The following is a 57418-nucleotide window of genomic DNA, read 5'->3' as shown; positions in this document are numbered from 1 at the left end:
GCGACGTCGTCAGAGTGGCGAGCGCGCCAAACATTTGAACGACGCGGAAATGCTCTTGCCTGCTCCGGATCGTTTGCTGTTATAGAAATGAAGATCGGAACCTGCCCGCTTTCCGCGATTTAAAGCCTTGAACAAGGATTGATCGTTTCGTAGGCGTCGGCGCTTATTTTGGCGGCGTTGGCTAGGCGCAGGCGTGTCCCCGCCTCGGAAGTTTCGATGCGTGGGCGATGGGGGTTGCGTGCATTCTGTCCAGTGCGGCTATGGCCGCACCGGGCGTCGGGGCTCCGGCGCGCCAATGATTTCATGTGAGGCGGCGCGATGGAGACGGAGCACTCGGATCGGAAGACTGCGGCAGGAACGGTGGCGCTGCTGGAACGTCTCGTCGCGTTTCCGACCATATGTCGTCACGATAATCTTGAATTGATCGACTGGCTCGCCGCCACGCTGACGGAGGCGGGCGCGCGCGTGGAAATCGTGCCGGGGGACGAACCGGGGCGCGCGGGGCTTATCGCAAGCGTCGGTCCTGATCGTCCAGACGGCCTCGTGTTGTCCGCTCATAGCGACGTGGTGCCGGTCGAAGGGCAGTCGTGGACCACTGATCCGTTCGGCCTGACAGAGCGCGACGGCAAGTTGTTCGGACGCGGCTCAAGCGACATGAAAGGGTTTCTGGCCTGCGCCGTCACGGCGATCCGCGACGCGGCGGCGCGACCGTCCCTGGCTCGGCCGCTGCATCTCGCCGTTTCCTATGATGAAGAAATCGGTTGTGTCGGCGTTCATTCGCTGTTGCGACGATTGCAGGAGCGGGAGTTCGCCGCCGCCGGGTGCGTGGTCGGCGAACCGACCGGGTTACGGATCGCCGTCGCGCACAAGGGCAAAGTCGCGGCGCGGATTACGTGTCATGGACAGGCTGCGCATTCCGCTAATCCTGCGCTGGGTCGCAACGCAATTCTTATGGCTTCGCGCATGATTTCCGAAATCGAGGCCATACAGGCGGATATGATCGCGAACGGACGGCAGGACGCCATGTTCGAGACGCCGCACAACACCGCGCAGGTTGGGCTGATATCTGGCGGCGTGGCGCTGAATATCGTGCCCGATCTGTGTACCGTGGACTTTGAGATGCGGCTTTTGCCCGCAGAAGCGTCGGATGTCTGGATCGAGCGTCTGCAGCGGCATGCAGAGCGCGTTCAGTGCGAGTTTCCGGGCGGTAGAATCGGGATCGAGGTCATTAACGCATACCCGGGCCTTAAAGCCGAGGCGGGCTCTGCGACAGGCGCGCTCGTGCTGGCTGCAGCAGGACGTAATGACGTCGTAACTGTAGGATTCGGGACGGAGGCCGGGCTGTTTCAGGAAAAACTTGGTCTGGACACGATCATATGCGGTCCGGGGTCGATAGATCGTGCGCATAAGGCGGACGAATACGTCACGCGTGGCGAACTGGCCGGGTGCGAGAGGTTCCTGTCAAAGCTCGTTGATGCGCTTGTCTGAAAGAAACGCGTCAGTCGCTGCCGGGCAATTTTTTTCCGGCGAGCAGCTTGCGACACACATCGAGAACAGCGCGGCAGCGGGCGGTCCGTCGCACTCCGGAGATCGTCGCTATGCCGTAGCGCAGCGGGCGGACGTCGTCTTTCAGGGCGAGGTAGGCCAGCGCCCTTCCGTCCAACGCCGCCTTGTTGCGCGGCCGGGCGTTCGCCAGCCCGTAACCGTCGCCGCGCGCTACAAGGCTGCGAACAACGTCGATGCTGCCGAAACGTCCGGCGATTTTCGGCGACAGAGTCTGCTGACTGAACAGGCCGAGGAAGTAGTCACGCGACAGAGGCAGGTCGAGCAGGAGAAAGGGTTCGTCGATCAGTTCGGACAGCGAAACGGATTTGCGGCGCGCAAGCCTGTGCGTGGTCGACACCATGACAAAGGGGGGCAAGGTGGCCAGCGGTTCGAACTGGACGTCCGGCGGGGTGTTAAGATCGTAGGCGAGGCATGCGGAAATTTCCCCTCGTCGCAGGCGGTCCACAAGTTCGGCGTGATGCCCGGCGCTGACGAGAAGCCGCGCAGCCGGATGATGGTTTTCAAACGACTGCAGCAGTTCCGGGACGATCAGCGAATACAGCGTCGTCATGCAGCCGATTTCGACCTGGCCATTGATCCGGTTGGACAGACCCGCTGCTTCGGCGTCGAATTCCTGCGCATGAAGCAGAAGGCTTTGCGCTTCCCGAAGAAAGCTCTGGCCTTCCGGCGTCAACGACAATCCGGCGGCGTGATGGCGGATAAAAAGCGGAATGTTGAAAGCCGCCTCCAGTTGGGAAATGGCTGCGGATATGGACGGCTGCGAAATGTTGACCTGTCGCGAGGCCGCTGTGATCGATCCAGTTTCAGCAGCCGCCACGAAATATTCGATTTGTCTCAGGGTGAACCGCATGGAGTTGCTCCGAACGGTCCATCGGGCATGCCGACACCCGTCAATAGAGAGGTATAGAGAATGACGTTTTCCATTGTCGCCCGATGTGAGCGTACGGGTCAATTCGGCGTCGCCGTCGTTTCGTCATCGCCGGCGGTCGCGGCGCGATGCGCTTTCGCTCGCGCAGGAGTTGGCGCCGTGACGACCCAGAACGTCACCGATCCACGCCTGGGGCCGAAAGCTCTCGATTTTCTCGCAGGGGGAATGTCGGCGGCCGCTGCCCGCGATCGGGTGTCTGCGGCGGCGACCTATGCTGAATTCAGGCAGGTGACCATCGTGGATGGAAATGGCGAGGGGGCGATATGGTCGGGGGGGCGGACCCTTGGCGTGAACGCGGAAGCTCTGGCGCCTAACGTCGTGTCCGCAGGTAACCTTCTGGCGAATGACGGCGTCCCGGCAGCGATCGTTGCGGCCTTTGTCGCGTCCGACCCTGAACAGGAGTTGGCTGAAAGGATTCTACTTGCTTTGGAGGCTGGCTTGGCTGTGGGCGGCGAAGCAGGTCCGGTGCACTCGGCAGGATTGCAGATCGTCGAGGGTGAGGCGTGGCCGCTTGTCGACTTGCGGATCGACTGGTCAGAGGCGCCTGTCGCTGATCTGCGCGGCTTGTGGGAGCTGTGGCGACCGCAAATGCGCGATTATCTTAGTCGTGCGCTGAATCCGCTGGGCGCCCCGTCCTATGGGGTGCCCGGCGACGAATGAATGAATTTTGTAAAAAATTGTTATTTCGAAATTTACATCGCATTTTCTGATGATAGGCATCGGTAGTCCTTGCTTGGTCAGAACGATGCGCAACCCTACTGTTCGGATGTTCTGGGCGTCACGCCCGCGCGTTGGCGACGTATCGCCGGGACACCGTGGCTGTGACGGGGGCGGTGGTTACTGCTTCGTCAGGCTCGCTTGCCGGGCTGCGTCTGAGACTATTCAGGTTTAGGCAAGGCGTTCCTGATGAGAGCGTCACTGTCAGGGAAAGACAAGAGTATGATTCACAAACGCATCCGTCCGTTCAATACGAAAGCCACCTACCCGGAGCAGAGCCTCGATAACGATCTCTGCCAGGCGGTGGTGGCTGGCAAGACCATCTATCTGCGCGGGCAGGTTCCTCAGGATCTGGATACGCGAGAAAATGTCGCGGTGGGCGACCCGGAGGGGCAGGCGGAGAAAGTGATGCAGAATATCGAGTTGCTGCTGCGCGAATGTGGGGCGGAACTCGCGCATATCTGCAAGGTGACAGTGTATCTGACCGATATCCGTCATCGCGAAACGACCTACCGTGTGCTTGGCAAGTGGATGAAGGGCGTATTTCCGGTTTTCACTGGACTCGTCGTCGTGGCTCTTGCTCGGCCAGAATGGTTGATTGAGGTGGACGTAATTGCCGAGCTTCCATAATCGCCGACGTAGTATTGTATATACAATTCGGTGAGTGATTTGTGGTGATCGTCGGCGTTTATTCCATCCAATTTGAGTTCAATTGCGAGGACTGATTTCCGGCTCAAAAAGGCGAGTATGGCCCGGCGTCGTCGGCTGTTGAATGTCCCGCGTCTCGCGGAGATTTTGGTGAGTGTTGTAAGATCGCAACATTCAATTTTTGTTCCGAAAATGTTTTGAATTTGGCTTGTCGCCCACATTCCGTATATGCAACCATAATCAATAATGGTTAGCGTCTTTCGGGGCGACGTGTGCGACGCCGCATGCGGCAGGACATAACTGGCGCATTGGGGCGTCGTGGTGAGGAGTTGCGGCGAGATGATCAAACACACGACATGCCTTACCGGCTGCGTGGCAGTTTCAGCGATTTTGGCGATCGCGCTCGCAGGGGCGGCGGGAGCCGCCACGCGAGCCCATCATCGCGGGTCATCAGGCGCTAGCGCCGCGGCGAGTTCGGCAATTTCTCCACGTAATGGGGGCGCCGCTGCAGCGGTGCCTGTAAAGCGGGCGCCGACCGTTTTTAACGCAGCCGGAACAGAGGCCGTTGCGGCCGTCGGGCACAGGCATGTTTCGGGCGGCGGCATGATGCGCGCGGAAACTGCAGCGAAAGCCGTCAGCACGGTTACGCACGAATATATCTCGAAGCAGTCTCCCGCCTCCAATGCATTGGCGTTGATCCAGATGGCGCCGGGCGCCAACGTCGCCATGGGCGATCCGTTCGGCGTCAGCGATGAATCGATGATCACCGTGCGCGGCATGAACCAGCAGCAGATCGGCTACACCTTCGAAGGTGCGCCGATGAACGATCCCGACGACTACACGCCGAATTCGTCGGAATGGATCGACTCCGAAAACATGGATAATGTGCAGTTGCAGCAGGGGTCGGGCGAGTTGAATTCGCCACTGACGAACTCCGCTGGCGGCATCATGGCCGTGAATATGCGCAATCCGAAGTACGAGCATGGCGGCGAGTTAGACGTCAGCTACGGCACGCATCAGCTGAATCGACAGTTCATCCGTTACGACACTGGCGAAATCGGCCATAGCGGCGTTCGCGCGTTTGCTTCCTACTCCAATCTTTCCGGCAAGGCGTGGCGTGGCCCCGGTAGGAACAACCGACGTCATATGGATTTCAAGGCGATCAAGGAGTGGGGCAACAGCTTTATTTCCGTCGCCGGATCCTACAACAATGAGAACACGGCGTATTATCCGACCTACGATTCCGTCAGTCAGTGGAATCAGGAGGGGTTGAGCCACAATTTCTCGGGTACATATAACGTCAACGACGCCAGCTATAACGGTTTGAACAGCTACTATAAATTTTATCAGACCAACTGGGCCGACATTCTGATCAGCGCGCCGATGCATTTCGAGGCGAGCCCGAAGCTGACTTTCGACGTTTCGCCGTATGTCTATCACGGAAGCGGCGCCTATCCGTTCGGTGCAGGCAGCCTTTCGAACGGCGCAGGCGATTACGGCGGTTTGCTGGCGATCAATGGCTCCAACTACAACGGAACGGGCACGACTGGCGCGTCGATCGCGACCGGCAACGCCGCCACCTATAGCACCGCGCAAGGCGAAGCCATCAACGCCATGTATAACTGGCTCGGCACCGAAGGGTACGCTGGCCTTAATTCGTCGGTGAAATACAAGACCAAACACAACGAACTGACGTTCGGCTGGTGGTTTGGTTATACCGATATGCAGGCTCTCGAGCCCTTTTCCGCGCTGACCGCGACCGGTCAGGCCGCCAACTTCGATGGTCGCTACAATCTGAAGCTGACAGACGGGACGCTTTTGAGCGAGCAGTCGTACCACACGATCACCATGACCAATATGCTCTATATCGGCGATCAGGTGACGCTTCTCAATGATCGCCTGCATATTTCTGCAGGTTTCAAGGAAGCGATGATCTCGCGCGACGGCACGTTTGGTCAGCCTGTCGAGGGATATTACAAGGTAGGCTACAATACCGCAGAGCCCTTGCCGCGGATGTCCATCGACTACCACGTCAATCCGAACGTCATGGTTTTCGCCAGCGTCAACACCAATTTTCGCACGCCAGTCGGTACTGCGATGTATAACGCTTACGATAACCCCTGGAACGGATCGCAGATCACCACGGGCAATACGAAGCTGAAAAATGAATACAGCATCGTCGAAGAAGTCGGCGCGCGGTATTCCGGCAGCCTTGGAAACGCGTCCATCACGGGGTTCAACTACAACTTCACTAACCATCAGGTGAACGCCTATAACGGCGCCAACCCGCTGCCTGTTGCGATGAACGTCGGCGGCATGACGATCCGAGGCGTGGACGCCCAGATGGGCCTGCGTCCGTGGCATCACTTCTCGCCTTACGCTTCTGGCGAATACCTCTATGCCACGACGGATAACAATATTCCTGACGATACTGGCGGATATCTCAACACCAAAGGGAAAATCGCGCCGTCCGCGCCGCGTTGGCAGGCGTCAGTCGCGCTCAACTACGACGACGGTACGATGTTCGGCAGCGTGACGCTTCGCTATGTCGACAAGCAGTACAGCACTTACACGAATGACGAGCAGATCAAGGGTTACAAGCAGGTCGACATGATGATCGGCGCGCGGATGAAGAAGATCGGATTCATGAAGTCTCCTTCAATTCGTTTGAATATCATCAATCTGGCCGATCACCATTATCTCTCGGGCGTGTATTCGCCGGGAACGACCGCGGGCACGGCACAGCTTCTCGCGGCGCCGAATTTCGCCTGTCTGGCGACCTTCAGCACTGGGTTCTGATAATCGATCGGAATGGGGGTAGGGCGTGATCGGTTGCGCCTGTGCTCTGCAAAAATCGATTCGCTTACCAACAGATCGAGAGTGATATCCGCATGACGATGGATAGTTATGCGGATTTCCAGTCCGAAAACTCAGGAAATAGTCGGGACGATTCTCCGTCGGTGGCTGTGTTGCCTCTGCCGGTCCTGATCGGCGCCTGTATCGGTTCAGGCACGGCGCATCTGGCCTCCTCTGCGATGCCGTTTCAGGTCGACGCGTTGATGACTGGCGCGAATTTTTCAGCGACGAATTCCGGATGGTTCGGTTTTTTTGAGATCATCGCCCTGTCGCTGACGATGATCGCCCTGTCGCGCCTGCATCGCCCACTTCCGCCAGTCGTGACCGCCGTAGCTGGAGCGGCCCTTGGCGCAATCGCAAACATACTGCTCTTCAGTGTCGCGCGCTCGACGCTCGCCTGCTGGACTTGCGCAATTCTGATCGGAGTCGCCTCAGGATCTTTGGCGCGCTCCTATATTCAGGCAGTGTCCGCGTCGCGCAACGTCGATCGCGTGTATTCGATTGCAAGCGGCGGCGGCCTGATCGTCATAGTCGGGGCGATATCGCTGGTGCCGCTGGCGACGCGTCTATGCGGCCCGTTGGGCGCGTTTCTCGCTTTTTGCGCTCCGATGCTGGTCGCAACGCCGTTACTGCTGATGCTCCGCAGGGCTCCTCACGCGCCGATGGCCCATGAGCGTGCGCCGCTGCGTCTCAGCGCGGGCGGCGTGGCGCTGGTCGTCATGTGGACGTTGTCGTCGCTTGGTCAAAGCGTTGCGTGGTCGTTCGCCGGGCGTGTCGGCGCCCATCTGGCGTTGACTGAAAAATTCATCGTCACCCTGTCATCTGTCGGAATCATCGCTGGCGTGCTTGGCAGTTTCGGCGGCGCCGTCATCGCGACGATGCTGCCGCGTTCCGTCGTGTTGCTTACCAGTCTGGTGGGCGTCGCGGCTGCCTGCTTCTTCTCCTGCGCAGCCTGGAGTCCGTGGAGTTACGCCATAGCCATCACGGGATTCTGGGTGTTTTCGATGCTGTCTTACGCGTATCTGCTTGGGAGCGCCGCCTCTCTCGACGACACTGGTAAGGCGGGGACCTTGTGCAGTGGAATGGACAGGCTGGGGTTCGCTTTGGGCGCGCCGCTTGGCGGGCTGGTGGTGGATCACGGCAGTTTTCTGACTCTGGCGCTGATGGCCGCCGTGGTTGCCGGACTTGCGATTCCGTTCTGCTATCCTGTGCTGCATCGGGAACTTCGCGCAGCCCTCTGAACGTCGTCTGGAGCCACGTCCGTTCACGGATGTTGCTCCAGCTTATTGTTTTGGCGAGCATCCTGATCCGACTGAATGATTCCGTTCGCTCGGATAATACTCTGACGCCTGCAAGGAATTCCTCTCATGCCGCACACCCATGCATCGTCCGATGGCGTGATCGAACTGAAGGAAAGTCTGCGTTGGCGCGACGTCGCCGCGGTCGCAGAGGGGAAGCGCGTGATCCTTTCAGCGGCAGCACTCGCACGCGTGGCTGCCGGAGACGACCGCCGTCGCGCCATCGTCGCCAGCGGCGACCGGGTTTATGGCGTCACGACAGGGGTCGGCGCGTTGTCCGAAGTCGTCGTCTCGCGGGAAGCTCAAAGCGCGCTGTCCCATAACATCCTGCGCAGCCACGCCGTGGGCGTTGGCGCGCTACTGCCGCCTGTCGAAACACGGGCGATCATGGTCGCTGCGGTCAATAATTTTGCGCACGGCCGATCGGGCGTCCGCCCTGCTGTCGTTGCGCAGATTCTCGACCTTCTGAACGCAGGCTGCACGCCGTCGGTCCCGAGAGACGGATCGGTCGGTTACCTGACCCACATGGCGCATATCGCTCTCACACTGGTGGGGGAGGGGGCGGCTGTGTTGCCCGGCGAAGATCGGGAAACGGAGGGCGTCGCCACGCTTGCGCGGATAGGCAAGGAGCCTCTGCGTCTGGAGGCGAAGGAGGGGCTGTCGCTCGTCAACGGCACGCCGTGCGCCACGGGGATGGGCGCGCTTCTGCTGGCGCGGCTGGAACGGTGGCTCGAGTGGGCGGACGCTATTGCAGCCCTGACGTTCGAATGTCTGGAAGGGCAGGACGTAATTTTTCGACCTGAGTCCACGACCTTACGCGCCCGCCTCGGCATGGCGCTTGTCGCCGCCCGCATGGCGAAGCTTCTGGAGGGTTCGGCGCGGATCGAGGCGGCCCGCGGCAAGCGTACGCAGGACGCGCTCAGCTTACGGACCATTCCGCACCTTCATGGGGCGGTCAGGGACGTCTGGGCGAACGCGGCGGATTGCGTGGATCGGGAGCTGGCGAGCGTCACAGACAATCCGGCGCTTCTTGACGGTCCCGATGGACCGTTCGCCATGTCGGAAGCGCACGCGGTCAGCCCGGATATGGGACTGGCTTTTGACCAGCTCGGCGTCGCCATTGCGGAACTGGGGATGATGTCGGAGCGCCGCCTCGATCGGATGCTCAACCCGGTGCTGAGTGGGCTGCCTGCTTTTCTGGCGGGGGCGTCTGGTGCGGAATCAGGCTTCATGATCGCGCAGTACACGGCCTCTGCGCTAGTTTCGGCCAATCGTCGCGATGGATTTCCGGCCAGTCTGGACGGAGGCGTCACGTCGGCATTGCAGGAAGACATGCTGTGCCACGCAACCGCGGCCGTCATGAAAGCTCAGACGATTCTCGATCGAACCGCGTTGATTCTGACGATCGAGCTGCTAGCGGCCGCGCAGGCCTGCGACCTGGTCGGATGTGCCGGGGATCTGGCTCCGCGCACTCGTCTGATATTTGAGTTCGTTCGAAGCGGCGTCGCCCGGTATGCCGACGACAGGCCGCTGGCCGGAGATATCGCCGGGATGAAAGCGCGTCTCGCGGAGACGCCTGTGGCGATGGTTGTCTCGGAGTGACGCCTCCGGGACAGGCCTCGTCAGTATGGTTTCGTCACCCGGTCGGCGCGGATCAGCGTCTGTAATGTCGCTTCCATTTCGCGCAGCGGAATCATGTTGGGCCCGTCGCTCGGCGCGCTGTCCGGGTCTTCGTGCGTTTCCATGAAGACGCCGGCGACGCCGACCGCAAGAGCCGCACGCGCCAGCACAGGCGCGAACTCACGCTGGCCGCCAGAAGACGAACCAAGTCCGCCCGGCTGCTGCACGGAGTGCGTGGCGTCATAAATCACCGGATAGCCTGTGCGGGCCATGATCGGCAGGCTGCGCATGTCGCTGACCAGCGTGTTGTAACCGAAGCTGGCCCCGCGTTCGCACAGCATGATGCGCTCGTTGCCAGTTGAGGCGATCTTCGCGGCGACATGGGTCATGTCCCACGGCGCAAGAAATTGCCCCTTCTTGACGTTGATCGCAGCGCCCGTTTCGCCCGCCGCCAGAAGGAGGTCGGTCTGGCGGCATAGGAATGCGGGAATTTGCAACACGTCGACGGCTTCGGCGGTTGGCGCGCATTGCTCGGCCGAATGCACGTCGGTCAGCACCGGAACGCCGAAACGTTCGCGCACGCCTGCGAGAATCTCCAGCCCCTTCGCCATGCCCACGCCGCGCTGGGAGCCAAGGCTGCTGCGGTTCGCCTTGTCGAACGAGCTTTTGTAGACCAGCCCGACGCCCAGCCGGGCGCAGATTTCGACCAGCGCGGAAGCCATATCGTTCGCGTGGCCGGCTGATTCGATCTGGCAGGGACCGGCGATCAGAACGAACGGCAACGCGTTGCTGACGCCGACGTCGCCGACCTTGACCGCTCGTGGGGTGGACGTGTTCTCCGTGTTCATACGAGGCGTGCTTTCTGTAGCGCGGCGGCGACGAAGCCGGAGAACAGCGGATGCGGCGCGAAGGGGCGCGAGATCAGTTCCGGATGGTACTGAACGCCCACGAACCAGGGATGGTCAGGGTATTCGACGACTTCCGGCAAAATGCCGTCAGGCGACATGCCGGAGAACTTCAAGCCGGCGGCTTCGATGCGGTCCCTGTAGTGGACGTTTACCTCGTAGCGGTGACGATGCCGCTCACGAACCGAAGTCGAGCCGTAAATTTCAGCCGCTCGCGAGCCTTCGGCCAGCTTCGCCTGATAGCCGCCAAGGCGCATCGTGCCGCCAAGTTCCCCGCCCTCGCGGCGGCGAAGCAGTTCGTTGCCGCGTGCCCACTCGGTCATCAGGCCGACCAGGGGTTCATCCGTAGGGCCGAACTCGGTCGAAGACGCTTTCGGCAGTCCTGCAAGATTGCGCGCGCATTCGATGACCGCCATCTGCATCCCGAAACAGATGCCAAGGAACGGCACCTTGTTCTCGCGCGCAAACCGCACAGCTTCGATCTTGCCGCCGGAGCCGCGTTCTCCGAAGCCGCCGGGCACCAGAATGCCGTGCGCTTCACGGAGACGATCGAGGGACACGCCCGATTTTTCGCCCGACCTTTCGAATGTCTCCGATTCGACCCAGTCGAGCTTCACGCGGACCTTGTTGGCGATGCCGCCATGCAGCAGCGCTTCGTTCAGCGATTTATAGCTGTCGAGCATGGCCGTGTATTTGCCGACTACGGCGATACGGACCTCGCCTTCCGGCTCGCGAATGGCGTCGACGATGCGCTTCCAGCCCGAGAGATCCGGCTCGTCCTCGTAGGGCAGGTGGAAATACCGCAGCACTTCCGTGTCCATGCCCTCCGCATGATAAGACAGGGGGCAGGCGTAGATCGTGTCGACGTCGCGCGCAGCGATGACGGCTTCCGGGCGCACGTTGCAGAAATTCGCGATCTTGCGCCGCTCGTTGTCGGGAATCGCGCGATCGCAGCGGCACAGCAGAATTTGCGGCTGAAGGCCGACGTTCTGCAACTCCTTGACCGAATGCTGCGTCGGCTTCGTCTTCAACTCTCCAGCCGAGGGAATCCACGGCAGCAGCGTGAGATGCACCACCATGGTGTTCTCGACGCCGAGGTCGTTGCGAAGCTGACGGATGGCCTCAAGAAACGGCAGGCTCTCGATGTCGCCGACGGTGCCGCCGATCTCGACCAGCACGAAGTCGAGCCCTTCGGTGTCGGCGACAACGCGCTCCTTGATGGCGTCGGTGATGTGCGGAATGACCTGCACGGTCCCGCCGAGATAATCGCCGCGTCGTTCACGGGCGATCACGTCGGAGTAAATCCGTCCGGTGGTCGCGTTATCTGATTTCGTGGCGTTGACGCCGGTGAAGCGCTCGTAGTGACCGAGATCGAGGTCGGTCTCGGCGCCGTCGTCCGTGACGAACACTTCGCCGTGCTGATACGGGCTCATCGTGCCCGGATCGACGTTCAGATACGGGTCAAGCTTGCGAAGCCGAACCGAGTATCCACGCGCTTGAAGGAGGGCGGCAAGAGCCGCAGATGCGATTCCCTTGCCGAGAGAGGACACCACACCGCCGGTGATGAATACGAACCGCGTCATGGACGCTCTCCCTACACCGACAGGGGAGGGAGAGGGAAGTACGGAATGAGCGTCGGGCGCTCAGTGCTGCGTGGCGTCGGGCGCAGGCGTGGTGGTCGCAGTGGACGCCGCTGCAGGGACAGTGGCCGGGGAAGTTGCGCTCGGCGCGGGCGCAGTCTGGGTCGACGTGGTCTGTGCAGGAGTTGCGAGGATGTCGTGACCGCCACCTGTGACCGCGCCGCGGTTGATGACCGCGAGCGTCAGGGACAGCACCATGAAAAGCGCCGCAAGAATGGAGGTGGATCGCGTCAGCAGGTTAGCCGTGCCGCGTCCTGACATGAAGGCGCCCATGCCCTGCGAGTTGCCGATGCCCAGACCGCCGCCCTCGCTGCGCTGAATGAGCACCGTTCCGATGAGGGCGATGGTGACGAAAAGATGCAGGACGAGCAGGGCGGTGGTCATGGAGTATCCGGTTCGAAATTAAACGATCCGCGCGGCCTTGAGACTGACGGGCGTCAGGCGCCCGGCGCGGCGTGAATGATGGACAGGAACGCGTCCGGCTTCAGGCTGGCGCCGCCGACAAGCGCGCCCCCTACGTTGGGGATAGCCAGAATCGATCCGGCGTTCCCAGCATCGACGGAACCACCATACAGAATCCGGAGAGTTTTTCCACTCTCGTTGAACTGGCGCACCAGTTCAGCGCGGATGAAGCCTACAGTCGCCTCAATATCTTCGCTGGTCGCGGCGAGGCCGGTGCCTATCGCCCAGACCGGCTCATAGGCGACGACGCCGGTGAAACCGTCCGGCAGCGACCCCTTGATCTGCCAGCCGAGGACGCTTTCCGTTTCCCCGCTCTGTCGTTGATCTTCGGTCTCTCCGATGCAGATGATTGGCGTCAGTCCGGCCTTGGCGGCGGCGACGGCTTTCTCGCGCACTGTTTCGTCGATCTCGCCGTGATCACGACGACGCTCCGAATGCCCGAGGATAACGTAAGAGGCGCCCGCGTCCGAGAGCATCTCGGGAGAGGTGTCGCCCGTGTGTGCGCCGCGCTCCGCCTTGTGGCAATCCTGTGCGCCGAGGGCGACGGGCGCGCCTTCAAGCTGAGAGCCGACTAACGCTAACTGGGTGAAGGGCGGGCAGATCGCGACGTCAACGCCAGCGGCGGGTTTCTCGCGCAACCCGTCCAGGAGCGCATTGACGCGGGCGGCGGAGTCGGCGCGCAGGCCGTTCATCTTCCAGTTTCCGACAACGAGTGGCCTGCTCATCCGACGTCTCCCCTCCACGCGCTCGTCTTCTGGCGCGCCTGTCTTTCCCGCGTCCCGTCTTTCCGCGCGTCATGTTTGTTCGACAATGCGTAATCCACTGCGGCGCGATCGGGCAAGCCGGGGGTAAATGCGCGCCGCCTGAACTTGTGGCGCAGCTTGTAAGCCCCGCTTCTGGTCAACAGGGCGAGGGATGAATAAGGTGCGCCGCCCGGACGCTTCGCGTCATCGCAAGCCGCCCGGCATCCTTGATACGTCAAACCGCCCGGACTGCTTCCCTTATGATCTCGTTTCTGCGCCGTTTCGTCGTCGACTCATGGGTCGGCCGGGTCCTCGCTCTGGTGATCTTCATCGCATTCGTCACTTGGGGTGTGGGTGACGTGATCAGCAATCTCGGGGATGATCCGTCCGTCGCCGCCAGCGTAGGGTCGCGCAAGATTTCCTCTCGCGAACTGGCGACGGCGCTGCAGGCCGAACTGCCGCAGATGGCGCAGCGCATGGGCGCGCCCGATATCAAGAACCTTCCGCCCCAGTTCCGCAATCAGATGGCGCAACAGGTGCTGCAACGGCTGATTGGCCAGGCGCAGGTGCTGGAGGCTGGAGCGGCGATGGGTCTCGTGGTCCCCGATTCCGCCGTCCGTGAAGAAATTTTTGCGATGCCCTACTTCAAGGACAAGGACGGAAAGTTCGACCGTAAATTGTTCGACTCGCGTATGGCGCAGGCAGGCATGACGGAGCAGCGCCTGATCGGTCTCGTGCGCGACGACCTCGCCGGCCGTGGTGTGCTCGACGCTACTCTATCCGGCGCTCATGTCCCCGACGTGCTGGTGAGCCGGACATATGGCTTTGAGACGGAGACGCGCGTTCTGGACGTGCTTCACATTCCGTTTGCGTCCGAACCGATGCCGCAAGACCCCGACGACGCCACTCTGCGGCGGTTCTATACGAACCACCCGTGGCTGTTCGTCAGCCCGGAACTTCGTCATGCAAGAGTTGTCGTTCTGTCGCCCGACACGGTTGCGTCCACCGTGTCTGCGACCGACGAGGAAATGCATCGTCTCTATGACGCGCAGAAAGAGCGGTTCCATCTGCCGGAACTGCGCAGCGTTCAGCTTGTGACGGCGCCCGACGAGACGCAGGCGCAGGCGATCGCAACAGTATGGCGCGGCGGGGCGACCTGGGCCCAAGTACAGGCGGCGGCGAAGGACAGCGCCGCCGTGGAGTTCGACGACGCGCGCGAAAGCAGCCTGCCGTCGGAGGCCCTGCAGAAGCTGGTCTTCTCGGCTCCGGCCGACACCGTGCAGGGGCCTGTGAAGGTCGATACCGGCTGGGTGGTCTTCCATGTGGTCAAGGTCACGCCGCCCAAGGATACGGGCTTTGACGACGCGAAGGCTTCGCTGAAGGATCAGATCGTCAAGGCGCGTGCGCCGGAGACGGTGAACGCCAATGTGAAAAAGCTGCAGGACGCGATCGCCGGAGGCGGACTCGACGCGATTCCATCCGACCTTGGGGCGGCCGCCGCTGCGGGCACGCTGGATTCAGCAGGCATGACGAAAGACGGCGAGCCCGCGCCCCTGCCCGCGTCCGGTGCGCTTCGGGACGCTGTCGTGGCGCGCATTTTCTCGCAGGCGAAAGGCGCGCCTCCCGTGCTGACGGAAGCGACCGCTCCGGCGAAGCAGGGGCAGCCGGGCCAGTCGCTTGGCTGGTACGCCGTCTCAGTCGACGACGTGACGGTGAGTCAGCCGGTGCCGTTCGATCAGGCTCGTGCTCGCGTAATCGCGGCGTGGCGGGACGAGGCGCGCAGGCATGCGGCGGACGAGCAGGCTACGGGCCTGTATCTGGCCGCCCAGCAGCAGGGCGGCATTGCGGCCGTAGCTCCCACGGGCGCCGACCTCAAGAAGGGCGTCTTCGCGTCGCGCGCGCGGCCGCCGGAAGGACTGCCGGAGGATTTGGCGCAGACGGTGCTGAGAATGCCTGCCGGGCGTAGCGTCATGGGAGAAGATTCGGAAAGCTACATCGTCGTGACCGCGACGGCCGTGCAGCATCCTGATCCCGCCGCCGACTCACTCGGGTTCGGGCGCGTTCGCGACGGGTTGACCGACTCGCTGACGTCAGATCTGACCGGGGTGCTGACTAGGTCGCTGGGCGAGCGTTACAAGGCGAAGATTGTTCCCGCCGGGGTGAAGGCGGCGCTTGATATGGCGGGCTTCGGAGACGGCTCCTGATGCGTTTGACGAGCTTTTCTTCTCCCACTCGCGCCGAGTGTGCGGAGGCCTGGGGACGAGGCGAAGCCACGGTGATCTACGCCGTGGAAGCGGCGGACCTACTGACGCCTGTCGCCGCCTATATGCGGCTTGTCGCATTGAACCGGCAGGGTGGACGTAACACGCTGCTGCTTGAGTCGGTCGAAGGCGGCGTGTCGCGCGGACGCTATTCCGTGATCGCGCTAGAGCCTGATCTCGTATGGCGCTGCCACGACGGAAAAGCCTCGATCAATCGGACGCCGGGCGCCGACCCGGAGGCGTTCGCGCCGCTGGAGACCGCGCCGCTGGACAGTCTTCGAGCGCTGATCCATGAGAGCCGCCTTGAGTTGCAGGACGGGTTGCCCCCGATGACGGCGGGGCTGTTCGGATATCTCGGTTACGACATGGTTCGCCAGATGGAGCGGCTGCCTGACGCGCCGCCCGACGATCTCGGATTGCCCGAGGCGATCCTCATGCGGCCGGGTCTGTTTGCGATCTTCGACTCGGTGACTGACGAACTGATCCTCGCAGCGCCAATTCGTCCCACCGAGGGCTCGACGGCCGAAGCCGCATTCGATCGCGCCGAGGATCTGATCGCCCGCGCGCGGGCCAGTCTCGCCGCTCCTCTGACGCCGCCGCAAGATCCGTATGTCAGCGCCATCCAGCCGCCGCGTTCGACGTTTTCGGCGGCGGAATTTGAGGCGATCGTCGCGCGTATTCAGGAATATATCGCGGCGGGCGATGCGTTCCAGGTTGTGCCTAGCCAGCGCTTCACTACGGAATTCGGGCTGCCGTCACTGTCGCTTTATCGCGCGTTGCGGCGCGTCAATCCGGCGCCGTTTCTGTTCCATCTCGATTTCGGCGGGTTCTCTCTGGTTGGATCGTCGCCGGAAATTCTGGTCCGTCTGCGCGACGGCAAGATGACGGTGCGTCCGCTGGCGGGCACCCGCCCGCGCGGCGCGGACGCCGCGGAAGATCTGCGCCTCGAACAGGATCTGCTCGCTGATGAGAAGGAGCGGGCGGAGCATCTGATGCTGATCGACCTCGGGCGTAACGACGTTGGACGCGTCGCGGCGCCAGGATCGGTGAAGGTCACGGAGAGTTTCGTGATCGAGCGTTTCAGTCACGTCATGCACATATCATCGACGGTCGAAGGTATGCTTCGTCTCGAACTGGAGGCGCTCGATGCGCTGGTCGCGGCGTTTCCGGCAGGGACTCTGACCGGGGCGCCGAAGATCAGGGCTATGGAGATCATCGACGAGGTCGAGCGCTCACGACGTGCGACCTATGCCGGTTGCATCGGGTATTTCGGTGCGGGCGGGGACATGGACACCTGCATTGGCCTGCGCATGGCGGTGGTCAAGGACGGGAAGATGCACGTTCAGGCCGGATGTGGCGTCGTCGCGGACAGCGTGCCGAAGCTGGAGCGTGAGGAGACGGAGCACAAGGCGCGTGCTTTGTTCCGTGCTGCTGATGAGGCAGTGCGCGTCGCCATGCGAAACAGGGGCGACTGAGAATAGGTTCATATGAGGGCCGGAGCGCGCTTTCGGCGGTTGTTTTTGGTCCCTCGCCGAAAAAGCGAGCCCCAGAGTTACTTGCCTCGCAATAGAAGCCGTCTCTGTTTTTATTTTAGTAAGGCGTTGGGAAGAATTTTCTTAGCCAACAGGCTTTATGCCGCGCATGGGTTGAGCGGATCATTTTAGAGTAGTTGATAAGAATAAAAAAAATTGATGGGTGAGGTGATAGTCGCGTTTTAAACTCATGAAGTTTTTAGAGAACGAGCCATCAAAGGCTTGAGTCGTAGCGTTTCGCCAAATTTCACAGTGACAAACTCAAGCCGACCTTCGTAATTCTGCGCGCTTCGTGCCTATCTTAGTCCCGTTTGACTGGCGGAACGCCGCACGGATTTTTATGTTTGTATCGATACAGGCCGCAATGAGTATATTTCTTTATTGTGGCTTTTGTTGCTGTGGCAATGGCGAGCGTAAGCGCATGTCGCGCATGCTCAATCGAAGATTGAGGTTCTATCGTGCCCGTCACGCTTGGCGATCTTGGTCCGCGCATATGCATTCTGGGACCGTCCAATAGCGGCAAATCGACGCTCGCGGATATGATCGCCCGATCCCGAGGACATGCGCCAATTCATCTTGATCAACTTTATCACTTGCCGAATACGGATTGGCGCCCGAGGCCTGTCGAAGAATTCGTAACCCTTCACGATGCGGCGATCGCTGATGAGCGTTGGGTCATGGATGGAAATTATTCCAGGTGCATGCAGCAGCGTTTTGCCCGTTCTACCGGGGTAATTTTGCTTGATGTTTCAACTGTAATCAGTCTGGTCCGCTATCTTCGTCGATCATGGGGGAAGCGTGATCGTATTGGTGGACTGGATGCTGGGGCGGACAGCGTCAAATGGGATATGATTCGCCACATCGTCGGTGCAGGACGGGAAAACAGGAGACGATATCGGTCTATGTTGGCGGGGGTATCCACGCCGACGATTGAACTGACGTCGTTGCGCCAGATAACTCGCTTCTGCCAGCAGCAAGGGCTCTCGCGGGGGACGTAGTCGCAGTGCGCCATCGAACTTCTTGGCTGATGGCTGGTCATGATCCTGCTCGTGATTGTGACGTCACTGTGCAGCTGTGTGAATGGTGATTCATATATCTTTTGATCAGATTTTTGCGGGAACTGGCTTTGTGGAAGTTGGTTGCCGAATTTGTGATTTTTATTGTAAATCCCGTGAAAATTTATGGAGGATTGTCTCTTGCGCGAACAATTGGGCGACAGCGCGGAAGTATCTCCTCAGCCGGATTAAGATCGTGGGCCCATCATGCACTCGCTATCAAATCGCGTGGATATATTTTCTCTTTATTTTTCCTGTTCGCCGCCGCGAGAAAATTTCCTTCGTATTTTTTTAAAATCGCAGATAATGGAAGTTTCGGTCAGCAAACGCTCTATGCGGGTGATAGTAATTCGGATTGCAGTTTCATTACCAAACGAAGAATCGGAACAAGAGGTTGCTTCCCGTCGATGTGAATCCATTCGTCGAGCGCAGTTCGAAATGCGGCTATCCCTGAACGTGCGGCGACACGCGCCGAGAGCGCCCGGTCGTCTGATGGCGGTAGCCGTCGGGACAGGGCATTGGCGAGGCTGTCCTCCCACTGCGCGTATTTCCTCAGGCTGACAGGCTGAAGCGCAGGCGTGCGTTCGATGAGCACGACGAAAGCCAGCGCCTTCGCTTCAGTAGGCGCAATGTGGGGAATCACAGCTTCCAGCGCATGCCCTATCAACGTCTGAGCGGAACATCCGTCGGGACAGGCGTCCACCGTGGCGGCCAGAACGGACGTCATCTGCAGCGTCCAGGCGGTGACGATGTCCGCTTTGGTCGGGAAATACCGAAACAGCGTTCGTCGCGAAATTCCCGCTGTGGCTGCTATTTCATCCACAGTCGTCTCATCAAAGCCCTGACTGGAGAGCAGGGACATCGCGGCGTCTACAAGCGCGTCGTGCGTTTCGATGCGACGTTGTTCACGTCGGGACAGAGGGGAATCAGGTGACGAGGGCAAAATCTGTGGCTCCATGCTGGTCGTTCTTTTGAAACGCTGTCGTTCGTCTCGAAAGGCTGCGTGCGGAAAACCGCAGTCAACGGCCAGCGAGAATATCATGTGCTAGCGGAGCGGGATTGCTCGGCGACACGGCGTCGAAGCGCGCCGTAAAATTAACTCCTCTCTTACTGCGCTACTGCGGGCGATGGGCTGTAGAATTGGTCACCTGTTTAGGCGTCGCCCGAATGGGCAGCTGTTCAGGTTAAAGCGTCGGGCTGGCGGCGTGTCTATGCAACAATTCGTTTGCGGGGACAGCTGTCAATCGCGCCCCTGAGTAGGGTCTGCGGTCCTCCCCCGAATCTCGATGGTCTATATTTTTACTGTGGTCCAAATTTATACATAAGTATTTTCGACAGTGAGCAAGGTGGAAAGCTTTTCTGTAAGATCTCTTCTCTTTCTGGCATGAAATGGGCGAGTTTCTGCTACGATCACTACCGTAACGATCAACAACGCAGGTCGATATCCTCAGGGGGCGCCAATGTCAGCAACGCTTCAGTCCTCGCCGTCGAGTGCGCCTCTGTTGCCGAGAGGCTGCACTTTCGAGCCAGCCGACTGGCGCATACTCGCCGGCTGCTGGCATCCCGTGGCGCTGGTTCGTGACATCGGAGCCAAGCCGCTGAGTGTGACCCTGCTGGATGCCCCCCTCGTGGTCTATAGAGCCGGCAAGGAAATCGTGATCGCCGACGATCTCTGCCCACATCGCGGCGTGCCCCTTAGTATGGGCGTCGGCGATGGGGAAACCGTAGCCTGCGCTTATCACGGGTTCCGGTTTGGGGAAGGGGGGCGTTGCGTTCGCGTGCCGGCGCATCCAGACAGCGGCATCCCGAAGAAGCTGAATCTGAAGACGTACCCTGCTGTTCAGCGCTACGGGCTGATATGGACCTGCCTTGCGCATGAAGGTGCCGCGACTATTCCTCCAATGCCGCATTGGGAGGATGAGGGGTTCCAGCGGATTACCTGCCCCTCGATCGACATCGCAGGCTTTGCGGGGCGACAGGTGGAGGGGTTTCTCGACGTTGCGCATTTCGCCTTCGTCCATACGGAGACGTTCGCCGACCCGGAGAACGCTGTCGTGCCGTCATATACGCCGAAGTTGACGGAGGACGGGTTCGAGGCCGAGTACCGCAGCAGCGTGGGCAATTACCCGATCGGCCACTCCGATTGGCGATTGCCAGGATTTGAATGGCTGCGGCATTTTCGTCTGCATACGCCCTTCACAGCCACGCTGGAGATACATTTCCCTCGTGACGGGAGATTGGTCATTATGAATGCGGCATCGCCTGTTTCCGCGCGCATGACGAGAATGTTCGCGCCGATTTGCAGGAATTTCGATACGGATCAGTCTGTCGATGCAGTCTATGAGTTCAATCGGCGCGTATTCGAGGAGGACCGGGCGCTTGTTGAAGCGCAGAAGCCTGAAAACCTCCCGCTCGACATCGCTCTGGAAGCGCATGTGATGGCTGATCGCAGTTCAATCGCCTACCGTCGATCATTGAGAGCAATGGGCTTAAGCCACTTTTTCATCGCTTGACATGCGCCATCGCGATGTGTGCGATTTCGGCGATTTTCTGAAAGCGCTTTTTTTGAATTGGGGGACATTTTTACGCAAAGACGTTTTTATTATATTATACAATAACGAATGTTGTTTGAAAAAGTATATTCCGAGAATAATTGTGCTTCTATTTGATAATTTGGCGCGTCGTCAGTCTTGAAACACTGCTCGGACATCGGAGCCTTGAAAACGGCGAAGAAGATTGTGGTGTCCTACGCACGTACCGAGCGGCGGGCAACTCATTGAACCATTGCCACTTTGGCATGTCGGGTAAGAAAACATCAGAGTAGGACAGTGGACGGCGTTGTCTTGGACATTGCTGCCCTCCTCAATGACAATAGCCTCCGTGTCGTCGCGTAAGACAGCGCCGCACCTGATGCTTGCGCAAGCCCTCACAGTGATCGAGCCAATTAGAGTGGTATTCTCGGCAACGAAGCCTACGTGCGGTGAAATGTCTGGGATTCGGCGTCAAGTTCGTGGAGCATGCCGTCGCTCCGCATCGGCGCTTTCGTCCGGAGGACAATCTTTACGCACGGATTGAAGTTATCTGAAGAAAAGCGGCGCCGACGATCTGGAAATCCTGTAGCCTCAAGGTGAGAATCTGCCGTTGCTCTGATTGGTTGAAAATACAGGTAGAAAGTGGATCGCGGAAAACTATGACGACCTTGGCGAGGTCCGCCTTCTAAAGTGCTTTCTGGAAAAATATTTTCACCAGCGGCGATCTTTTGCCTCTGAGCCTAGATTGGGCCTGAAAGTAATTGCGGACTTAGGGAGTGTCGTTCAGTTTCACGAAAACCATTAAGCGTGTCGCTTTACGGGTTCGGAAAGCATGGCATCAATCTGCGCCGCTGATCCGGGCCGCCCAAGCATGAACCCTTGAATGAAGGGGATATCATTGTCACGTAGCCACTCCAGTTGCTCGTTCGACTCCACGCCCTCGGCGACCACATACACATTCATATCCGATGCGAGACGGGCGATGGTGCGGACAATAGCCCCGACCTTCCTTGACTGAGGCAGGTCCCTGATGAAGCTGGCGTCGATTTTTATGCCGTCCACATCGAAGCCGCGCAGATATGTCAGTGACGAATAACCGGTTCCGAAATCGTCCAACACAATACGGACGCCCATCCGCCTGATGGCGTCGAGCTGGCTTACGGTTCCTGCGCTGGCAGCGAGGAAGACTGTTTCGGTCACTTCCAGAATTAAACGCTCAGGCTGGATGCCTGTATCCCTGATGCAGGCCCGTAATACCGGAACGAAACGCCCGGAGTGCAACTGCCGAGGAGACAGATTTACCGCAACCGGGATGGGCTCGCGCCATGTCATGGCTTCAAGGCAGGCGGCGTAGAGCACAAATGCGCCGAGTTCCTCGATCAGGTCGTTCGTTTCGGCGATGGCGATGAATTGTCCGGGGGAGAGAACGCCGCGCGTCGGATGTTGCCAGCGCACAAGCGCTTCCGCCGAGACCACTGCGCCGGTGATCGTGTCCCGCACCGGCTGGTATTGGAGAAAAATCTGATGGCTGTCGAGCGCGGTGGAGAGTTCTAGGCTCAGGCGCATACGACCAAGATATTCCGTCTCCATCCACTCGTTGAACATGACGCATACATTTTTGCGTTCTTTCGCCTGGTAGAGCGCGAGATCCGCGCGGCGAATCAGTAAATCCGGGCTGCCTCCATGTTCCGGGAACAGGGTCACGCCAATGCTTGCGCTGGGCTCCAGGGACATCTCGTTCACACGATAGGCCTCATGCAACAGGATGTTGAGTTCGTTGCTGACGCTGAGGGCGGTAGCTTCGGTGGCGCCGGAGAGCAGCACAGCGAATTCGTCTCCGCCGAGACGTCCACCGAAATCATTCGGTCCCAGGGCGCCGCGTAACCGCTGACTGATAATGCGTAACAGGCTGTCGCCGATGGCGTGTCCCAAATCGTCGTTGACGCGCTTGAAGTCGTCGAGATCGATTAACAGCAGGGCGAAAGGTTCGCCTGCGAGGCATATCTCGTTCACACTTTCGACAAAGGCGCGGCGGTTCAGCAGGCCGGTCAGATCGTCATGTGTGGCCAAATATTGGATGCGTTGCTGCGCTTCCCACTTCTCCGTGATGTCGGAACCTATGCCGCGAAAGCCGTTGAACAGGCCATCGCGGTCATGAGACGGATGGCCGGTCAGGCTGATCCGGCGTGGGCGTGCCTCGTCTGGAACCAGAACGATGAGGTCACGAAATGCGGTGTGGTCGGCGAGCAGCGAGGCCAGACTCCGCTCCTCTCCGGGCGCATTGACGAGGTTAAGTTCGGCGAACGAGCGCCCTTCAAGATCCTTGGTTTTTGCGTCGATAAGTAACAGCCACATGCCGGCGCTGACGTTGCGAAGTCGGCCGCTGGCGTCGGTTTCCCAAGTCCAGTCTGTGGAGACTTCCTCATATTCACGCAGGAAGATGTGCAGCGTTTCATGTTGTCGCTCGAGATGCAGACGTCCTAACGAACGGTCGAGAAGCAGCTTGTTCATGTAAACAAGCCCGACGAAGACGAACGCCAGAAAGCCGAGAAAGGAAAAGATCGCGACACCCTGCATCGGCTGCAGGTCGATAAGGATCGCGCATGAGCAGAATAGCGTCGTGGGGATATAGAATGCGAGAGCCGCTCCGATGGGGACGCCCAGCATCGAGCTGGAAAGCAGGCCCATGATCAGGCCGATGACGATCCCGTGTTGATCGGGGCGAGCGCGAAGGGCCATCAGGTTTGTATAGGCGCCCCACGCGAACGCCAGCATGATCAGAATCCAGAAGGCGGCGTTGATGAAAGCCGAGTCTTCCTGATCGCGCCTCCAACGCCATGAAGTCGCTCCCAGAGCCGTGTAGAGCGTGACGATCAGCCCGCACAAAAATGCGGTTGAGCGATCGAACTGTTCGCGAAATCCGAAGGTGAAGAGGAGGCAGCTTCCAATCCCGAGACCGATGAAAAGAATGACCATGTCCGAGAGAATCAGGGCCTGTTCGTGACGCAGAGCGCGACGGTTCTCTCCCGCCTGACTCAGGCGAAAAAAGCGCCAGATTCTCGGGAGGTTCCCGGGGTAACGGAGGTGGATATCGTCAGCCCTGTCTTTCATAGTTTTCGTCCGAGCATCGCTTTAGTCAGCTTGGGGAAAAACATGGCCGTCTGATGCCGGTATTCCATATATCCAGCCGCCAGCGCAGAAGACGAGAAACGACGCTCCTCCGAACGCGCCAGCAGCGCGTACCAACCGATAAATGCGCCGCACACAAGCCATTGAACGCCCCCGACGCCGACAGCGGAGGCGACCCAGAAAATTATATAGGAAAGGTAGAACGGGTGGCGTGCGAACGCGTAAGGGCCGTGACGATAGAGTGTGTCCGCGTCAGCCTTCGAGTGCGCGATGCGCGGAGGCAATGCGCGGGTGGTTCTTGCCGCCCACCAGAAGAGGGAGAAAGACGCCCCGAACAGCGCGATCGCAATCGATGTCGCGCCTTCTGTCAGAATGTCTTCATGGCGAAGGCAGAGAAGAAATGTTGCATATCCCAACGCATTGACGACAGAGAGCGCCTTCATGCTCCAAGGCGTGCCGGCGCTTTTGCGAAAATGGGCGACGACGCCCCACACGAAAGAAGCGAACGGCGCCAGAGAGGTAAGCGCCAGAAGAGTCGTCCCCATGGTCATTGCGGGGCCAAGAGCGCAAGCGCCACGGGCTCGCCGGAAAGAAAACCCTCGAGTGGACCGGTTGCGCCCGCAAATGGATCGAGAATTGGATACGTAAGGCGAGTCACGTCGTAACGTTCGCGGTCGCAGGCCATCAGCAGCATCGGACAGTGCAGACCGGGATAAGGGCGCAATCCAGTTTTGGATGAATATCCGAGGCGCTGGTAGAATGAGACGTGTTCCTCGCGAACACAGGCTAGCAAAATCTCCGCGTCGGCGGCGATGCCGATATAGGCCGCCATGCGGTAAAGCATGAAAATCAACCCTGTGCTGTTCAGCGCTGACGGGCTGCGAACAAGGCGGGTGGTCTCCACTGCGCGAAATCCTCCATGGCCGCTGGGCCTGTTGCCGGCGAGAATACGCTCCACCTCTTCAGGGAACGCATGAGAGGCGGGGGAGGCGCCGCGCTGTCCTCCTCTAGTCGTCAGCAGGCAGGTCCTAACTGACCCAACGGGCACGCCAAATCGATACAGGACCACTGTGCGGCTGTTCGGAAGGGAATCGTATTCATCAAAGAAAAGTTCGTCGTCATTGGGGGAAATGTAACCAAAGTACAAATAGCTTTCGTAACGCAGCCGAAAGGCGTCCTGACGCGTTTTCGGGTCCAGCGCTATACGCGCGACGTAATTGGATGTGTGCGATGAGGCCAGAAATGGGGCCAGAGGGTGATCCGCGGAATTAATACGGGCGTTTTGGACTGGGGACATATTCGGTCGTCCCTGTCTTTGGTTTCCCACGAGCATTGTTCCCTCGGCTCCGACTGCGGTCATCGGATAAACGAAAGTTTGGAAAGAATGGTTGATCTGAATCTGGTCAAAACGGCTAATGAATTCAAATCTCTCAACGAAGGTGAGATTCTGAACGGTTATTTAGACGGATTCTACGGCGGACCAAAGCCCGGATGCGATTCGTCGGAATCTTATCGTGGTGGCTGGGCCGACGGTCGGACAGATTCTGGACTGGAGCCGGCAGCTGAGACACGGTGTTCGGACGCCGGTCCGTTCGCCATGTCCTGATTGATGTGTTTTATATTTATGGTTTCTATTGCAGTTGAAAACTGAAGGTGGCGTAATTCGCCCTCATATATCGTCGTCGAGCAAAACAAAGCAGCGCGGAGCGATCGGCTCCTATATTTTCTGAAGCCAGACAGAGGATCGCGGGAACGCAGATATTGTAAATGGCGTCGGTGCAGAAACTATTATTAATATAAATATTCAATAAATGGCTGTGTTTTGAGGATAAAATGATAGAAATGGCCAGTTCACGTCCCGCGTTTGCTGTCCTCGATCGCCTGCCGAGCCGCCGTGGCAATCTGATCGACCCGCTCGTTCTCGGCGACGCCTGAATGACCGCGCACCCATTTCCAGGTCACCTGATGCTTTTTGTCGGCGTCGAGAAGCCTGCGCCACAGATCCATGTTCTTGACAGGATCCCCCGCAGCATTCCGCCAATTCCGCCTTACCCAACCGGTATGCCAGCGCGTGATGCCGTTTTTGACGTATTCGCTGTCGGTGTGCAGGTTGACGACGCAAGGGCGGGTCAACGCTTCAAGAGCCTCACATGCAGCCGTCAGCTCCATGCGGTTGTTCGTTGTCTCAACCTCGCCGCCCGACAACTCGCGCTCCCGCCCCTTGAAGCGCAACAACACGGCCCATCCGCCGGGGCCGGGATTCGGTTTGCAGCCGCCGTCTGTCCAAACTTCGACCACGGAAGCGGCGTCTTCAGCCGACAGCGTGGACGCGTCACCGCCCTCAAGATCTGTGCTTTCAGACACCGTAGGCTCCGATCGTCGGGGTGGCGAGGTGGAAGCGGAGCCGTCTGACATAAGCCATCGGGTCCTTGCGCGTCACCAAGGCCTCGGCGGGCGTGTTGAGCCAGTCGTACAGGCGGGTGAGGCTGAAGCGCATCGCGGCTCCGGCTGCCAGCACGGGGAGCGCTTCGCGCTCCGCCGCTGACAGTGGTCGCACACTTTCATAGCCTTCCAGCAGGCGACGAGCGTAGGTCACGTTGAAATCGCCCAGATCGTCGAAACACCATGCGTTGAGACAGATTGCGACGTCGTACGCCAGCAGATCCGTGCATGCGAAATAGAAGTCGATCAGGCCGGAAAGCTCATCGCCGAGGAAGAAGACATTGTCAGGAAAAAGATCGGCATGGATATGTCCGTGCGGCAAATCCGGTCGCCCGGCCACACCGGGCCAATGAGGCAGAATACGGTCCAGAGCCGCTTGCAATTCGTCGATCAGGCCAGGAAAGGCAGATGAGGCCCGCTCATTCTTCGCGCTAGCCCTCAGCAACGGCGGCCATGCTTCCGGCCCAAGTCCGTTGGCTCGGACAGGCGCGTAACCGCTGCCAGCGAGATGAAGGCGGCCAAGAGCGGCGCCAAGAGGCGCGCAATGATGCGCGTGCACCTGTCGAGGCCACACGCCGGAAAGAAACGTGGTGATGGCGGCCGGACGTCCGGCCAAGTGACGTAGCGCCTCGCCGTCGCGTCCTGCCACGGGCAACGGGCAATTCAGTCCCTGCGCCGCAAGGTGCTGCATCAGGCCCAAGAACCAGGGCAGATCGCCGGGATCGACCCGTTTTTCATAGAGCGTCAGGATGAAGTCGCGCTGAGCTTCATCATGCGCTGTGCGCAAGACGAAGTTGCTGTTCTCAACGCCTTCGGCGATCCCGCGAAAGGCCACCAGACCGCCGATGTCATATTCGGTCAGGAACGCCGCCAGAGCGTCGTCACTGACATCCGTGTAAACCGCCATGCGAGTCCGGCGATCAGCCGAGCGGGGCGGGAAGACGGAAAGTGACGTTCTCTTCCTTCACCGTCCGTTCCTCAATCTTCAGCGTGTAGCTTTTGGCCAGAGCCGTGACCATTTCCTGCACGAGAGCCTCGGGGGCGGACGCCCCGGCGGTGATTCCCAGTGTCCGTACGCCTTCCAGAACCGACCAGTCCAGCGCTGCGAGCTTGGGGACAAGCAGCGCGCGCTTCGTGCCGGAACGTTCAGCGACTTCACGCAGGCGCTGGGAGTTGGAGGAGTTCGGCGAACCGATGACGATCACCAGATCGCAGTCAGGAGCGATCGCTTTGACCGCTTCCTGCCGGTTGGTCGTCGCGTAGCAGATGTCCTCGCGCTTCGGGCCTTCGATCAGGGGGAAGCGTGAGCGAAGAATGTCCACGATCTCGGCGGTGTCGTCGACCGACAGCGTCGTTTGCGTGATGAAGGCGAGGCGCGCCGGGTCGGCGGGCTGCACAGTGCGGGCTTCCTCCGCATCATTGATCAGTGTGACGGCGCCGGGTGGCAATTGGCCCATGGTGCCGATCACTTCGGGGTGTCCGGCGTGACCGATCATCAGGATGTGGCGCGACTCGGGACCGCCATCGGCGTAGTGGCGTTCGGCCTCACGATGAACCTTGGAGACGAGTGGGCACGTCGCGTCCAGATACAGCAGGTTGCGTCGCGCTGCCTCTGCCGGGACGGTCTTGGGAACGCCGTGCGCCGAGAAGACGACGTGGCCGTCGGCCGGAACCTCGTCCAGCTCTTCGACGAAGATGGCGCCTTTGGCTTCCAGCTCTTCGACGACCGTGCGGTTATGCACGATCTCGTGGCGGACATAGACCGGAGCGCCGTAAGCGCGGATGGCTTCCTCAACCACGCGGATGGCCCGGTCCACACCGGCGCAGAAGCCGCGCGGGCCCGCCAGAATGACCCGTAGATCGCGCGCCGCGCCAGCCGTGGCGCGGTCGTCGTCGGCAAGGGTGTCAGAGACGGTGAGCTGATCGGGCATTGTCTTCCCCAGGCGGTCGGCGGACAGGACGAACGGCCGCCGAGAAACGGTCGGGGCCACACTGCAAGATGGGTTTGTCCTCGCCCTACGGCAATACGCGCCTCTTGTGCAAGCGGTAACGGGCGCCGGACATGTCTGCGGGCGGTGGGCGACGTCTCGTCAGGATGGCGTCGACAGGGGTTTTTCGCCATGAAGGCGCGCTGACAAGATGGACGGGTTTTCATGTCGTGACATCTGTTGAATAGTCGCCATCTGTGAAGCGCATGGCGAAGCCCGTATGCTCTTCCGAACGTTATGCATGTTTCTTCAGAGGTCGCCCGTTGCATTGGATCAGTCGCCAGCGCGTCGAACGCCCGTCAGTCCGGACCCTTTCATGACAGCTCCAGCCACTCGGATTTCGGTTATGTCTCGCTACACGGAAACCACTGAATTTTTCTTCGCCGCCCGCCGTGCAGGCTCATACGTTCGACGCAGGGGGCTGCCTGCCACGCTGGCGTTGGCGTCGTGCTTCGGCATCGCCGCCTGCGGCTCGGACGACGCGGACATGCGTTTCGCTCCGACATGCCCGACGCCGCACATTCCGGCTGAGGTGGGAGATTATTACGCCTATGCTGGTGGCAAGACAGATTTTGCGCATCTGATCATGCGGGCGAGCATCACGCGCCTGGGCGGCGACTGCATCGCGGGCGGCCCCAAAATGCTGAAGACGAGGGTGGGTCTGCATATCGTTGCGCGTCGCGGCCCTGCGCCGTGGACAGGCGACCTGACGTTGCCGTGGTTCGTAGCTGTGGTTCACAATGACAAGATCGTCGGCAAGCATGTCTTCATCCAGCCGGTAACGTTCCCTGCGAACGCCTCAACCGTCGAATTCGACACGCCTTTGACCACGGTCGACCTTCCGGTGAAGCCGACGAACGGCGACAACGATTATCGATTCGAGTTGGGATTTCAGCTTACGCCAGCGGAGCTGGCCTATAATCGCGACCATGGCGTCACCGCAGCCTTCAAGTGACGCTGCCGGGCGGAAGCGCTGGGGCGATTGCAAAATAGTGTAACCACGCCCTGCGCATGCGTATTCCCCTGGCGGGTTTATTAGCCAGCTTGGGATGGGCCAGTCTCTCGGACGTTCAAACACCATTGCCCTTGCGTTCAGCCCCGGATGCAGCGCCTCATGCAACCGGAGCGGAATTGCCACGCAACATGCGTTGCTCTGCTTGTCGTTCCATCGGGCGTGCCTGAATCGATGAGGAACGGCGAAGCGAATTTTCGGAGCGTTATTAAGATGGCAATGAGCTGCGGAACTGCGCACATGGTCCGGTCGTGCAGCAGGTTTGAGCCATATCCGAGTGTTTGTGTTTCGCGTTCGATTGTCGCTGGCATGGAGGAAGATACGGTTTTCGTTCGGTAACATCACCACGCACGGACGCGAACTCGTTCTGATTGCGTAGCGTCAACTCTTGAAGGCGAATGTCGTCTGACCGACCGAAATCACCTGCACGGGCACGGATGTGCACCCGTGCCGCGGGCGCACATTTACCGTGAGGCCCGAGTGAGCCGATAGGCCGTCAAAACCGGAAAATGAAGTTCGACTGATAATAAGTGCCGCTGGAAGCTCCCGCGCGCGCCATGCCGGAAGAAACCATGAAGCGCGAAACATACTGCTGCCACGTAACATGTGGAAGGATTTGCCATGTTAGCGACGCCTGCGGCGCCATGCCGATGAAGCCGCCACGCAACTGATGTGCGAAGGTGTAGCGTCCTGAGCTCATATATACGGCGTCGTTGGTGCTTTCTCGCCACAGCAGAGGGTATTTGACCTGCACAGAAACCTGCTTGAATGGTGAGAAACGCACCAATGGGGCAAGGCTGACAAGGTTCGATCCCGAAATATAGGTTGTGGTGTCGAGGTAGTTCGTCTGGGGGTTAAAGGGGACGATAAATGTGCCGACATCCCCGGTTTTTCTGGCGTCGTCGCCACCCGAGTAAAGATCCGTCTGCAGGCCCAGAAAGGGGCTGGTCGCCAACTTGAGCCGATAGCCGATCAGTGTATTCAGGGCGAATGCGTTCACTGACCGAGGCTTATTGGAACTGGCGTATTGGAAAACGCCTCCCTGCCATGTGCCGCCAATCGAGAATTCGATGGGTCCCGCGACGCCGTAGTAACGTCCGCCGAAATTGTTGCGTGTGGTGGAGCCCGATGACGAGCTCGTCGCCGTGGCTATGGCCGCGCCAGATCCTGCGAGTTTGTAACCTATGTAATAGAGATCCAGAAACGAATAGCCGTCGCCGCCGAGAAAGCGAAAATCTGGCGGCGCCCAGGTCATGTCGACTCCGTAAAGGCGATTTTTGTAGTTTTCCGTGTCCTGGAACATTCCGGTCTGGGAGTCGTCGGTCTGCACGAAATCGTAGGCGTCGATGCGAAAACGAGACCATATGGAATAGGCGCGAAAACCGTTCCACGATAGCGGAACGTTGGGCGTTTCACGGTTGTAGAGCAGGTATGTGGGGGCGTCCAGGAACTGCTGGCGACCGAAGAGAAAGCCTGCGCGCGCGCCGAGAAATTTTCCGCTGAGCTCTACGAACGCCTGCTGCACGTCGAGACGCTTGCGATAGGTCGTCCCGTAGCCGTAGGCAGCCCATCCCGCAGCGTCCCCGTTAACCAATTGGCCAAAGAAGCGCAGATGGGAGCCCAGATGCAGGTCTGCGCCATAGAGATTGCGCACGCCAAAACGGCCGGAGTCATTCGGCTTTTTTGTTCCGAGCATCGGCCTTGTTTCGAACCAGTTGCGCAGTCGCGTCTCGCCCGAGAATGAAAGCCAGATAGAGCCGCTCTCGTTGAGCGGGACGTATTTCAGCCAATCGAAAGGATCGCCCTTGCGGACATGATGGGGTCTGATGCCGGTCCAGTCCTGTCCCCAGGGAGTCATGCCGGAAGGACCGAAGCCAGAGGCTTCCCCTGTGCCGCGATTGAACACGAGGTTGTTGCCGTATGAGGTCGTGATTGTCGTCAGCGGCTGCCCGGGGAAGCCGGCATAAGGTATCCGCCCTATCGGCGTGCGTCGTACGGTACGCGGCGCCACGACTGACGTTGTTGTCGGGATGCTGGCGGGGATAGCGGCCGCTTGTGTGGAGGGCGATTGGACGATCTTGCCAGGCGACCGGTGTGTGGTCGCCGCATGTGATGCGGTTTGGGCGACTGCGGCGCTGCAGGACATTGCGATTGTGGCGACGGTGAAGGCCGAGAGACGGGGGAGGATATTATTCACTACTGATCACCGTTATATATGCAATATGCGACGCTGGTTAATGGCATTTTGCATTGTGTAATTAACAACGCAATATAGTGGTGAAAATAATATTTTATCGACGCGTCGCGTAATGTTTCGGTTTATGGCGAGCTTGGCGGGTTGAGAATTTTCCAAACACAAAAGGAGAATTTTTTATATATATTTGAAAATAAATGAAAATTTATTGGATTCGTGCTTTAGATAATTAGGTAAATTATATACTATAATAAATAGTGAATTTCGGGACGACAAGTGCAGATACAGTTACGGACGCCGCCGTCGCGCCAATTCTGTTCGCGTAGTGACGAGGCTCGTATTGATTGTGGCGTGAGTTACTCGCGCTGCGTGCGCGGTGCGGGCGACTTAGAGTGTCGGTGGGTATTTTTCGCGACGTCCGAGATTGCCTCGCGCACCCGGATTCTATCAAAATATGTCTGCACGCGCCTGCCCGGCATAGGCGGGGCTTATTGGCAGGAAAGGCGCGTAGCCGCGCGAAACTGGTAGAGAGAAGCGGTTATCCGGCATGGGTACATGCAAGGGCAGGGTTCGTCACCTATCCGTTTTGGCCATAGCCTGTAACACGACACCCATACGCCGCCCCGGCTCTCTGAGGTGCGCCCGTTGCCGCATGGCTGGAAGAAAGCTAATCGGGAGGGAGATCAAAGCTGGATCGAGGTGGCGGCGCATCTCGCGTCGGATACGATCGGCTATATCAGCGGAGCCGGTCGTCGGCGCCGACGCAAGTGTATGGAGTATTCTCTGCGTGCGTGAGCCTCCCACGAGACCCCGGTCTGCCGAGCGAGCGCGGGGGGCAACCTCTGCCTGGCGTCCCCGTATATCCGGGATCGCGGCGCGGGCGGCGATCCGTAAAGCAGGGCTTTTCCTGACCGCAGCGAGCGTGCTCTCCGCATGCGGCGGCTCAGGCGGCGTGAAAAAGTCTCCTCTGTCGCTGCTGGGGCTCGGGCAGGCCGCTCGTACCGGTTATGTCGGTACGGTCGTCGCCGATGAGCCGATCGCGGCGCTCGCCGCCCATGACGTATTGTTGAGAGGCGGGAATGCTGCTGACGCGGCAGCGGCTTTGGGGCTCGCTTTGTCCGTCACGCTTCCGTCGCGGGCTTCTTTGGGGGGGGGCGGAGCCTGTCTGGCCTGGAAGCCCGGCGACCGGGATGGTGGCAGGGCGTTCCTCTTCCTCCCCACAGGCGATGCGCCGCAGGACGCGCAGCAGGCGTCGGCGTCTCGTGCGGATCGCCCCGCGTCAGCGCCGATGTTGGCCCGTGGTCTGTATTTGATGCAGATTCGGTATGGGAGCGTCGATTTTGCCGATCTTACGCGCCCGGCGATCAGTCTGGCCCGCGCCGGTTTCGAGGTCAGCGGACAACTCGCTGCGGATCTGTCTGTCGTGCAGGCGCCGCTTCTGGCGGATGACGGTGCGCGAGCCGTCTTTGGGCGCGCCGACGGTTCGGCTCTCAAGGCGGGCGATATTCTCCGCCAGCCGCGTCTCGCCGGATCTCTTGAGCGGATTCGCAGTGGCGGTGTGGGCGACCTCTACACGGGCGCCCTTGGGCAGACGCTGGTTGCGGCAAGCAACGCGGCGGGCGGCGGTCTGACGATGGCCGGTCTGCGCGGCGCTCTTCCTGCTTCGGTTGCGCCGCTTACCGTGACGTCAGGCAATGTGAGCGTGTCGTTTCTGCCTCCGCCTGCGGATGGTGGTTATGGCGCGGCGGTCGCATGGCTTGGACTGGCGAACGGACAGGGGAGTTCCAGCAGGGGGCGGCAGGCTGTGGCCGCATGGCGCGCCAGCGAAGCCGGTGGTTCTGTTAGTACGCAGTCCGCGCGCGCCGAGGCGTTGCTGAGTTCCGGACATGCTCCTGCCAGCGGCGGGACGTTGCCCAGCCTGCCAGCGTCGACGTCCTTCGCGGTGGTCGATCGTGACGGCGAGTCAGTCGCATGCGCGCTCACGATGAACAACCTGTTCGGCACAGGACGTATGGCGGGTTCGACGGGTATCGTTCTTGGCGCGTCGGCTGCGCATAAACCCGGTCCGCTGCTTGCCGCTGCGATCGCTCATCGCCGGGCGGATGTATTCCTTGCCGCCTCGGCCGCCTCAGGCCAGGCCGACGCCGCAGACGCTGCGGCCGCTGCTCTGACCGGTGCTCTGGGCGGCAACGTCAAGGCGATGTCGCCGACGACCGAAGCCGGCCGCGCCAATGCCATCTCCTGTCCTGGCGGCCTGCCCGGCGAGGGTGAGCACTGTCGCGGTTGGACCGATCCGCGTGGCGGCGGCTACGTATCTGCGAGCGACGGTTCCTGAGGCGGGGCCGTCGGGTAGAGAGGGGGGCTATTCCGCCCTTCGATAACAATATGAAGGACGCCTTTATCCGCCGCCGAAACTGCGGACAAGGCTTCCGGTAACCAGCTGCCATCCGTCCACCATCACGAAAAAGATGAGTTTGAACGGCAATGATATGGTGGCGGGCGGCAGCATCATCATGCCGAGGCTCATCAGGACGGTGGCGACGACGAGGTCGATCACCAGAAACGGAAGATAAAGCAGAAACCCCATTTCGAAGCCGCGACGTAGCTCGCCGATCATGAAAGACGGGATAAGTACGCGCCAGGGCGTATCGGTAGCCGTTGCTGGCGGGTGCAGGTTGGCGAGGTGGAAAAATGTGGACAGGTCCGCAGGACGCGCATTCGCGAGCATGAATTTTCGAAAGGGTTCCGCTGTCGCGCGGATCCCGTCCAGTTCCGCCAGACGACCGTCCATCATGGGCGCTACGCCGTTCGTCCAAGCCAGGTCCAGCGTCGGCTGCATGACGAAGAAGGTCAGGAACAGGGCGAGGCCGATCAACACGGTGTTGGGCGGCGTTCCCTGCGCGCCAAGGGCGCTGCGCAGAAGCGACAGGACGATGACGATCCGCGTAAACGCGGTGACCATCACCATAAGGCTGGGAGCCAGCGAGAGAACCGTAATCAACGCTGAAAGTTGAATCAATCGTCCCGTAGTGCCGGGGCCGCCACCTTGTCCGAGGTCCAGACTGATCGACTGAGCCTGTGCGGCGTGAGGCTGTAAACAAAGCGCAACACCGACGACGATCGCATATCCTGCGGCATAACGGAGCAAACGACTTATGGCGTTGGTTGTTCCTGGCGTCGCCCGCGTTTTCACGATTCCGCCTCCTCGTTCGGCGCCCATCCGACTACGAGGTCATTTGGCCCCCCGGTGAGGATAAGGAGTCTCTTGCCGTCGCATGTCAGGACATTCAGGCGCCGCTTAGGATCGATGGCGAGAGATCCTGCCACGACGACGCCTGCAACCGTTTTCCCGTTCGGTCGCAGGCGGTCGGCAAATTTCCATCCGTGGCGGCTGAGCAGGATCATCGCGACGACCGCGACGAGCGCAAGCAGGGCGGAGACGGCGTCGTGAAATCCCATTCGCATGTTCCGTGGCTGATGCGTATGGACGTCATGTGGACTGCAAAAGCTAACGAAGTATTTAGCGAAAAATCCAATTCGAAAATATAAACAAAAAATCCAGAATATGATGTCAATTAACGTATTTTCAGCTTTTGATGCTCATGATCGACGCTTGGGATGAAGCGTTAAGTGAACTGGAGAACGTAGATGCTGGAGGCTTCCCGATCAGTTGCTGGCGGGGTCGATATTTTTGGCCTCGCTCAGCGTCGTATGCAATGGCTGGAGGCACGCCAGCAGGTTCTCGCAGGCAATGTCGCCAACGCGAATACGCCCGGATACGCGCCACAGGACGTCGCACCATTTGACGGGATGATGGGACAGTTCGATATCCCGCTTGAAACGACATCCCCAAAACACATCCCTGTTGGGGCGCGCGGAAGAATGCAGAAAGTCACAGGCGTTGACGAGCAATCGCCTGATGGAAACCGCGTTTCCCTTGAAACGCAGATGGAGATGGTGGCTGATACCGGAGATCAGCAACGCCTCGCGGCCAATGTTTACACGGCGTACAAGACGATGCTTGGCGCTGTTTTGGGAAAATGACGGTCTAAAAAATGGATATGACCTCAACGCTGAATATATCCGCTGCGGGAATGGACGCACAATCGCAGCGTCTTCGTGTCGTGGCGGAGAATCTGGCCAACCAGGACACTACTGGCTCTACGCCGGGAGCAGATCCATACCGACGCAAGACCATCACTTTTCAGAATGAAGTTGATCGACAAAGCGGAGTCTCGACAGTCAAGGTGAAGAGGATCGGTCAGGACATGTCTGATTTCGAAACCGAATATAATCCATCTCATCCCGTAGCGGACGCACGTGGCTACGTGAAGAAGCCGAACGTCAACACGATGGTGGAGGTGATGGATGCGCATGAAGCACAACGCTCGTATGAGGCTAACCTGAATACATTACAGGCGACACGCTCAATGATGACGCGCGCGATTGATCTGCTTAAATGATAATTGAACCGAACTCGGCCAACTCCCTGGCTGCGGCCGCGTATGCGCGCACTCAGGCAGGTGCGGCTGCTTTGGGCGATTCTGACGCGACGTTTTCCGGAGAGGGTGAGAGCGTCTCGGGATTCGGCGCCGCGTTGGAAAGTGCGGTCGAAGATTTTTCCAGTTCCAGTAAGGCCGCAGAGAAAAAAGCGTCTTCAGGACTGAAAGGGCAAGGTAACTTGACCGATATCGTGACGTCCGTATCCGAAGCGCAGATGGTTCTGCAGACCGCGTCGGCAGTGCGTGATCGTGTTATCCAGTCATATCAGGAAGTCATGCGCATGACGATATAGTATTTAATTCGCTTTTTATATTCGAAAAGAAGTTCAATGAATACGATAGATATTGCTAATATTTTACGTGAAACCCTATTTGTGGCGGTGAAGGTCGGAGCGCCCACTCTTCTGGCGTCATTGGCTGCTGGCCTATGTATATCCATTTTGCAGGCGGTTACACAGATCAATGAGTCCACGCTTGCATTTTTGCCAAAGTTTCTAGCATCTATGGCGGCGTTATTGTTTTCCGGATCTTTTATGTATGAAACGCTGATAACATACACGCGGCATATTTTTGATCAGGTTATCGTCGCAGGCGGATCTTGAGTGGCGACCTTACGACTTTGATCGCGGAATTCCCAGCGCAGGTAGTGGTCTTCGCCGCGATACTCTCCAGGGTCGGAGCGATGGTCGTTACTATGCCTGGGTTGGAAACAGAGACGCCGACTTCAGTGAGAGCTGCTCTGGCGATGGTCATATCGTTGCTGATGTTTCCACTTTTGGCGAAATATTTTTCTGGAACCAGCGCGATCGATATCCTCGACCCGGGGCGAATGATCTTGCTTATCGGCGGCGAATTGTTGAACGGGGCGCTGGTTGGCTGGCTGGCTCAGTTGATGGCGCTTTCGTTTCCAATTGCGGCGCAAATACTTTCAACGTTTACAGGTCTGTCGAACGTCCTTCAGCCTGATCCGGCTCTTGGTTCACAGGAGACGCCACCAAGTCGTTTGGCTTCGATTCTAATCCCTATAGCACTTTTTTCGTCAAATCTCTATGTGCTGCCTCTGCGGGCGTTGGCAGGAAGCTACAATGTGTTTCCGCCGGGACAATTCCCGTTTCCGGGTGATGCTGCGAGAAGCGTTGCTGAAACAACGTCTCACTCGTTTCTTCTGGCCTTCCAGCTTGCCATGCCTTTCGTTTTGATTGGTACGTTATGGCCAGCCATGCTGGGGTTATTGAATCGTTTTTCTCCATCATTGCAAATTTACTATCTTGCGATGCCCGCCCAGATGCTCGGTGGAATTTTGCTGCTGGCGTTGTTCATGCGCGGCATGCTGGAGGCGTGGACAACTGCATTCGCTTCGTCCCTGAATGGTCTTCCTGGGATAGGCGTATTTTGATGATCATAAACCCGTATCACAAGACATGGAAAATTCTTAGGAACAGATCGACGATTTCTGATTATGGCTGAGGATGATTCAGGCTCGAATACCGAAGCTCCGACCGCTCAAAGATTGGCTCGCGCCCGTGATGAGGGTAACATCGCGCAGTCGCGGGAATTGCATCTTCTGTCCAGCCTGGGTTTTGCGACGTTGGCGCTGACCATGGCGCTCCCTGAAGGCTCTCGAGATTTTGTCATCAGGATGCGTGGGCTGATGGCTAATAGCTCGCAAATAGATCTCGACCCTGCGAGCGTTGCGAAACTGTCTTGGTTGGGCGTTCGCATGATGCTGGTGGTGGGAGCGCCCATCGTGGCAGCGGCTTCTTTGGGCGGCGTCGCTACGGCGCTTCTGCAGTCCGGGTTTCTGCTCCGGATGGAGGCCTTGATCCCCGACGTCGGTCGCTTAAACCCGCTATCGGGAATAAAACGTATATTCAGCGTCAACAATGCCGTCGAGGTGATAAAATCTCTTGTAAAGCTGGGTGTATTTTCTTTTCTCCTGTTCGGCGTTATTCGTGACACTTTATCTGCAGCCATGGTGTCACCAGGATGGACGGTGGAATTATTTACCCGGCAACTCTACGGTTTCTTTATCAGATCTGTAGCGACGATCCTGGCCGTTCAGGCGATCATCGTCGTTTTGGATGAAGGATGGACCCGTTATCGGCGCACGCAGGACCTGCGTATGAGCAGGCATGACATACGTGACGAGATGCGACAATCCGAGGGCGATCCGCATGTGAAGGGGCGGCTCAGGCAGATACGCATGAGCCGGTCACGAAAACGAATTCGAGAGGCCGTTAAGACCGCGACTGTGGTCGTCACAAATCCGACCCATTATGCCGTAGCATTATCTTACGATTCTGGCGTTAATGCAGCGCCGCGCGTGGTTGCAAAGGGCGCCGACGAGCTGGCTGCGCGCATACGTGAATTCGCTTACGAGGCGCGGGTGCCAGTCGTGTCCAACCCTCCGCTTGCGCGAAGTCTGTATACATTGCCGGAAGACGCTGAAATCCCCTACGAGTATTTTCAGGCTGTAGCTGCGATCATCGCATATGTCTGGAAGCTTAAAAAGCCTGCATCGAATGCCCTCCCCCCTGTGCACTAGTAATGCTGTATACCGTCGTGGAGCAGGAACTTCTTCGGTAAATAAAAAGATCACTGAAGGATGGCGCGAGGTCATGTGTTGCGAATTGCATGATTCCGCATGCTCAACAGACGTCGCCATCGCTTACATTGCATATGTCGGCGACGACGTGATGTGCTTTCTCAGTCCGGTTAGAAAGGGTCTTATCTGCTGCAGCTGACCATGAGGTCGCTCGTTGGCCGGATATGGTCCTGAAGAAAGGGAGAGGAAGTCTTTTCAATCCCGATTACGGTAAATCCTGCAACCCGGTAAACGGAGACGCGTGTTCTTTCTGATCAAAGGCGTCATTCCGGTGACCAAATACACGAATTCGATTGATGCCGGCCTGCGCGGATTTTCCGGATGCCTGGACAAGGGAGAGTTGACGCATGTGCATTCGCGCTTGAAACGATCATCGATAACTTGTCCGCCCACTACGGAAAGGAACGACCCGAGGATGAACGAACTGCAGAAGCCGCATGTCGTGGTTGTCGGCGGCGGTCCTGCGGGGCTGGCGGCGGCGGAAACACTCGCGGCGCGATCCTGCGCCGTGACGGTGGTGGATCGTATGCCCAGTCTTGGCCGCAAGTTTCTGATGGCTGGTCGAAGTGGCCTCAATCTCACCAATAATGAACCTCTCTCTGGCTCTGACAGCGGCGGATTTATTCGCCGGTATGGCGATGCTTCATCGTGGTTGGGTTCCTCGGTGCGGGCGTTCCCGCCTGAGAAGCTGGTGAATTGGGCCGAGGAGCTTGGGCAGCCCTGTTACAGCGGTAGCGGCGGTCGCGTGTTCCCGAAGGCGATGAAAGCGTCGCCATTGTTGCGGGCATGGCTGCAAAGGCTCGGTGTGGCTGGCGTGTCGGTTCAAAGCGGCTCGCGCTGGATCGGGTGGAGTGAGGATGGCGCTCTCCTATTTGAACACAAGGACGCCGTTGCATCGATGACGCCCGATGCGACCATTCTTGCTCTTGGCGGCGCCAGCTGGTCCCGGCTCGGTTCGGATGCGCGCTGGATGGGCGCGCTGGTGGAAAGGGGCGTCGATATGACGCCGTTTCGCCCGGCAAACTGCGGCTTCATCGCTGCGTGGTCGGATACTTTTCGAGAACGCTTCGCCGGAACGCCATTGAAGCGTATCGCCGTAACATTTGAAGGCGCGACCTTGCGTGGTGAGGCAGTGGTGACGGCCCGAGGGATCGAGGGCGGGGTCATTTATGCGCTGTCGGCGGCGTTACGGGACGCTATCGACCGAGGCGGTTCAACCATTATACATCTCGATTTGCGACCGGATATCGACGAGGCGATGCTCGCCCGTCGCCTCGCTGGTGTGCGTCCGCGCGAAAGTCTGTCGAATCGTCTGCGTAAAGCGGCTCAACTTCCGCCCGTCGCGGCTGCGTTGCTGCGCGAGGTCGGCGAAACGCCGAAAGACCCCGCTTCGCTCGCCCGCTTATTGAAGGCGGTTCCAGTTTGCTTGACCGCCACGGATGCAATCGACCGCGCGATATCCGTCGCGGGCGGCGTTGCAGCGTCGGCGTGTGACGAACGCTTTATGCTCAATGCCATTCCTGGCGTCTTTGTCTGCGGAGAAATGCTCGACTGGGAGGCCCCGACCGGCGGGTATCTTCTGCAAGCCTGCTTTTCGACCGGAAGGGCGGCAGGAGAGGGCGCCGCGCGCTGGCTGGAGATGCGAGGGCTGTTGCGCGAACAGGATTCGGGACTGTATCCCCACCCGTCATGAGCAGCGCGATCGATATGGGTGAAATTTCCGGCGGCGGACCGGCGACGCTCGACCTTGCCGAGCTTCTGGCCACGCGTTTGCTCGTGCAGGGCAATTCAGGTTCCGGAAAATCCCATCTTTTGCGCCGCTTGCTGGAGCAGACGGCGACGCTGGTGCAGCAGGCGATCATCGATCCTGAAGGCGATTTCGTCAGTTTGGCCGAGGCCTACAGCCATCTCGTGATCGACGCGGCGGAGCACACTGAAGCAGCGTTGCAGGCGGCTGGCGAGCGGATGCGGGTGCACCGGGCGTCCGTCGTGCTGAATCTGGAAGGGCTCGACGCCGATCTCCAGATGAAGCGCGCGGCGGCTTTTCTGGGCGGCATGTTCGATGTGCCGCGGGCGCACTGGTATCCTGTGCTGGTCGTGGTCGACGAAGCGCAACTCTTCGCGCCGGCTGCTGCTGGAGAGGTGACGGAGGAGGCGCGTCGCGCCTCGCTCGGGGCGATGACCAACCTGATGTGCCGTGGACGCAAGCGCGGTCTTGCTGGCGTGATCGCAACGCAGAGGCTCGCCAAGCTGGCCAAGAACGTCGCGGCGGAGGCGTCCAATTTCCTGATGGGCCGCACCTTCCTCGATATCGATATGGCGCGTGCGGCAGACCTGCTCGGCATGGAGCGGCGGCAGGCGGAAGCGTTTCGCGATCTTCCGCGCGGGAATTTCGTGGCGCTTGGCCCGGCTCTGACCCGGCGCCCGCAAACCATTCGAGTCGGCGCCGTGCACACTGAAAGCCGTTCCGCTGGCCCGGTGCTCGCGCCGTTTTCTCCGCCAGTCGAGCCGGTTGCAGAACTGATTCTGGCGCCGCTTCCTGAACCGGAGCAGTTCGTCCGCCCTCGTCGTGTTGCCCCGCCTCCGCCCGACCTGCTGATGCAGTTGGCGAGTCATGGTGATGCGCTGGCCGAGGCGGCGACGGACGCCACGGCGGAGGCGCAGGAACCTGTCGATCCGGCCGAACGGCGCCGCGCGCTGGCGGCCGTTTTGCGGGAAGTTCTGGCTGAGGACGACGGGGGATTCAGGCCTCCGGCGTCCTTGTATCAGGATTTTCTCGTTCGCTGCCGTATCGCAGGCCTCGGTCGCGACGCCATGGACATGCGCGCTTTTCGTCGCGCGCTCGCCACCGCCCGCAGCGGCGTCGCCCAAGAGGCGGAGGAAACGGAAGAATGGCGTGCGGCTGAGGAAGTCGCGTTCTCCTTGCCCGACGATATGCAGGGGACGTTTCTCTTTCTTGCGCGAGCCGCCATGGATGGAGCTCCATGCCCTTCGGACGCGGACATTGCACGGATTTACGGGACGCATTCGACTGGCCGTGCGCGCCGGATGCTCGGATGGCTGGAGGAGCGCAACTTCGTCGTGCTGAGGCTCGACGGCGCGGGGCGTCGCCGAGCGGCGGTCATAGGCCTTGGGTGGGAGACCGCGCCGGGCGACCCGGGGAGTTGAGACGGGGCAGAGCGTTGTTCCGGTGGATTGCCATGGAGAGATGCAGCGTGGATAAAAGGCCGCGCGCTGGTTGCGTAACCTGGCCAGAAAGAAAGAACGAAATCATGTCCTTCCCGCACCGCTTCGCTCTTGCGCTGGGCGCCGCCGTTCTCGGCGCAACAGTAATTTCGCCCGCGTCCGCGCAAGGCGTAATCACCAGCAACATGACTGCAGTCGACACTGTGGAGACGATTGATCCCGACACCGGGACGGTGCTGCTGACGACGGCCAACGGCGACCATGTGACGGTCAGCGTCCCGGCCGACGCTCGCAAGAAACTGCCGCACATTGAGCCCGGTGATCAGCTTCGCCTGCATTTCTTCCAGACCGTTGACGCCGAAATCGCGCTGCCTGACGCGCCGTTGCCTGAGTCCACCGTCTCCGCGAGCAAAGGCTATGCGCGTCGGCATCCTCACGGGACGATGGTCTCGTTCCGTCGCCAGCGCGTGCATGTCCTCGCCGTTGACGCGCCGCATCACACAGTGACGTTCAGCGACGGTGATCTGGCCAGCCGGACGGTCACTGTGCGCCAAAAGGCCATGCGTGATTTCCTTGCGACGCTGAAGCCGGGCGATACCGTCGACCTGACCACCATGGACTCGGTCGGGTTCGAGGTCCTCAACCGGACCGTGACGCCTGACGTCAAGGTTCAGGAAAACGCCGGACAGCACTAATTACAGTTCGGTCGTCGGGTTCCGACGGCCGTCAACCCCTCGCCTTGCTGGCGTTAGCCGCGCATTCTACGCTGCCCTGACTTGTTGAAAACGGGACGGGGTTTCGCGAATGAAATGGAGCACTTTCGGGGCGGTCGTCACCGTCGGTCTCCAGGTGTTTTTCATCATTCGCGCATTATTGCGCCCCCACCGCCAGCCCACGTCGCGCGTGGCCTGGGTCGCTATCCTTGGCGCTCTGCCGCTGCTCGGCACGGTCGCGTATATTCTCCTCGGTGAAACATATCTCGCGCCAAAAATCGTAACGCGGATACGCGAGGCGATGCGGCGCCTGCCCGTTCCGGGGCGTCATTCGGATGAGTTGATAGACGCCGAACGTGAATTCGGGATGGAGCCGCGTCTGGCCCCACTGTTTCGGGTCGGTCAGTCTATCAGCGGTTATCTGCCGCTTGCGGGTAACAGCGCCACACTAGTGCGGGATTCGGATGCGGCGATCGACGCCATCGTCGCCGATATCGAGGCGTCCCGCGAGCATGTACACATAAGTTTTTATATCTGGCTGGCCGACAACAACGGCATGAAGGTCGTGACGGCGCTGATCGCTGCGGCGAAGCGCGGGGTGGTTTGCCGTGTGATGGCGGACGATCTGGGGTCGCGCCGCCTTATACATAGCAGCCACTGGAGCGCGATGGAGCGCGCCGGTGTGAGGCTGGTCCAGGCCCTGCCGCTGGGTAACGTGTTGCAAAGACCCTTTCGTGGGCGCTTCGACATGCGCAACCACCGCAAGATCGTCGTGATCGACAGTCGCGTCACATATTGCGGCAGTCAGAACTGTGCGGATGCGGCGTTCAGGGTCAAGGCGAAATATGCGCCGTGGGTCGATGTGCTGGCGCGCTTCGAGGGACCTGTGGTGCTGCAGAACCAGCACCTGTTCGCCACGGACTGGTTCGCACACACAGATGAAGACCTGACGACGCTTCTCAGCAACGCGCGGGCCGAGGAAACCGGTGGGATCGTCGCGCAGGTGATTGGCACCAGCGCCGCCGTGCGTTACGCCGCCATGCCAGAAATGTTCGTCTCGCTGATGGATGCGGCGGCGGAGGAGCTGACGGTCACGACGCCGTATTATGTGCCCGACGAACCGATCCAGATGGCTCTTTGCGCCGCCGCCAGACGCGGCGTGAAGACAACGCTCACGGTGCCGTTGCGTAATGACTCCTGGATCGTCGCGGGGGCAAGCAGAAGCTATTATAGGGATCTTTTGGACGCGGGCGTAAAGATTTGCGAATATCCACTCGGGCTTCTGCATGCCAAGCTGATGACTGTCGATGGGAAAATGACGTTGATCGGTTCCGCTAACATGGATCGTAGAAGCTTTGACCTTAACTTCGAAAACAACATTCTCCTTGCGGACAAGCCGTTCACTGCGGACATCCGGGAGAGGCAGCAAACCTATATCAACGCCTCGATCCCGGTCCGCGAAGAGGTAGTGGACAGCTGGCCCAAATACCGCGTTCTTTGGAACAACGTTCTGGCGATGATCGGACCGGTTCTTTGACGACGGGGCCCTTTAGCAGGATGATCATCTAATTCCGTCTACAAGAACAACTCCAATGCAATGTATTTTTAATCGTAAAAGCGTCGCAGAACTTTGATGTTTATCAGAAAACTGCGAGGCGGTCTTACGAGAAGTCCGCCCTATGGCCCATCTGCACTACGATCTATATTGCTCACGTCAAATGCCCGTGCGGCCAATTGAGGTTCCGCTAGAAAATCGAATTGTCGCGCCAGCGATGAGGGCGGCCCCATGAGGGGGCGGGAGGTCATGGGATATGGCGCGATGTCAGGGAGGTGAGCACCGTAGTCGGGGAGTTATGGGCGCCACGAACGGCGGGGAACAGCGTTCGTGGCGCTCGGACAGGGGATTAGCCCTGCCAACAGTTTCCGGCTTTAGTCAGGATTCTCCAGATACTGAAGCATGCCTTCGCGAGCGCCGGTCACGAGGAAGACGCTTGGCATATGTTTCGCCCTCTACACGGCGTTCGAATTTTTTTGTAATGCACGGCGCAGGGCTGGAAGCATGTCCGACGGCTCCGGGCGTCGCGTATAATCCGGATTGACTTCGGCATATAGAATTGTTCCGTCCTGTCCGATTACGTAACGGGCGGGCATCGGTAACGTCCAGCTATTGTCGCCGTTAAAGTTGGGTAGGTCATTTTTAAGGCTTTTATACAGTGCAACCAGATAATCAGGTAGCGCAAAGCGCAATCCAAAAGCCGCCGCCACGTCGTTATGTGCGTCGGACAAGATGGGGAAGTCGAGCGCGTTCTGCCGCACGGATTTTCGACTGTTTACGGAGTTTTGAGGTGAAATTGCGACAACGCTGGCGCCAAGGTCCTGAAAACTCGCCAGTGATTCCTGAAGAGCCTGCAACTCCATATTGCAATAAGGGCACCAGACGCCACGATAAAAGCTGAGAACCAGTGGCCCGTTGGTCAGCAGTGATACTGAGGATATCGGGCGGTCGTCCGGGTCATTAAGGATAAAGGCTGGAGCTTTGTCGGCCGCCTTTAGCGCAAGGCCTGCGGCGTTCGATGCGATCAGTTCCGCCGTGGCGCGATGCATGGTTGCGATGACAGATGGAGGAACGTTGTAGGGAGGCTTGCCGGCCTCAAAGTCAGCCTTGAACGCGTCCAGTTTTTCCTGAAGAGTCATGAGGTTTCTCCAAAATTATGTTAAGAGCAGGAGTTGTTTATCAAGTGGAGTTATCAGGGAAGTTGCGCGGTCAGGCGTAGCTTCCCTGGGGGATGGAGCTCACGCAGCATCTCGGTATGCCGGGTAGTCGGTGTAGCCACGAGCGTCGCCGCCATAAAATGTTGAGCGATCATATCGGTTAAGCGGAAGGCCCGCGCGTAGTCGTGCAGGTAGGTCCGGGTTCGCAATAAAGGCGCGCCCGAATGCGACGGCATCCGCGTCTCCAGCGTTCAGCAATGCTTCAGCGCTTTCCCCGGTAAAACCGCCAGTGCCGATCACTGTTCCGCGGAAAATTTTGCCAAGATCACGCGCGGCGATCGGCGGAGTGGAGGCGATCAGTTCAGTGCCTTTGATCCTCGGTTCGACCACATGTAGGTACGCGATACTCATCTCATCCAGCTTGCGGCTTACATATCCGAAGGTCGCGGCCGGGTTGCTGTCCTGCATGGAGCCGTAAGATCCGTCAGGCGTGAGGCGCACGCCGACCCGGTCGCTTCCCCAGACATCGATGGCGGCTTGCGTAATCTCCAGAAGAAAGCGCGCCCGGTTCTCGATCGGGCCACCGTAGTCATCGGTGCGGATGTTGGAGCCGTCTTGCAAGAATTGATCCGGTAGATACCCATTGGCGCCGTGTATCTCGACGCCGTCGAAGCCTGCGGATTTCGCTCGTGCTGCGCCGGCGCCGAATTCGGCCACGATCAAGGGAATTTCATGACGCTCCAGCGCGCGCGGCATGCTGAATGGCAAAGCGCCGTCGGCAGTGTAGGCGTCGCCTGCGGCTGCAATTGCGGACGGCGCGACCGGCGCGGCGCCGTTCGGTTGCAGTGCGCGGTGAGACTGCCGTCCGACGTGCCACAACTGCAGGACGATCTTGCCGCCCCGCGCATGAACAGCGTCCGTAATAGCGCGCCAACCGGCAATTTGCGCGTCGTCATAGATGCCGGGCGCCGCAGCATAGCCGTATCCCTGACGGGAAATCGGCGTCGCTTCGGTGATAATCAGGCCGCCTTTGGAAGCGCGCTGGTCATAATATTCCCGCATCAGGGCATTGGGGAGATCCCCGGCGCTGGCGCGCACACGGGTCAGCGGCGCCATCACAACGCGATGCCCGAGTTCCAGGGCGCCTGCCCGGAACGGCGTGAATAACTTGCTCATGAGAAATGCCTCCAGGTCTGCATTCAGGATTGTGGAACAAGAGCGGTGATGCGTTGAATGGCGCGCTGCACAGTCGGGCGGGCCTCTACCTCTGCGAACCAGCGTGCGACATTGGGGGCGGCGTCTAATGTCACCCCTGCGAATTCGCGCCGCCAGAGCCATCCGAAATGAGCGATGTCTGCGATGGTGAAGTTTTCCCCGGCAACGAATTGACGATTTGCAAGAACGCCATTCAGAATTCCGAGTGTTCTGAGCGCTTCGTTGGAGAAGCGCTCGATCGCCAATGGCTGAGGGGCTGTCGCCTGGCGTTGGAAAAAACCGGCCTGTCCGAAGGAGGGGCTGAGGCCCGAGGCGTGAAAGAAAAGCTGCTCGAATGTCCGAAAACGGTCTTCACCAGAAGCAGGAAGGAGTTTTCCTGTTTTCTCGGACAAGTAGACCAGAATGGCTGCGGACTCCGTCAGCACGAGCCGATGATCGTCTGCGCTGGAGTCGACCAGAACCGGAACCTTGGCATTTGGATTCAATGTAAGGAAATCAACGGCTTTCTGCTCGCCCAGGCGGACATTGACGCTGTGAAGCCTATAATCCAGATCAAGTTCCTCAAGTGCGATCAGAACTTTGACGCTATTCGGCGTCGAAAATGCATAAACATCGAGCATCGTCGTTATCCTTTATACTGCAGAGCCGGGCGGAAGCGGCGAAAAATTGGAACCAGTAAGGCGATCGCCGCCTGCGTCGGGCTGCCGTGAAGCTGGAATGCGAAGAGCGCATTCAACACCGACGGTGCGCTTACCAGCCGCTCCAGCATGCCCTGATCTCCTGCTGCGCTCCGAACCACCCGAAGCATGGTGAAGGCGTAGCGGCGTCAGTCTGGACACGGCAGGCAGCTTGCGGCGATAACGCTCATTCCCGGGAGGAATGACATGGATCGTTATCAGGCGATGACCACTTTTCTAAGGGTGGTGGAGACCGGCTCGTTTTCCGCCGCTGCTCGGTTGTTGAATGTGGGCCAGCCTGCAGTTTCCAAGACGATTGCGCAGCTGGAGGCGCGTTTGCAGGTGAGCCTGCTGGTCCGCTCGACGCATGGGCTCAATCCGACCGAAGCGGGTCAACTGTTTTACGAGAGGGCGAGCGCGGCGATTCAGGAAGCTGATGAGGCGGAATCTGCAGCGCGCGGGGCTGGGGCGGGCCTGACAGGTAAACTGCGTGTCTCGGCGGCGACCACGTTCGCCCGCTTGCATATTGTGCCTCACTTGCCAGAATTCCTCGACGCCAACCCAGGATTGGAAATCGACTTCATCCTCGACGACAGGATGATCGATCTGGTGGGTGAGGGTGTGGACGTGTCATTGCGCATGGGAGAGTTACCTGATTCTGCTGCTGTTGCGCGCCGCCTTGCCACGGGGCTGCGTTCCGTCATGGCGACGCCGGCTTACCTGGCGAGGGCGGGTGAGCCGAAAACGCCGGCCGACCTCGCGGCTCATCAGGCAATTGTCTATAGCCGACAACCCAATGTCTGGTCCTTCACCCGAGATGGAGCCGCGGCGTCAGTCACGGTGCATGGGCGCTTAAAACTCAGCGCCGCAGAGGGAATAAGGGCTGCGGTTCTGGCTGATATGGGATTGGTTATCTCGTCTGACTGGATGTTCGCCGATGAGCTGGCGTCCGGCGTCGTGCGCAAGGTGCTGGCGGGGTGGAGTCTGCCGACGATCGATCTTTGGGCGGTATTTCCGACAGGGCGCATGGCGAGCGCCAAGGCGCGTCGGTTTGCAGCCTTTGTAGAAGCGCTGATGAATCGATGAGCCAATATTCCAATCTGGAATAAACGTTAGTCGCACGCGCCTGCTACGCGCCGCGGTCTTGTTCCAGCAGGTTCTGGTTTGTCGAAACGATACAAACAGGATGGAACCAGATCATGACCCAGTTTACCGCATACACCGGCGACACCGCGCCAGACGCTGCGAAGCCGATCTTTGAGGGCGTTGAAGCCGCTTTCGGATTTGTGCCTAATCTTCAATCCTACATGGCGGAGTCCCCGGAGCTTCTATCGGGATATACCGCGCTCTGGGATCTGTTCTCTAAGACGACCCTGACGATGCATGAGCAACAGGTTGTCTATCTGACAGCAAACTTCGAAAATGAATGCCATTATTGCATGGCCGGTCATACGACCCTGGCGATGATGCAGAAGATGGACTCCGCTGTCATCGCCGCCCTTCGCGATGGAACGGAATTGCCCGACGCACGTCTTGAAGCCTTGCATCACTTTACTTCGCGGGTTGTCCGAAATCGTGGCTGGGTGTCAGATGAGGAGGTTGATGCGTTCATTGCCGCAGGTTTCACACGCCGTAACGTGCTGGAAGTTGTTCTCGGCGTCGCGACTAAGGTGATCAGTAATTATACGAACCATATCGTGCACACTCCGCTCGACGCTTTTATGAAGGGCAACGAATGGACCAGGCCTGAGGCTGGAGTCTGAGTTGCCTGAAGTTCTGAAACCTGTCGTTTCGGATTTCGTTATTGTGGATAGGCGCCGCAAAATGGTGTTTCAGTCTTCGTATGCTCGTCAGCAAAAGCACGCCAACCGTTGGGCCGAAGATGCGGGCGTCTGAGGCGTAAGGACGTGAAACCGGTAGCGCCGTTTGACGGCGCTATTGTTCAATACTGCTCCGCCCGTCTTCTGCCTTAATCGAGACGGGAGTTTATCTTCGGTGCCCGTCGCGTGGGGGTTTCGCGCAGTGCGCGGTCGGCGTAGGTGCCCGTGATCGCCGCTTGCCCGCCGTGCTCGAACAGATCCATCAGCAAGGCGCTGTGAACGAAGGCAAGGTGACTGAAAGCTTGAGGAAAATTGCCGAGAAAAGAACCATTTTCCGCAATTTCTTCCGAGTAGAGCCCGACATCGTTCTGCAAGGCGCGAAGCGCCTCGAAGCGCGCGCGCGCCTCTTTTTCGCGACCAAGCCATAGAAGGGCGTCCACCATCCAGAACGCGCAAATCAGGAACGTGCCTTCGTGTCCCGGCAACCCGTCATCGTTACGGTATCGGTATACAAGATGACCATGCCCAAGGCGATCGATAATTCTATCGACAGTTCTCTCAAATATCCGCCGGTCGACAGGAAAACCTACCAGAGGCGCAATCAGAAGGGCTGCATCGACATCGTCCGAGCCGATATATTGGGGATAAAATCCTTCGGCGTGAACAGCCGCTCCATTAACGCAGGCGACGATTGCATCGCGTTCGCGCGTCCACTGTGGACGCTCTCCAAACAGCCGGATCGCCCTGTCCAGGGCGACCCAGTTCATAATCGCGGCATGCAGGTATCGCTGTTCAGGTTTACGCGGCTCCCAAAGACCGGCATCTGGTCTGCGCCAGTGCGCCGCCGCAATATCGGCAAGCCGGACCGCATGCTTTTGCATAACCGCGGTCAGTTTTCCGCCTAGTTGATCGTAGAAATGGAACAGGTCCAGCAACTGGCCATAGGCGTCCGCCTGATGCTGTTCGGCAGCCTTGTTGCCGTGCCGAACCGGCGCGCTACCCTGCCAACCTTCGAAGTGCGAAATTTCGTGCTCTGTCAGTTCTGTCGTTTCACCCCTGACGCCGTATAGCGGACGTAACAGGTCGTCATCGTTGACAAGGGTCGAGATGAAGCCGAAAAAATGCTCGGCCTCCTGGGTCATTCCGAATTTTTTAAGAACATAAAATGAAAGACAGGCGTCGCGAATCCAACAGTATCGATAGTCCCAGTTGCGTACGCCTCCAATTTCCTCTGGAAGGGATGTGGTCGCGGCGGCGACAATGGCTCCTGTGGGCGTATAGACGAGAGCCTTCAGCACCAACGCCGAACGATTGAGTTCTCCGCTCAGGGGGCCGATGTACGCAGCGCCAGATGACCAGCGGGTCCACGCAGCCCGCACGTAGTCCATCAATGCAGGCACATCGGGTGGCGTGAGCGGAAGGTCGCCGAGATAGATCAGGAGAGAATGCCATTGTGTGGCCGTGACGTCGAAACGGGCTATGGCCTCTCCCTCGTTGATCTCGAAATTCAGTTCAGATCCAAGGGAAAGTCTGCCGCCAACCGTAAGTCCGTTTGCAGCGCGAGATATGGTGTCCGGAGTGGTGGAAAAGCCATCCAGCGGCCGAAATCGGACGATCATGGGAACGCGCCCGGAAATGCCGACCAGATGGCGCACGAGACATGGGCGTTCCCGTGAAGGCCCCGGCCGCGCCATGAAGTCATGAACAGTCACAATGCCATCGTCGTGGATGAAGGTCGTAGCCAGAATGTTGGTGCGCCCCAGATATTCGCGCGTTGTTTCAAAACTCCCGACGGGCTGGAGAATAAAATACCCGCCACGGAGACGATCGAGCAAACGCGAAAAAGTTGGCGCGGCATCGAAGCTCTGAAGGCACGCCCAGTCGATAGAGCCGTCACGTGCGACGAGCGCGCTGCCTTCGCAATTGCTCAGCAGCGCGTAATCTTCGATTGGCCGGTACGACCTCGCGTCAGGCGAACCTGCGGTCAGCTGCAACAATTCGGACATCTGATGCCTGCTGTGTTGGTTGGCTCTGCATGTTCCAACCCGTGCAAGAGCGCCCGGTTGCGTGGTGTCTAAAATCTTAAGTATTACATTTGGTTTATTAGATACGTCAGCGTTTATGCCGGTATGACGCGACGGGAGCGCACGATTCCTTTTATGCTCTTGTTTTCAAGAAAAAAGATCGCTTGCTCAGGTCAGTGTTCGAATATGCAGCCTGTTTGCGGCCAGGACGGTCCCGGTAGCGACGATATAGCCTCACCGAGCACGCTTTCCAGCTACCCCAGCCTATCCCGCATCGCCATAGCCAGTTCCGCCGACCGACGTCGTGCAGCGTGATCGTAAAGCGGAAACGCGATCATCAACTCGTCTGGCCGATGGCGATCAATGAACCGCGACAGGCGCGGCAAAATGCTCTCCGGGGAGCCCGCGAAGGTGCAGGACAGCGTGTGGTCGAGCATCGCCTGCTCCTGCGGGAGCCAGTTCGGCGCGTCGATCGGCGGCGGATATGGAATAGGGCGACCGCGCCGCAACGCGATGAAATACTGATGTAACGACGTAGCCAGACGCTTCCCTTCCGCCTCGTCGTCCGCAGCGACGATATTGACGGTCAGCATCACACGGGGGCGCTGGCAGCGTTCGGAGGGTTCGAAACGGGACCGGTAAAGAGCGATCGCTTCCTCCATCTGCCCGGGCGCGAAATGGGACGCGAAGGCATAGGGCAGACCGAGCTGCGCGGCCAGAACCGCGGAAAACAGCGATGAGCCAAGGATCCACACCGGCACGCGCAATCCCGCGCCCGGCACTGCGCGCACCAGATGCGCGTCGGCAGGATCCGATGGTTCAAAGTAATGCAGCACTTCGACTACGTCCTGCGGGAAGCGGTCCGGCGCGTGCGGGTCGCGGCGCAGCGCCATGGCCGTGCGTTGATCCGCGCCGGGCGCGCGGCCAAGGCCGAGATCTATACGGCCGGGAAACAGGGTCTCCAGCGTACCGAACTGCTCAGCGATGGCCAGTGGCGAGTGGTTGGGCAACATGACGCCGCCGGATCCGACGCGAATATGCTCCGTGCGGGCCGCCACCTGTCCGATCAGGACGCTGGTCGCGGCGGAGGCGATGCCTGGCATGGAGTGGTGTTCGGCGAGCCAGTAGCGGTGAAAGCCAAGTGAGTCGCCCAGTCGCGCGAGGTCGAACGTGTTGCGGAAAGCATCCGCCGGCGTTGAACCCTGCGTAATCACTGCGAGGTCGAGGATAGAGAAGGGGATCACGCTGCGGGCCTCCGGACTGACAGTCCGGGTTCATATGGGCGCCGTGCCGGAGCGCCGCCAGTGCCCGGAGACGCTCAAGCGCGCGACATGATCGGCTGTGTGGGTTCAGCCGCCGTGTGGAAGGCTCTCATAGATCGCCGTTTCGAAATTCATGTAACCGCTGAAGGATGGTCCGTCGGCGAAGGGGAAAATCTGCGTGGCCCAGAAACCGCCCAGCCCGTTCCTGCGGTCTATCCAGTAATAGAGATTGGCGAGCCCGGCCCACCCGAGCGCGCCCGCCGGGCGCCCGGTGGGGGCGTCTTCATCATTGATCATGAATGTGTATCCCCACGATTTTGATTGGCCGGGGAAAAACTCCGCGTCATTGGAAAGGCTCGGGATGACGCCGTCCAGACTGGTCACCTTCAGGTCCCCCAGGCCGTTTCGCGCCATGGCGGCGACCGTCTCCGCGCGCAGGACGCGGCCATTTTCTCCGGCCCCGTCGTTCAGGATCATGCGGATGAAGCGCATGTAATCGCCTACGGTGGAATACAGGCCGTGTCCGGCCATATGAATTTCCGGGTCCTGCGCCAGCTCGAAATCGGCCAACGGCTTCAACGCTCCACCCTCTTCCCGCTGGTGCATGGCGGCAAGGCGGGAGCGCATGTCAGCAGACAAAGTGAACGAGGTATCGCTCATGCCGAGGGGTTCGAACACGCGCGCTTTCAACACATCGCCCAGCCGCGCCCCGGCGATGCGCTCCACTACCAGCCCCGCCCAGTCGATATTCACGCCGTAGTTCCAGCGCTCGCCCGGATCGAACAGCAGCGGCGCCGTGATCGAGGCCTTGCTCGCGGAGACGATGCTCGGCAGACGCCCGTCCTCCGCCAGTCTCCGGTAGATTTCGCTGAAGAAATCGTATCCGAAGCCGGCCGTGTGCAGCATCAGCATCCGGGTGGTGATGTCGCGTTTCGGCGCCCGCAGCATGGGCGCGCCCGCCGCGTCGAACCCCTCGATGACCTGAATATCGCCAAGCTCCGGGACATAGTTTTTCGCGGGCGCGTCGAGGTTGAGCCTGCCTTCCTCGACCAGTTGCATGACGGCGACGCCCGCCACGCCCTTGGTGCAGGAGAAGATGCGGAACACCGTGTCGGTCGTCATGGCGCTTCCGCCGCCGAGGGAGCGCTCTCCGAACGCGCCTTCGTAGATCGCTTCGTTTCGGTTCGTCGCCATGGCGACCACGCCGGGCACTCTATCGTTGGCGGTAACGGCGCGCTCAAGGATGGCGTCGCAGCGGTTTTTTGTCTTGTTGCGCATAACTGTCCCTTCGAATCGGAATATATTCGGGACAATGGCTCTGAATCGACCTGTGCGCCGCCTCTGATCGGCAGGCGGCGCCTGTTATCGGCGCCGTAACGGCCCGATTGGCGTCAATCAGTTGTGAGTGCGTCGTGCTGCGGAGGGAAGCTCCCCGAAACGTTGTCGGAAGCTGCGCGCAAATTCGCTGAAGTTGACGTAGCCCCAGCGGCTGGCGACAGCGCCGACAGTCTCGTTCGGCCCACCTTCAAGCAAATCTCGGCGGGCATGCAGCAGTCGCTGTTCGCGCAGAAAGGCGCTGGGACTGACACCGCGATAGCGTCGGAAGGCGCCGGACAGCGTTCTGACGCTGACTCCTGACGCTGCGGCGACCTCAATCATCGTGGGCATGGCCGCGACATGCGCGCGCATGAATTCCTCCGCGCGCCGCACGTAGAACGGCGCAGCTTCGTGCGTCGGACGGTCAAGTTCGATACCGGCGTTCGTCGCCCAGTTTTTCAAAAGCTCCAGACACACCATCTCCTCGACGCGCGCGCTGGCGCGGCTGTCCGGTGACCACTGGCTTGCGAAGCGCGCAAGATATTCCATCAGCGCGATCCATGAGCTGTTTCGGTCTCCGAAACGCGTCTTTGTGGTCCAAAGCTCGTCGCCGGGTGCGGCATCGAACCACTGACGGGCGAAGTCCGACAGTGTGTCATGCGCGATCGTCAGGTTCAGTTGCAGGTGATCCGGACTGGCCCGCAGCCAGTAAGATGTTCGACTGCAGTCAACGACAAAGCTCTCGCCACTTTTTGTCGAAACGCTTCCAGATCCACTGGCGGCATGTTCGATACCGCCGCGCAATGTGGTGAGGACAAGAACACGACCGGCGGAAGGATCGAAGTCCGAGAGATGGACTGGCGTGCCGTAGGCAAAGCGGGTTGCGAGGATGCGTCCGGTGTCGAACGAGTACATGGTGGCGTCCGGCCGTGCCGCCGCCGACAAGGCTTCCGTTCTGTAGGGCATGTAGGCGTCGCGGCAGAAGCTTCTGACTTCATCCCAATCGGATGAATGGGGCTTGTGGCGCTGTCGGCGAGGCAGGCCGTCGGCGTCGATCAGAAGGGCGTCTTCGAGCATGGGGCGCGCAGGTTTCTCGTGGCGGGAACGGGCGTGCCACTTGTCTGCGCTTCGGGAGGGCGGCGTCGGAAATCAAAATATCCGGAGAGCGCGCCAGATGTCCCGCACGACGTTCAGGCGACGTATCTGATCGCCGCGCCGGCGCCTGCCCGGCGTGCCGTGAGCAATCGCGCCTCTCCGCCGTCATCGACCAGAATATCCCGCCACACACGGAATGATTTCAATGCGCCTGACGTCACGAGCGCCGCGCCGCCGTTTTCATCGGGCGACAACGTGTCGGTCACGACGGCTTCGCGGCTTTCGCGCAGGGTGCGCAAGTTTGCGATCTGCGCCGAAAGCGTAGGGCCGCCATCGAAGATGTCGATGTAGCCGTCGTGGCTGAAGCCTTCTGCTTCAAGAATGCGTCGGGCAGGTAAGGCCTGATCGTGCGCACGGCCGATGCACTCTCGCGCGGCTTTAGGCAGCAGATCCACATAGATGGGATAGCGCGGCATCAGGTCGGCGATGAACTGGTTGCCGTGAAGTGCATTGTAGTGATCGGCTTCACGGAAGTCGCGACCGAAGAAAATGCGACCGATGGCGTTCCAGAATGGCGACCCGTCGGGGCCGACATAACCGCGCAGATCGGCGATGATTCTTTCGGGGAAGCGGTCTCGGTGCTGGGCGATGAACAGGTAACGACTGCGCGCCAGCAGGGCGCCGAGTCCCCCGGAACGGTGATCGGGGTGCAGGAACAGGCCGCCGACTTCCGCTGCGCCGTCAAAGTCGTTGACGATATGCAGAAGCCGTGCGGCGAAGCTGTGTGACAATTCGCGCGAAACATGCGTGTGCGTGGCGATCTTGTAACTGTAGAACGGCCAGGGAACGCCGATGCGCGAGAAGACGCAGGCGCATCCGCCCATCGCGCCGGTGTCCTCGTTTTCCAGCACAAGAAAATAAAGCTCATTTTCCGGCGCCTCGAGCTGACGCGCAAACGATGCCTCGCTCCATCCCAGCCGAGCCTTAAGCGCGTCGCGGTCGTGGGGCAGGTTGAGCAATCCCCCGTCGGTGTGGCCCGCGAGTTCGTAAAGAGCATCAACGTCGCTGGAATTCGCGGGGCGCACGATCCAGGGAGACTCCGCTCCCTGACGTGCTGCGGTCGCAGATTGCGCGAGGGGCGGCGCGATGCGGTTCATGCTGCGGCCAGTCCCAGAAGGGAAAACAGGGCTTCGCGGGCGGCGCGGCAATCGGCCCACAGATCGGCGTGGCCGAGATCATCCGGCGCGATGCGTTCGGGCCATCGTTCGTCGATCAGAGCGGCAATGGCGTCGATCCGACGTTCACTCAGCAAAAAGCGTCTGTCCAGCGCGGCTTCGGCAGCCTCGTCCACGGCGACACGCAAGCGCAGGCAGGCGGGGCCGCCGCCATTACGCATGGATTCCCGCAAATCCATCGTCTGCACCTGTCGGATTGGGCCGTTCCCCGCAAGCATGGTGTCCAGCCATTGTTTCACCGACGGCGTGGCGTCGCATTCCGCCGGTACGACCAGCGTCATCCCGCCTTCTGGCCGGGTGAAAAGCTGCGCGTTGAACAGGTAGGAGCGAATGGCGTCCTCCAGGCTGACCTGATCGGCGGACACTTCCAGAATGCGGGCTTCAGGAAGGTGCTGGCGGATGAAGCCGTATACCGCATCCCGGTCCTCGAACGCCTGCTCATGGGTCAGCAGGACCGATTCATTCGCGACCGCCACGACGTCGTTGTGGAAAGCCCCTGCCTGCAACGCGGCGTCGCTCTGCCGCGCCAGCAGAACGCGCTCCGGCAGCAGGCCGTGACGTCGGGCGATCGCAGCGCTCGCGGCCCTAGCCTGCCGCGCCGGGAACCCTCCGGGGATCGTCTCACCGTAGACGAAAATCTCGATGCCCGGGGCGCCGTGATGCGTGCACAGGCGCATGTGGTTTGCTGCGCCTTCGTCCCCCAGCGCGGCTGGGAGTGCGTCATGCACCGCGAAATACCGCTCGTTCGCGAACAGCGTCTTCAACAGTCGCGTCGTCTCGGGCGCTTCCAGGCTGCGATGAATCATGGAGGAGAGATTCGCCACAGAGACATGGCAACGGCGATCAGCGGTGTCGGGAGATGGGGACACCGTCGCGGCGTTTGCGGTCCACATAGGCGAGGCGGAGAAGGCGGCCTTTAAAAGGCCGGGTTCGTCGCGCCACGCGGCCGCGCATACGGCTTCGTCTGTGCCGCCGAACCCGCACTGGCGCAGCCACGCGGCGTTGGGGCGGTCATGCGGCGGCAGCAATCCCTGACCCAGCCCAAGCTCCACCATGCGCCGCATCTTCTCCAAACCCTGCAGCGCGGCCGCACGCGGGCGGGACACGTCGCCAGCATTACCGGTCGAGGCGCGGTTGCCGAAGGAGAGGCCTGCGTAGTTGTGGGTCGGGCCGACCAGGCCGTCGAAATTGAACTCGCGCATAGGCGGCTTTCATCACTGGACGTCAAAGAGGCGAGGGGCGGCCTCGTCGGGCGCGCCCGGGTTCTTATTCACGGAGCGTCGTCGCCGTCCGAGCTGGCCGACGGTTCCGGGGCGCGGTCGTGTCATACAGGAGCGCGCACGATTACGCACGCGTTCGGGACGGATGCGGAGGCGGTGTCGCTGAAATATCATGCGGCGATGCAAGCCGGAGGGTTTTGCTGCGTTTATCCGGTGAAGCGCTCTTGATGCTCGTGGACGGTGCGGCGCTGTCTTGCTGTTGCTGTTGCTGTTGCTGTTGCTGTTGCTGTTGCTGTTGCTGTTGCTGT

At 59.8% G+C, this 57418-nt stretch carries 50 protein-coding genes; 24 read left to right on the top strand and 26 right to left on the bottom strand.

Features of this window, described 5'->3' with window-relative positions:
* Positions 1-318 precede the first annotated feature (318 nt).
* Positions 319-1488, top strand: a complete 1170-nt coding sequence (argE, locus tag J2D73_RS12050; protein ID WP_207881803.1) for an acetylornithine deacetylase — start codon at positions 319-321, stop codon at positions 1486-1488.
* 10 nt (positions 1489-1498) lie between these two features.
* On the opposite strand, the gene J2D73_RS12045 is transcribed toward argE, so the two are convergent.
* A complete protein-coding gene (locus J2D73_RS12045) occupies positions 1499-2416 on the bottom strand; it encodes a LysR family transcriptional regulator (protein ID WP_026397143.1) in 918 nt (305 codons plus the stop codon).
* Positions 2417-2476: 60 nt separating this feature from the next.
* On the opposite strand from J2D73_RS12045, the gene J2D73_RS12040 reads away from it, so the two are divergent.
* The 5 genes from J2D73_RS12040 (at position 2477) to J2D73_RS12020 (ending at position 9615) form a co-directional block, all read left to right on the top strand.
* A complete protein-coding gene (locus J2D73_RS12040) occupies positions 2477-3154 on the top strand; it encodes a DUF1028 domain-containing protein (RefSeq protein ID WP_207881802.1) in 678 nt (225 codons plus the stop codon).
* A 279-nt stretch (positions 3155-3433) separates the two neighbouring features.
* Positions 3434-3841: a RidA family protein gene (locus tag J2D73_RS12035; RefSeq protein WP_026397145.1), complete on the top strand. Its 408-nt coding sequence runs from the start codon at positions 3434-3436 to the stop codon at positions 3839-3841.
* Between the two features lie 357 nt (positions 3842-4198).
* A complete protein-coding gene (locus tag J2D73_RS12030; RefSeq protein WP_207881801.1) occupies positions 4199-6658 on the top strand; it encodes a TonB-dependent receptor in 2460 nt (819 codons plus the stop codon).
* Between the two features lie 92 nt (positions 6659-6750).
* Entirely contained in the window at positions 6751-7956 is a 1206-nt protein-coding gene (locus tag J2D73_RS12025; protein ID WP_207881800.1) for an MFS transporter, read from the top strand.
* Positions 7957-8082: 126 nt separating this feature from the next.
* Positions 8083-9615: an HAL/PAL/TAL family ammonia-lyase gene (locus J2D73_RS12020; RefSeq protein ID WP_207881799.1), complete on the top strand. Its 1533-nt coding sequence runs from the start codon at positions 8083-8085 to the stop codon at positions 9613-9615.
* 20 nt (positions 9616-9635) lie between these two features.
* Here J2D73_RS12020 and kdsA read toward each other — a convergent pair whose 3' ends face one another.
* Genes kdsA through J2D73_RS11995 form a run of 5 tightly spaced genes read right to left on the bottom strand, consistent with a single transcriptional unit; the run spans position 9636 to position 13622 of the window.
* A complete protein-coding gene (kdsA, locus tag J2D73_RS12015) occupies positions 9636-10481 on the bottom strand; it encodes a 3-deoxy-8-phosphooctulonate synthase (protein WP_207881798.1) in 846 nt (281 codons plus the stop codon).
* The gene (locus J2D73_RS12010) at positions 10478-12121 is read right to left on the bottom strand and encodes a CTP synthase (RefSeq protein ID WP_086644404.1); all 1644 of its coding nucleotides are present in this window, start codon (positions 12119-12121) and stop codon (positions 10478-10480) included. The genes kdsA and J2D73_RS12010 overlap by 4 nt, the downstream gene beginning before the upstream one ends.
* Before the next feature lie 60 nt (positions 12122-12181).
* The gene (gene secG / locus J2D73_RS12005) at positions 12182-12562 is read right to left on the bottom strand and encodes a preprotein translocase subunit SecG (RefSeq protein WP_207881797.1); all 381 of its coding nucleotides are present in this window, start codon (positions 12560-12562) and stop codon (positions 12182-12184) included.
* Positions 12563-12615: 53 nt separating this feature from the next.
* The gene (gene tpiA / locus J2D73_RS12000; RefSeq protein WP_207881796.1) at positions 12616-13365 is read right to left on the bottom strand and encodes a triose-phosphate isomerase; all 750 of its coding nucleotides are present in this window, start codon (positions 13363-13365) and stop codon (positions 12616-12618) included.
* Positions 13362-13622 carry a hypothetical protein gene (locus J2D73_RS11995; RefSeq protein ID WP_207881795.1) on the bottom strand — a complete coding sequence of 87 codons (261 nt, stop codon included), beginning with the start codon at positions 13620-13622 and terminating at the stop codon, positions 13362-13364. Before J2D73_RS11995 ends, tpiA begins: the two co-directional genes overlap by 4 nt.
* Positions 13623-13643: 21 nt before the next feature.
* On the opposite strand from J2D73_RS11995, the gene J2D73_RS11990 reads away from it, so the two are divergent.
* The 3 genes from J2D73_RS11990 to J2D73_RS11980 all read left to right on the top strand — a co-directional run bounded on the left by J2D73_RS11990 (position 13644) and on the right by J2D73_RS11980 (position 18174).
* Positions 13644-15587, top strand: coding sequence for a peptidylprolyl isomerase (locus J2D73_RS11990; RefSeq protein WP_207881794.1), 1944 nt, complete (start codon positions 13644-13646; stop codon positions 15585-15587).
* On the top strand, positions 15587-17119 hold the full coding sequence (gene trpE, locus J2D73_RS11985) for an anthranilate synthase component I (RefSeq protein ID WP_207881793.1): 1533 nt from the start codon (positions 15587-15589) through the stop codon (positions 17117-17119). Before J2D73_RS11990 ends, trpE begins: the two co-directional genes overlap by 1 nt.
* Before the next feature lie 515 nt (positions 17120-17634).
* Positions 17635-18174, top strand: a complete 540-nt coding sequence (locus J2D73_RS11980) for a P-loop NTPase family protein (RefSeq protein WP_207881792.1) — start codon at positions 17635-17637, stop codon at positions 18172-18174.
* Positions 18175-18562: 388 nt separating this feature from the next.
* Here J2D73_RS11980 and J2D73_RS11975 read toward each other — a convergent pair whose 3' ends face one another.
* Positions 18563-19189: a TetR family transcriptional regulator gene (locus J2D73_RS11975; RefSeq protein ID WP_207881791.1), complete on the bottom strand. Its 627-nt coding sequence runs from the start codon at positions 19187-19189 to the stop codon at positions 18563-18565.
* Positions 19190-19691: 502 nt separating this feature from the next.
* Between J2D73_RS11975 and J2D73_RS11970 the strand changes: the two genes are divergently transcribed.
* Entirely contained in the window at positions 19692-20744 is a 1053-nt protein-coding gene (locus J2D73_RS11970; protein ID WP_207881790.1) for an aromatic ring-hydroxylating oxygenase subunit alpha, read from the top strand.
* A gap of 819 nt (positions 20745-21563) precedes the next feature.
* Here the strand turns inward: J2D73_RS11970 and J2D73_RS11965 are convergent.
* The 6 genes from J2D73_RS11965 to ispH form a co-directional block, all read right to left on the bottom strand.
* On the bottom strand, positions 21564-23873 hold the full coding sequence (locus J2D73_RS11965; protein ID WP_207881789.1) for a putative bifunctional diguanylate cyclase/phosphodiesterase: 2310 nt from the start codon (positions 23871-23873) through the stop codon (positions 21564-21566).
* Complete coding sequence (locus J2D73_RS11960; protein ID WP_207881788.1) at positions 23870-24442, bottom strand: methyltransferase family protein; 573 nt, start codon at positions 24440-24442, stop codon at positions 23870-23872. The genes J2D73_RS11965 and J2D73_RS11960 overlap by 4 nt, the downstream gene beginning before the upstream one ends.
* Positions 24439-25188, bottom strand: coding sequence for an N-acyl amino acid synthase FeeM domain-containing protein (locus J2D73_RS11955; protein ID WP_243429896.1), 750 nt, complete (start codon positions 25186-25188; stop codon positions 24439-24441). Before J2D73_RS11955 ends, J2D73_RS11960 begins: the two co-directional genes overlap by 4 nt.
* A 554-nt stretch (positions 25189-25742) precedes the next feature.
* On the bottom strand, positions 25743-26213 hold the full coding sequence (gene rnhA, locus J2D73_RS11950; protein ID WP_243429905.1) for a ribonuclease HI: 471 nt from the start codon (positions 26211-26213) through the stop codon (positions 25743-25745).
* Between the two features lie 34 nt (positions 26214-26247).
* Positions 26248-27240 (bottom strand): homoserine kinase, encoded by a 993-nt coding sequence (locus J2D73_RS11945; RefSeq protein WP_207881786.1) that lies wholly within the window; start codon positions 27238-27240, stop codon positions 26248-26250.
* A gap of 13 nt (positions 27241-27253) precedes the next feature.
* Entirely contained in the window at positions 27254-28264 is a 1011-nt protein-coding gene (gene ispH, locus J2D73_RS11940; RefSeq protein ID WP_086644355.1) for a 4-hydroxy-3-methylbut-2-enyl diphosphate reductase, read from the bottom strand.
* 403 nt (positions 28265-28667) lie between these two features.
* On the opposite strand from ispH, the gene J2D73_RS11935 reads away from it, so the two are divergent.
* On the top strand, positions 28668-29276 hold the full coding sequence (locus J2D73_RS11935) for a hypothetical protein (RefSeq protein WP_207881785.1): 609 nt from the start codon (positions 28668-28670) through the stop codon (positions 29274-29276).
* Between the two features lie 553 nt (positions 29277-29829).
* Here the strand turns inward: J2D73_RS11935 and J2D73_RS11930 are convergent.
* Complete coding sequence (locus tag J2D73_RS11930; RefSeq protein ID WP_207881886.1) at positions 29830-31479, bottom strand: alginate export family protein; 1650 nt, start codon at positions 31477-31479, stop codon at positions 29830-29832.
* 907 nt (positions 31480-32386) lie between these two features.
* Here J2D73_RS11930 and J2D73_RS11925 point away from each other — a divergent pair.
* Positions 32387-33862, top strand: a complete 1476-nt coding sequence (locus tag J2D73_RS11925; RefSeq protein WP_408736839.1) for a gamma-glutamyltransferase — start codon at positions 32387-32389, stop codon at positions 33860-33862.
* 63 nt (positions 33863-33925) lie between these two features.
* Here J2D73_RS11925 and fliP read toward each other — a convergent pair whose 3' ends face one another.
* Both fliP and J2D73_RS11915 read right to left on the bottom strand, forming a co-directional pair.
* Positions 33926-34648, bottom strand: coding sequence for a flagellar type III secretion system pore protein FliP (gene fliP, locus J2D73_RS11920; protein WP_341535087.1), 723 nt, complete (start codon positions 34646-34648; stop codon positions 33926-33928).
* Positions 34649-34716: 68 nt separating this feature from the next.
* Positions 34717-34986 (bottom strand): hypothetical protein, encoded by a 270-nt coding sequence (locus J2D73_RS11915; RefSeq protein WP_233140462.1) that lies wholly within the window; start codon positions 34984-34986, stop codon positions 34717-34719.
* A 189-nt stretch (positions 34987-35175) separates the two neighbouring features.
* Here J2D73_RS11915 and J2D73_RS11910 point away from each other — a divergent pair, with 189 nt between their 5' ends.
* From J2D73_RS11910 to cls, 10 genes are all read left to right on the top strand, one after another.
* Complete coding sequence (locus tag J2D73_RS11910; protein ID WP_207881782.1) at positions 35176-35571, top strand: flagellar basal body rod protein FlgB; 396 nt, start codon at positions 35176-35178, stop codon at positions 35569-35571.
* An 11-nt stretch (positions 35572-35582) separates the two neighbouring features.
* Entirely contained in the window at positions 35583-35990 is a 408-nt protein-coding gene (flgC, locus tag J2D73_RS11905; RefSeq protein WP_207881781.1) for a flagellar basal body rod protein FlgC, read from the top strand.
* On the top strand, positions 35987-36322 hold the full coding sequence (locus J2D73_RS11900) for a flagellar hook-basal body complex protein FliE (protein WP_207881780.1): 336 nt from the start codon (positions 35987-35989) through the stop codon (positions 36320-36322). The genes flgC and J2D73_RS11900 overlap by 4 nt, the downstream gene beginning before the upstream one ends.
* A gap of 36 nt (positions 36323-36358) precedes the next feature.
* Complete coding sequence (locus J2D73_RS11895) at positions 36359-36631, top strand: flagellar biosynthetic protein FliQ (RefSeq protein WP_026397168.1); 273 nt, start codon at positions 36359-36361, stop codon at positions 36629-36631.
* Positions 36628-37425: a flagellar biosynthetic protein FliR gene (locus J2D73_RS11890; protein WP_207881779.1), complete on the top strand. Its 798-nt coding sequence runs from the start codon at positions 36628-36630 to the stop codon at positions 37423-37425. Before J2D73_RS11895 ends, J2D73_RS11890 begins: the two co-directional genes overlap by 4 nt.
* A gap of 63 nt (positions 37426-37488) precedes the next feature.
* A complete protein-coding gene (locus J2D73_RS11885) occupies positions 37489-38574 on the top strand; it encodes an EscU/YscU/HrcU family type III secretion system export apparatus switch protein (protein WP_207881778.1) in 1086 nt (361 codons plus the stop codon).
* A 475-nt stretch (positions 38575-39049) separates the two neighbouring features.
* Positions 39050-40327, top strand: coding sequence for a TIGR03862 family flavoprotein (locus J2D73_RS11880; RefSeq protein ID WP_207881777.1), 1278 nt, complete (start codon positions 39050-39052; stop codon positions 40325-40327).
* Positions 40324-41802, top strand: a complete 1479-nt coding sequence (locus tag J2D73_RS11875) for an ATP-binding protein (protein WP_207881776.1) — start codon at positions 40324-40326, stop codon at positions 41800-41802. Before J2D73_RS11880 ends, J2D73_RS11875 begins: the two co-directional genes overlap by 4 nt.
* 104 nt (positions 41803-41906) lie before the next feature.
* Positions 41907-42515, top strand: coding sequence for a preprotein translocase subunit YajC (locus J2D73_RS11870; protein ID WP_243429895.1), 609 nt, complete (start codon positions 41907-41909; stop codon positions 42513-42515).
* A gap of 109 nt (positions 42516-42624) precedes the next feature.
* Complete coding sequence (gene cls, locus J2D73_RS11865; RefSeq protein WP_207881775.1) at positions 42625-44070, top strand: cardiolipin synthase; 1446 nt, start codon at positions 42625-42627, stop codon at positions 44068-44070.
* Positions 44071-44543: 473 nt separating this feature from the next.
* On the opposite strand, the gene J2D73_RS11860 is transcribed toward cls, so the two are convergent.
* The 4 genes from J2D73_RS11860 to J2D73_RS11845 all read right to left on the bottom strand — a co-directional run bounded on the left by J2D73_RS11860 (position 44544) and on the right by J2D73_RS11845 (position 47229).
* On the bottom strand, positions 44544-45227 hold the full coding sequence (locus J2D73_RS11860; protein WP_207881774.1) for a peroxiredoxin-like family protein: 684 nt from the start codon (positions 45225-45227) through the stop codon (positions 44544-44546).
* 99 nt (positions 45228-45326) lie between these two features.
* Positions 45327-46421: an alkene reductase gene (locus J2D73_RS11855; protein ID WP_207881773.1), complete on the bottom strand. Its 1095-nt coding sequence runs from the start codon at positions 46419-46421 to the stop codon at positions 45327-45329.
* Positions 46422-46444: 23 nt separating this feature from the next.
* Positions 46445-47080, bottom strand: a complete 636-nt coding sequence (locus tag J2D73_RS11850) for a glutathione S-transferase family protein (protein ID WP_207881772.1) — start codon at positions 47078-47080, stop codon at positions 46445-46447.
* 5 nt (positions 47081-47085) lie between these two features.
* Positions 47086-47229, bottom strand: coding sequence for a hypothetical protein (locus J2D73_RS11845; RefSeq protein WP_207881771.1), 144 nt, complete (start codon positions 47227-47229; stop codon positions 47086-47088).
* Positions 47230-47344: 115 nt separating this feature from the next.
* On the opposite strand from J2D73_RS11845, the gene J2D73_RS11840 reads away from it, so the two are divergent.
* Both J2D73_RS11840 and J2D73_RS11835 read left to right on the top strand, forming a co-directional pair.
* Entirely contained in the window at positions 47345-48223 is an 879-nt protein-coding gene (locus tag J2D73_RS11840) for a LysR family transcriptional regulator (RefSeq protein ID WP_207881770.1), read from the top strand.
* Positions 48224-48336: 113 nt separating this feature from the next.
* A complete protein-coding gene (locus J2D73_RS11835) occupies positions 48337-48900 on the top strand; it encodes a carboxymuconolactone decarboxylase family protein (protein WP_207881769.1) in 564 nt (187 codons plus the stop codon).
* 206 nt (positions 48901-49106) lie between these two features.
* Here the strand turns inward: J2D73_RS11835 and J2D73_RS11830 are convergent, their stop codons facing one another.
* From J2D73_RS11830 to J2D73_RS11805, 6 genes are all read right to left on the bottom strand, one after another.
* Positions 49107-50963, bottom strand: a complete 1857-nt coding sequence (locus tag J2D73_RS11830) for a glycoside hydrolase family 15 protein (protein WP_207881768.1) — start codon at positions 50961-50963, stop codon at positions 49107-49109.
* A 272-nt stretch (positions 50964-51235) separates the two neighbouring features.
* Positions 51236-52225 (bottom strand): MsnO8 family LLM class oxidoreductase, encoded by a 990-nt coding sequence (locus J2D73_RS11825; RefSeq protein ID WP_207881767.1) that lies wholly within the window; start codon positions 52223-52225, stop codon positions 51236-51238.
* Between the two features lie 105 nt (positions 52226-52330).
* Entirely contained in the window at positions 52331-53521 is a 1191-nt protein-coding gene (locus J2D73_RS11820) for a methyl acetate hydrolase AcmB (protein ID WP_207881766.1), read from the bottom strand.
* Positions 53522-53638: 117 nt separating this feature from the next.
* Entirely contained in the window at positions 53639-54637 is a 999-nt protein-coding gene (locus J2D73_RS11815; RefSeq protein ID WP_207881765.1) for an AraC family transcriptional regulator, read from the bottom strand.
* Between the two features lie 113 nt (positions 54638-54750).
* Positions 54751-55812, bottom strand: a complete 1062-nt coding sequence (locus J2D73_RS11810; RefSeq protein ID WP_207881764.1) for an arginine N-succinyltransferase — start codon at positions 55810-55812, stop codon at positions 54751-54753.
* Positions 55809-57092 carry an N-succinylarginine dihydrolase gene (locus tag J2D73_RS11805; protein ID WP_207881763.1) on the bottom strand — a complete coding sequence of 428 codons (1284 nt, stop codon included), beginning with the start codon at positions 57090-57092 and terminating at the stop codon, positions 55809-55811. The genes J2D73_RS11810 and J2D73_RS11805 overlap by 4 nt, the downstream gene beginning before the upstream one ends.
* Positions 57093-57418 lie beyond the last annotated feature (326 nt).

It is taken from the genome of Acetobacter sacchari (assembly GCF_017377715.1).
Classification (GTDB): domain Bacteria; phylum Pseudomonadota; class Alphaproteobacteria; order Acetobacterales; family Acetobacteraceae; genus Acetobacter; species Acetobacter sacchari.
This window is presented reverse-complemented; position numbering and strand designations above follow the sequence as displayed.

What these genes read in the sequence shown, in the direction of transcription:
- ispH (WP_086644355.1), bottom strand. Translation starts at nt 28,264, where the DNA reads ATGCCCGATCAGCTCACCGTCTCTGACACCCTTGCCGACGACGACCGC.
- J2D73_RS11880 (WP_207881777.1), top strand. Translation starts at nt 39,050, where the DNA reads ATGAACGAACTGCAGAAGCCGCATGTCGTGGTTGTCGGCGGCGGTCCT.
- J2D73_RS11975 (WP_207881791.1), bottom strand. Translation starts at nt 19,189, where the DNA reads ATGGAGCCACAGATTTTGCCCTCGTCACCTGATTCCCCTCTGTCCCGA.
- J2D73_RS12035 (WP_026397145.1), top strand. Translation starts at nt 3,434, where the DNA reads ATGATTCACAAACGCATCCGTCCGTTCAATACGAAAGCCACCTACCCG.
- J2D73_RS11840 (WP_207881770.1), top strand. Translation starts at nt 47,345, where the DNA reads ATGGATCGTTATCAGGCGATGACCACTTTTCTAAGGGTGGTGGAGACC.
- J2D73_RS11965 (WP_207881789.1), bottom strand. Translation starts at nt 23,873, where the DNA reads ATGAAAGACAGGGCTGACGATATCCACCTCCGTTACCCCGGGAACCTC.
- J2D73_RS11815 (WP_207881765.1), bottom strand. Translation starts at nt 54,637, where the DNA reads ATGCTCGAAGACGCCCTTCTGATCGACGCCGACGGCCTGCCTCGCCGA.
- J2D73_RS12030 (WP_207881801.1), top strand. Translation starts at nt 4,199, where the DNA reads ATGATCAAACACACGACATGCCTTACCGGCTGCGTGGCAGTTTCAGCG.
- trpE (WP_207881793.1), top strand. Translation starts at nt 15,587, where the DNA reads ATGCGTTTGACGAGCTTTTCTTCTCCCACTCGCGCCGAGTGTGCGGAG.
- J2D73_RS11805 (WP_207881763.1), bottom strand. Translation starts at nt 57,092, where the DNA reads ATGCGCGAGTTCAATTTCGACGGCCTGGTCGGCCCGACCCACAACTAC.
- J2D73_RS12020 (WP_207881799.1), top strand. Translation starts at nt 8,083, where the DNA reads ATGCCGCACACCCATGCATCGTCCGATGGCGTGATCGAACTGAAGGAA.
- flgC (WP_207881781.1), top strand. Translation starts at nt 35,583, where the DNA reads ATGGATATGACCTCAACGCTGAATATATCCGCTGCGGGAATGGACGCA.
- J2D73_RS11955 (WP_243429896.1), bottom strand. Translation starts at nt 25,188, where the DNA reads ATGTCCCCAGTCCAAAACGCCCGTATTAATTCCGCGGATCACCCTCTG.
- J2D73_RS11870 (WP_243429895.1), top strand. Translation starts at nt 41,907, where the DNA reads ATGTCCTTCCCGCACCGCTTCGCTCTTGCGCTGGGCGCCGCCGTTCTC.
- J2D73_RS11895 (WP_026397168.1), top strand. Translation starts at nt 36,359, where the DNA reads ATGAATACGATAGATATTGCTAATATTTTACGTGAAACCCTATTTGTG.
- cls (WP_207881775.1), top strand. Translation starts at nt 42,625, where the DNA reads ATGAAATGGAGCACTTTCGGGGCGGTCGTCACCGTCGGTCTCCAGGTG.
- J2D73_RS11900 (WP_207881780.1), top strand. Translation starts at nt 35,987, where the DNA reads ATGATAATTGAACCGAACTCGGCCAACTCCCTGGCTGCGGCCGCGTAT.
- tpiA (WP_207881796.1), bottom strand. Translation starts at nt 13,365, where the DNA reads ATGAGCAGGCCACTCGTTGTCGGAAACTGGAAGATGAACGGCCTGCGC.
- J2D73_RS11835 (WP_207881769.1), top strand. Translation starts at nt 48,337, where the DNA reads ATGACCCAGTTTACCGCATACACCGGCGACACCGCGCCAGACGCTGCG.
- J2D73_RS11820 (WP_207881766.1), bottom strand. Translation starts at nt 53,521, where the DNA reads ATGCGCAACAAGACAAAAAACCGCTGCGACGCCATCCTTGAGCGCGCC.
- J2D73_RS12010 (WP_086644404.1), bottom strand. Translation starts at nt 12,121, where the DNA reads ATGACGCGGTTCGTATTCATCACCGGCGGTGTGGTGTCCTCTCTCGGC.
- J2D73_RS12045 (WP_026397143.1), bottom strand. Translation starts at nt 2,416, where the DNA reads ATGCGGTTCACCCTGAGACAAATCGAATATTTCGTGGCGGCTGCTGAA.
- J2D73_RS11885 (WP_207881778.1), top strand. Translation starts at nt 37,489, where the DNA reads ATGGCTGAGGATGATTCAGGCTCGAATACCGAAGCTCCGACCGCTCAA.
- J2D73_RS11910 (WP_207881782.1), top strand. Translation starts at nt 35,176, where the DNA reads ATGCTGGAGGCTTCCCGATCAGTTGCTGGCGGGGTCGATATTTTTGGC.
- J2D73_RS12025 (WP_207881800.1), top strand. Translation starts at nt 6,751, where the DNA reads ATGACGATGGATAGTTATGCGGATTTCCAGTCCGAAAACTCAGGAAAT.
- kdsA (WP_207881798.1), bottom strand. Translation starts at nt 10,481, where the DNA reads ATGAACACGGAGAACACGTCCACCCCACGAGCGGTCAAGGTCGGCGAC.
- J2D73_RS11935 (WP_207881785.1), top strand. Translation starts at nt 28,668, where the DNA reads ATGTCTCGCTACACGGAAACCACTGAATTTTTCTTCGCCGCCCGCCGT.
- secG (WP_207881797.1), bottom strand. Translation starts at nt 12,562, where the DNA reads ATGACCACCGCCCTGCTCGTCCTGCATCTTTTCGTCACCATCGCCCTC.
- J2D73_RS11875 (WP_207881776.1), top strand. Translation starts at nt 40,324, where the DNA reads ATGAGCAGCGCGATCGATATGGGTGAAATTTCCGGCGGCGGACCGGCG.
- J2D73_RS11855 (WP_207881773.1), bottom strand. Translation starts at nt 46,421, where the DNA reads ATGAGCAAGTTATTCACGCCGTTCCGGGCAGGCGCCCTGGAACTCGGG.
- J2D73_RS11960 (WP_207881788.1), bottom strand. Translation starts at nt 24,442, where the DNA reads ATGACCATGGGGACGACTCTTCTGGCGCTTACCTCTCTGGCGCCGTTC.
- J2D73_RS11810 (WP_207881764.1), bottom strand. Translation starts at nt 55,812, where the DNA reads ATGAACCGCATCGCGCCGCCCCTCGCGCAATCTGCGACCGCAGCACGT.
- J2D73_RS11845 (WP_207881771.1), bottom strand. Translation starts at nt 47,229, where the DNA reads ATGCTGGAGCGGCTGGTAAGCGCACCGTCGGTGTTGAATGCGCTCTTC.
- J2D73_RS11930 (WP_207881886.1), bottom strand. Translation starts at nt 31,479, where the DNA reads ATGTCCTGCAGCGCCGCAGTCGCCCAAACCGCATCACATGCGGCGACC.
- J2D73_RS11830 (WP_207881768.1), bottom strand. Translation starts at nt 50,963, where the DNA reads ATGTCCGAATTGTTGCAGCTGACCGCAGGTTCGCCTGACGCGAGGTCG.
- J2D73_RS11970 (WP_207881790.1), top strand. Translation starts at nt 19,692, where the DNA reads ATGTCAGCAACGCTTCAGTCCTCGCCGTCGAGTGCGCCTCTGTTGCCG.
- J2D73_RS12040 (WP_207881802.1), top strand. Translation starts at nt 2,477, where the DNA reads ATGACGTTTTCCATTGTCGCCCGATGTGAGCGTACGGGTCAATTCGGC.
- J2D73_RS11945 (WP_207881786.1), bottom strand. Translation starts at nt 27,240, where the DNA reads ATGGCGGTTTACACGGATGTCAGTGACGACGCTCTGGCGGCGTTCCTG.
- argE (WP_207881803.1), top strand. Translation starts at nt 319, where the DNA reads ATGGAGACGGAGCACTCGGATCGGAAGACTGCGGCAGGAACGGTGGCG.
- J2D73_RS11850 (WP_207881772.1), bottom strand. Translation starts at nt 47,080, where the DNA reads ATGCTCGATGTTTATGCATTTTCGACGCCGAATAGCGTCAAAGTTCTG.
- J2D73_RS11990 (WP_207881794.1), top strand. Translation starts at nt 13,644, where the DNA reads ATGATCTCGTTTCTGCGCCGTTTCGTCGTCGACTCATGGGTCGGCCGG.
- J2D73_RS11860 (WP_207881774.1), bottom strand. Translation starts at nt 45,227, where the DNA reads ATGACTCTTCAGGAAAAACTGGACGCGTTCAAGGCTGACTTTGAGGCC.
- J2D73_RS11915 (WP_233140462.1), bottom strand. Translation starts at nt 34,986, where the DNA reads ATGGGATTTCACGACGCCGTCTCCGCCCTGCTTGCGCTCGTCGCGGTC.